The sequence below is a fragment of the Rhizobium sp. AN73 genome (assembly GCF_030757975.1).
Lineage (GTDB): Bacteria > Pseudomonadota > Alphaproteobacteria > Rhizobiales > Rhizobiaceae > Agrobacterium > Agrobacterium arsenijevicii.
In genome coordinates, this window is the sequence record NZ_JARWME010000003.1 from 115343 (window position 1) to 157954 (window position 42612).

At 57.5% G+C, this 42612-nt stretch carries 42 protein-coding genes and 2 pseudogenes (1 of these 44 running past the window's edge); 21 read left to right on the top strand and 23 right to left on the bottom strand.

Annotated elements, in window-relative coordinates:
• Positions 1-117, top strand: partial view of an amidohydrolase family protein gene (locus RBH10_RS24615; RefSeq protein ID WP_281039495.1) — the 3' portion only. Its footprint begins 909 nt before the window's first position; the window shows 117 of its 1026 coding nt (coding positions 910-1026); its start codon lies beyond the left edge, outside the window; the stop codon is at positions 115-117.
• Between the two features lie 29 nt (positions 118-146).
• Positions 147-1055 (top strand): ABC transporter substrate-binding protein, encoded by a 909-nt coding sequence (locus RBH10_RS24620; protein ID WP_281039496.1) that lies wholly within the window; start codon positions 147-149, stop codon positions 1053-1055.
• A 381-nt stretch (positions 1056-1436) separates the two neighbouring features.
• Here RBH10_RS24620 and RBH10_RS24625 read toward each other — a convergent pair.
• Positions 1437-1607 (bottom strand): annotated as a pseudogene (locus RBH10_RS24625) (IS6 family transposase); the annotation flags it as partial.
• Between the two features lie 400 nt (positions 1608-2007).
• Here RBH10_RS24625 and RBH10_RS24630 point away from each other — a divergent pair.
• The 10 genes from RBH10_RS24630 to RBH10_RS24675 all read left to right on the top strand — a co-directional run bounded on the left by RBH10_RS24630 (position 2008) and on the right by RBH10_RS24675 (position 14382).
• The gene (locus RBH10_RS24630; protein WP_281039497.1) at positions 2008-3315 is read left to right on the top strand and encodes a TadE/TadG family type IV pilus assembly protein; all 1308 of its coding nucleotides are present in this window, start codon (positions 2008-2010) and stop codon (positions 3313-3315) included.
• A 518-nt stretch (positions 3316-3833) separates the two neighbouring features.
• Positions 3834-5756: a methyl-accepting chemotaxis protein gene (locus RBH10_RS24635; RefSeq protein WP_281039587.1), complete on the top strand. Its 1923-nt coding sequence runs from the start codon at positions 3834-3836 to the stop codon at positions 5754-5756.
• Positions 5756-5953: a hypothetical protein gene (locus tag RBH10_RS24640; RefSeq protein ID WP_281039498.1), complete on the top strand. Its 198-nt coding sequence runs from the start codon at positions 5756-5758 to the stop codon at positions 5951-5953. The genes RBH10_RS24635 and RBH10_RS24640 overlap by 1 nt, the downstream gene beginning before the upstream one ends.
• 373 nt (positions 5954-6326) lie before the next feature.
• Positions 6327-7280, top strand: a complete 954-nt coding sequence (locus tag RBH10_RS24645; RefSeq protein WP_281039499.1) for a cyclase family protein — start codon at positions 6327-6329, stop codon at positions 7278-7280.
• A 688-nt stretch (positions 7281-7968) separates the two neighbouring features.
• Complete coding sequence (locus RBH10_RS24650) at positions 7969-8631, top strand: NAD(P)-dependent oxidoreductase (protein ID WP_281039500.1); 663 nt, start codon at positions 7969-7971, stop codon at positions 8629-8631.
• 269 nt (positions 8632-8900) lie between these two features.
• Entirely contained in the window at positions 8901-9863 is a 963-nt protein-coding gene (locus RBH10_RS24655; protein ID WP_281039588.1) for a TerC family protein, read from the top strand.
• A gap of 74 nt (positions 9864-9937) precedes the next feature.
• Positions 9938-10243 (top strand): hypothetical protein, encoded by a 306-nt coding sequence (locus RBH10_RS24660; protein ID WP_281039501.1) that lies wholly within the window; start codon positions 9938-9940, stop codon positions 10241-10243.
• Between the two features lie 47 nt (positions 10244-10290).
• A complete protein-coding gene (locus tag RBH10_RS24665) occupies positions 10291-10920 on the top strand; it encodes an exopolysaccharide biosynthesis protein (protein WP_281039502.1) in 630 nt (209 codons plus the stop codon).
• 695 nt (positions 10921-11615) lie between these two features.
• Positions 11616-12293 (top strand): TetR/AcrR family transcriptional regulator, encoded by a 678-nt coding sequence (locus RBH10_RS24670; protein WP_281039503.1) that lies wholly within the window; start codon positions 11616-11618, stop codon positions 12291-12293.
• A gap of 427 nt (positions 12294-12720) precedes the next feature.
• Positions 12721-14382, top strand: coding sequence for an MFS transporter (locus tag RBH10_RS24675; protein ID WP_281039504.1), 1662 nt, complete (start codon positions 12721-12723; stop codon positions 14380-14382).
• A gap of 78 nt (positions 14383-14460) precedes the next feature.
• On the opposite strand, the gene RBH10_RS24680 is transcribed toward RBH10_RS24675, so the two are convergent.
• Positions 14461-14901: a MaoC family dehydratase gene (locus tag RBH10_RS24680; protein ID WP_281039505.1), complete on the bottom strand. Its 441-nt coding sequence runs from the start codon at positions 14899-14901 to the stop codon at positions 14461-14463.
• A gap of 194 nt (positions 14902-15095) precedes the next feature.
• On the opposite strand from RBH10_RS24680, the gene RBH10_RS24685 reads away from it, so the two are divergent.
• The 5 genes and pseudogenes from RBH10_RS24685 (at position 15096) to RBH10_RS24705 (ending at position 19559) form a co-directional block, all read left to right on the top strand.
• A complete protein-coding gene (locus tag RBH10_RS24685) occupies positions 15096-16766 on the top strand; it encodes an AMP-binding protein (RefSeq protein WP_281039506.1) in 1671 nt (556 codons plus the stop codon).
• Positions 16756-17526: an SDR family NAD(P)-dependent oxidoreductase gene (locus tag RBH10_RS24690; protein ID WP_281039507.1), complete on the top strand. Its 771-nt coding sequence runs from the start codon at positions 16756-16758 to the stop codon at positions 17524-17526. The genes RBH10_RS24685 and RBH10_RS24690 overlap by 11 nt, the downstream gene beginning before the upstream one ends.
• A gap of 23 nt (positions 17527-17549) precedes the next feature.
• Positions 17550-17783 (top strand): annotated as a pseudogene (locus RBH10_RS24695) (enoyl-CoA hydratase/isomerase family protein); the annotation flags it as partial.
• Between the two features lie 98 nt (positions 17784-17881).
• Positions 17882-18355 (top strand): enoyl-CoA hydratase/isomerase family protein, encoded by a 474-nt coding sequence (locus RBH10_RS24700; RefSeq protein ID WP_306181012.1) that lies wholly within the window; start codon positions 17882-17884, stop codon positions 18353-18355.
• A 34-nt stretch (positions 18356-18389) separates the two neighbouring features.
• Positions 18390-19559 carry an acetyl-CoA C-acyltransferase gene (locus RBH10_RS24705; protein WP_372339813.1) on the top strand — a complete coding sequence of 390 codons (1170 nt, stop codon included), beginning with the start codon at positions 18390-18392 and terminating at the stop codon, positions 19557-19559.
• Between the two features lie 359 nt (positions 19560-19918).
• Here the strand turns inward: RBH10_RS24705 and RBH10_RS24710 are convergent, their stop codons facing one another.
• From RBH10_RS24710 to RBH10_RS24750, 9 genes are all read right to left on the bottom strand, one after another.
• Positions 19919-20779: a DUF1989 domain-containing protein gene (locus tag RBH10_RS24710; protein ID WP_281039510.1), complete on the bottom strand. Its 861-nt coding sequence runs from the start codon at positions 20777-20779 to the stop codon at positions 19919-19921.
• Positions 20780-20895: 116 nt separating this feature from the next.
• On the bottom strand, positions 20896-21510 hold the full coding sequence (locus tag RBH10_RS24715; protein ID WP_281039511.1) for an urea carboxylase-associated family protein: 615 nt from the start codon (positions 21508-21510) through the stop codon (positions 20896-20898).
• Complete coding sequence (locus RBH10_RS24720) at positions 21510-22547, bottom strand: P1 family peptidase (protein ID WP_281039589.1); 1038 nt, start codon at positions 22545-22547, stop codon at positions 21510-21512. Before RBH10_RS24720 ends, RBH10_RS24715 begins: the two co-directional genes overlap by 1 nt.
• 91 nt (positions 22548-22638) lie before the next feature.
• Positions 22639-24090: an amidase gene (locus RBH10_RS24725; RefSeq protein WP_281039512.1), complete on the bottom strand. Its 1452-nt coding sequence runs from the start codon at positions 24088-24090 to the stop codon at positions 22639-22641.
• Positions 24091-24128: 38 nt separating this feature from the next.
• Positions 24129-25010: an ATP-binding cassette domain-containing protein gene (locus tag RBH10_RS24730; RefSeq protein ID WP_281039513.1), complete on the bottom strand. Its 882-nt coding sequence runs from the start codon at positions 25008-25010 to the stop codon at positions 24129-24131.
• Positions 25007-25867, bottom strand: coding sequence for an ABC transporter ATP-binding protein (locus RBH10_RS24735; protein WP_281039514.1), 861 nt, complete (start codon positions 25865-25867; stop codon positions 25007-25009). Before RBH10_RS24735 ends, RBH10_RS24730 begins: the two co-directional genes overlap by 4 nt.
• Positions 25864-26700: an ABC transporter permease gene (locus tag RBH10_RS24740; RefSeq protein WP_281039515.1), complete on the bottom strand. Its 837-nt coding sequence runs from the start codon at positions 26698-26700 to the stop codon at positions 25864-25866. The genes RBH10_RS24735 and RBH10_RS24740 overlap by 4 nt, the downstream gene beginning before the upstream one ends.
• Positions 26697-27656 carry an ABC transporter permease gene (locus RBH10_RS24745; RefSeq protein ID WP_281039516.1) on the bottom strand — a complete coding sequence of 320 codons (960 nt, stop codon included), beginning with the start codon at positions 27654-27656 and terminating at the stop codon, positions 26697-26699. The genes RBH10_RS24740 and RBH10_RS24745 overlap by 4 nt, the downstream gene beginning before the upstream one ends.
• A gap of 30 nt (positions 27657-27686) precedes the next feature.
• Positions 27687-29270 (bottom strand): ABC transporter substrate-binding protein, encoded by a 1584-nt coding sequence (locus RBH10_RS24750; RefSeq protein ID WP_281039517.1) that lies wholly within the window; start codon positions 29268-29270, stop codon positions 27687-27689.
• Positions 29271-29496: 226 nt separating this feature from the next.
• Between RBH10_RS24750 and RBH10_RS24755 the strand changes: the two genes are divergently transcribed.
• The 4 genes from RBH10_RS24755 to RBH10_RS24770 all read left to right on the top strand — a co-directional run bounded on the left by RBH10_RS24755 (position 29497) and on the right by RBH10_RS24770 (position 32226).
• Positions 29497-30384 (top strand): LysR substrate-binding domain-containing protein, encoded by an 888-nt coding sequence (locus RBH10_RS24755; RefSeq protein WP_281039518.1) that lies wholly within the window; start codon positions 29497-29499, stop codon positions 30382-30384.
• Between the two features lie 697 nt (positions 30385-31081).
• Positions 31082-31291, top strand: a complete 210-nt coding sequence (locus RBH10_RS24760; protein WP_281039519.1) for a hypothetical protein — start codon at positions 31082-31084, stop codon at positions 31289-31291.
• A gap of 19 nt (positions 31292-31310) precedes the next feature.
• A complete protein-coding gene (locus RBH10_RS24765) occupies positions 31311-31508 on the top strand; it encodes a hypothetical protein (protein WP_281039520.1) in 198 nt (65 codons plus the stop codon).
• The gene (locus RBH10_RS24770; protein WP_281039521.1) at positions 31501-32226 is read left to right on the top strand and encodes a recombinase family protein; all 726 of its coding nucleotides are present in this window, start codon (positions 31501-31503) and stop codon (positions 32224-32226) included. The genes RBH10_RS24765 and RBH10_RS24770 overlap by 8 nt, the downstream gene beginning before the upstream one ends.
• 186 nt (positions 32227-32412) lie before the next feature.
• Here the strand turns inward: RBH10_RS24770 and RBH10_RS24775 are convergent, their stop codons facing one another.
• The 12 genes from RBH10_RS24775 to RBH10_RS24830 form a co-directional block, all read right to left on the bottom strand.
• A complete protein-coding gene (locus tag RBH10_RS24775) occupies positions 32413-33132 on the bottom strand; it encodes an ABC transporter ATP-binding protein (RefSeq protein ID WP_281039522.1) in 720 nt (239 codons plus the stop codon).
• Positions 33129-33488, bottom strand: a complete 360-nt coding sequence (locus tag RBH10_RS24780; RefSeq protein WP_306181014.1) for an AAA family ATPase — start codon at positions 33486-33488, stop codon at positions 33129-33131. Before RBH10_RS24780 ends, RBH10_RS24775 begins: the two co-directional genes overlap by 4 nt.
• Positions 33485-33874: an ATP-binding cassette domain-containing protein gene (locus RBH10_RS24785; protein WP_306181015.1), complete on the bottom strand. Its 390-nt coding sequence runs from the start codon at positions 33872-33874 to the stop codon at positions 33485-33487. The genes RBH10_RS24780 and RBH10_RS24785 overlap by 4 nt, the downstream gene beginning before the upstream one ends.
• Positions 33864-34754, bottom strand: a complete 891-nt coding sequence (locus tag RBH10_RS24790; RefSeq protein ID WP_281039524.1) for a branched-chain amino acid ABC transporter permease — start codon at positions 34752-34754, stop codon at positions 33864-33866. Before RBH10_RS24790 ends, RBH10_RS24785 begins: the two co-directional genes overlap by 11 nt.
• A complete protein-coding gene (locus RBH10_RS24795) occupies positions 34747-35640 on the bottom strand; it encodes a branched-chain amino acid ABC transporter permease (protein ID WP_281039525.1) in 894 nt (297 codons plus the stop codon). The genes RBH10_RS24790 and RBH10_RS24795 overlap by 8 nt, the downstream gene beginning before the upstream one ends.
• Positions 35641-35705: 65 nt before the next feature.
• Positions 35706-36809 (bottom strand): ABC transporter substrate-binding protein, encoded by a 1104-nt coding sequence (locus tag RBH10_RS24800; protein WP_281039526.1) that lies wholly within the window; start codon positions 36807-36809, stop codon positions 35706-35708.
• A 308-nt stretch (positions 36810-37117) separates the two neighbouring features.
• Complete coding sequence (locus RBH10_RS24805; RefSeq protein ID WP_281039527.1) at positions 37118-37852, bottom strand: alpha/beta fold hydrolase; 735 nt, start codon at positions 37850-37852, stop codon at positions 37118-37120.
• 18 nt (positions 37853-37870) lie between these two features.
• On the bottom strand, positions 37871-39529 hold the full coding sequence (locus RBH10_RS24810; protein ID WP_281039528.1) for an electron transfer flavoprotein-ubiquinone oxidoreductase: 1659 nt from the start codon (positions 39527-39529) through the stop codon (positions 37871-37873).
• Between the two features lie 187 nt (positions 39530-39716).
• On the bottom strand, positions 39717-40754 hold the full coding sequence (locus RBH10_RS24815) for a biotin-dependent carboxyltransferase family protein (RefSeq protein ID WP_281039529.1): 1038 nt from the start codon (positions 40752-40754) through the stop codon (positions 39717-39719).
• Positions 40751-41455, bottom strand: coding sequence for an allophanate hydrolase subunit 1 (locus RBH10_RS24820; RefSeq protein ID WP_281039590.1), 705 nt, complete (start codon positions 41453-41455; stop codon positions 40751-40753). The genes RBH10_RS24815 and RBH10_RS24820 overlap by 4 nt, the downstream gene beginning before the upstream one ends.
• 10 nt (positions 41456-41465) lie before the next feature.
• Positions 41466-41756, bottom strand: a complete 291-nt coding sequence (locus tag RBH10_RS24825) for a DUF1330 domain-containing protein (protein ID WP_281039530.1) — start codon at positions 41754-41756, stop codon at positions 41466-41468.
• A complete protein-coding gene (locus RBH10_RS24830; protein WP_281039531.1) occupies positions 41756-42535 on the bottom strand; it encodes a LamB/YcsF family protein in 780 nt (259 codons plus the stop codon). The genes RBH10_RS24825 and RBH10_RS24830 overlap by 1 nt, the downstream gene beginning before the upstream one ends.
• Between the last annotated feature and the right edge of the window lie 77 nt (positions 42536-42612).

Genomic DNA, 42612 nt, shown 5'->3' on the forward strand with positions numbered 1-42612 from the left:
AAGCGATACATCGACGCGCTGAACCTGAGTACGCAAGACAGGCACGCCATCTTCGAGGGTAACGTACGACGCGTATATCCGTTACTCGATAAACGGCTCAAGGCACAGAACCGCTAGTTCATTGCCGATACATTGGAGGAATATTCATGACGATCACAATTAAATTGGCGGGCGGCGCGCAGGGGTTCAACTGGCTACCGGTCTTCGTCGCCGAAGAGCAGGGGCTGTTCGCGAAGCGCGGGTTGAAAATTGAATATCTGCGCTTGGGCAGCGTCGATAAGGCGACAACCGCGGTCGTGGAAGGCGAGGCAGATCTCGCGATCACACCACCTGAAGGTGCAGTGGCAAATTACGTCAAGGGCGGCGAGCTGCGTGTGGTGGCATCGAACTCCAACCGCCTTCCCATGTCGATCGTGGCAGGCGCTTCGATCAGATCGATCGCCGAACTGAAAGGTAAGAAAATCGGTACCTCGTCGCTCACCGAGGGTACGGCGATCTACACCCAGTTGCTACTTTCCCGCGAGGGGCTCAAATATCCCGGCGACTACGACTTCGTGCTCTCGGGCATCCACACAAAGCGCTGGGAAGCGTTGCAGTCTGGCGAGATCGATTGCGCACCGCAGCCGGCGCCATGGAATTTCGTGGCTGAACAGGCGGGTTACAACCTGATCGGCGAGATCAACGACGTCATTCCGGAAATCCTTTTTGCCGCGCTCATCGCCAATAAGAGATGGCTTGAAGAAAATAGTGAAACCGTCGGCAAGCTCCTGGAAGCGCTCGGCGAAGCTTATGTGATCGCCAACGATCCCTCGAAGGAGGAGATCACGCTGCCGATCTTCCAGCGCATCACCGTCCCTGACGATCCAGGTCTGGCTCGGCGTGGGTTCCGTTACATGCGTGACATGGGTATGTGGCCGCAAGGCCTCGCCATCCCCGCCAAAGCGCTCGAGACCACCATCGACCTGATGATCCGCGCCGGTCTGCTCGATGAAGGAAATCGGACATCGGCTGCCGGCGTTTTTGACCACTCTTATCTCCAGAAGGCGGTTGGATGACGGTTGCTACTTTGCCTGGGGGAAGGCATCGCAATTAGAGAGGTCGCGTCGCATAAGCGGCCCTCCAATCGACGGCTTTCATAGCGCAAGCCCGATCGGCTTTGCGAACGGCGGAGGGACGCGTCAGAACGTCCGTCTGCCGAAGCAGACCGACAACTTGAACTGGGACGCTCCACAGTCTATCGGGAAATTCTCGCAGGTGCTGGCGTTGTCCCCGGCCTCTGCGCCTCATCGTTCGCCTTCAATGGCTGCCTGGCCAGCATGATCGATGAGAACAACGCCAGCATGCCCTTCCAACTCGCCGCCACCTCAGTCGTCAGGCTCTGTTGCAAATTTCCATTTTGGCATAATGGCCGTTGGTTGGTACGTCGATTTCCTGGCAGCCTCGCGGTTTTCGAGACTCTGAGTGAGCAGTGCTACCGCTTTCGTCAGCGCGCTTGGTCCGATGCCGAAAGCACGTTCAACAATGTGTACTTCTCCACGGATGTCGCCCGTTAGGTTGAAAATCGCAGCCTGTCCTTTGCGCAAAGCGCGCATGACCTCGAAACCTTTGTCGAAGTCCGCCGATTACACATCGACCTTGTTGAACACGGCCGTCTTCAAACTGCGAATCCACCCTTCAACCCGGCGGCAGCCTGAAAATGACGCCACTTGAAATCGCTCATCAATAGTCTCGCTGAATCTTCGGCGCTCTTTCGGACACCAACGGGATTTTTGCAACAGAGCCGGCCAAACTCACACTAGTTGTACGCCGTGCGACAGCTATCCTTCATCCCGCAACGAGGAAGTTGCATTTATGGGATGGGTGGCAAGAGTTGTGCGATGAGCGCAGCCTATATCCGAGATGTGCGCAATAGTGAAAGCAGAGTGTGAACCCTTCAAAGCAGTCTATGCAAAATTAATTATCCTCGACGAATGCCTGCTGTTCCACGGATAGATCGGCAGAGGCGACATGTTGCGAGACTTACATTCCTTCACAGTAAATAAGGCCCGCACTTTTGGTGTGAAATTGTCAGGTTTTCCTATAGGGCCGCTTGCCAGAACCTCCTTGCATCTTCTCCGAAACAAGGAGGGAAATATTGCGATCATGACAGCGCTGGTATCCGTTGTCTTACTCGGCGCAGCCGGCGGAGCAATGGATTTTGCTCATGCTCTCAGTGTACGGAGCAGCCTGCAAAGCAATCTCGATGCAGCTGTTCTGGCCGCAGCCAGGGAACCAAAAAATATGCAGATTGTCACGGCCAAGCAATTCTTTGATGCCGGACTTGTCTCGATGACAGGATATGCGGCTCGTGCTGAGTTTACGAGCGACAAGGACGGCGTTATCTCCGGGCGGGCGGAGGCTTCACTGAAAACGTCCTTGCTTTCCATACTGGATATCAAGGAGATCCCGGTTTCTGTTCGAGCCGCCGCCGCAACGACATCCAATGAACCGTCGGGAAACAATGCGGCCTGCATTTTGTTGCTTGAGGAGAGTGTAAATGGATTTTACGTCAATTCGGGCGCGGGAATTCGCAAGACCGACTGCGAAATTCATGTGCGCTCCGCTGCGTACCCGGCGGCAACTTTCACCGATGGCGGCAATGGGCTGGATGTGGCACGCATTTGTGTCAAGGGAGCACAGGTTTCCTATAACAATCAGCTCAACCCTGCCGTGGAGAAAAATTGTAGCGTTGCAGCAGACGGCCTTTCCGAAAGCTTGCCCGAGGTCAGGGCGCTTGGGTGCAATTCTCAATTAGGCGGGCATTTACCGGACAATCTGAACACACACAGGCTTTCTCCAGGCATTTACTGTGGTTGGACAAGTGCCAACGGATCACCAAGGATCGAATTGAAGCCTGGACTCTACGTCATTAAAGACGGAGGCTGGAGTTTTAATTCGGGAACGACGCTCGTTGGGGAAGACGTTACTCTCTATTTCGCAGACACCTCGAAGATATTCTTCAACGGCAATGTCAACATCGACCTGTCGGCGCCCAAGACCGGCCCCTACAAAGACATCCTTTTCTTCGAAGCTCCCAATCTCGCGCAATCAGACCTGTTGTTCAACGGTACCAACGATGCAAAACTCAATGGGATCATTCATATGCCAAGCAGAAATGTTCATTTCAATTCAACTTTTGCAATGAACAACGACCGCACTGCGATCGTTTTCAATCGCATGAGCATGGATGGTACCAATTGGAACATAATACCTCTCACGAGGGTGCCGTCCTCTGGCGAAGCCGGACGTGGTGGAGGGGGGCGGCTTGTATATTAGGCGTGGCTCGCGCGTCATCTGAAATCCTGCGCCCTCACCTTCCGGCTATCGATATGATCGGAGAGATCGACGATATCGGGCGGCTTTTGACCTTTCGGCCCTTGAAACACGTTCACGCTATTGAAGGGCGAGAGAATTGGCCCACCTGATCCGCTAGTAATCGCCGCCGGGGTACCTGCGAACCCGAATTTGAAAACTCCGAGGGAGTTTCGGCACATTAAACGGAAGTCGCTTGCGCAGTGACTTTCGTAAGCATGTGATCCCGTGAAACATTCGAGGCTTTCATCCCCAGCAGTGTCCATTTCTGGCAATCTCTATCCTCAAAAAGCGCGCTTTACGTGTGCGGCGGGATTCGAGAGGAAACCGTTAACCATCCTGGCGGTTTCATCGCGTGCGTCAAAGCCCGCCGCGCTCGAACGATCGACCTGTCACACCAACGAGATGTTTTAGCGGATGAACCGGGCTACTCAAGTGGGCGATCCAAAGAGCATCGCTGCGTAGTAGTGAAAGAATTTGAAATGAAGCGACCAAGTTTAAAATTCTCGTTGATCGGCATCGTTGCCGGGATGTTTCTCCTCGCTGCCAGCCTGTCCTGGGTCTCGATCAGCTCGATCCGTGAAATCGACACCAACAGCGCCGAAATCGTCGCCAACTGGCTGCCGAGCGTCGAGCGATCGAAGGAAATGGACACCGCCCTTTCCGATATGCGGATCGCCTACATGCGCCATGTTCTGGCAACCAATGCCGACGAAAAGGCGGTGGCGAACAATTTGATTGCGGACGAAAGGGCGCGTTTTGCCAAGGTGATCGACGACTATTCCGCTCTGGTGAGCGAGGGCGGCGAAAAAGCCGAATTGAAAAAGATACGTGACGGCATTGAGAAATATCATGCCGCAGGGGCTAGGATGGTGGCAGCCTCAGCCGAGGGAAAGTACGATGAGGCGAAAGGGCTCATTTCCGGAAAGATGAGGTCCACCGCAAACGAAATCGCGAACTCGATCGATATCATCACGGGTATCAACAAAGAAGGCGCGGCGAGATCCGGGGCGCGCAACCAGGCGCTTTTGGAGTATTCGCTGAACCTGGTCTACATCCTGTGCGCGGTTGCACTTCTCGCCGGCACTGCGGCCATCGCCTACTCCATCACCGGTATTGCCAATCCAATCACGCGGATCACTGAGGCGATGGGCAAGCTTGCGCAAGGCGATGCGGGTTCGACGATTCCCCTGCTCGGTCGCCAGGACGAGATTGGCGCAATGGCTGCGGCCGTGGAAGTGTTCCGCCAGGCCTCCATCACCAATGATCGTCTTGAAGGTGAAGCCCATGCCATGCGCGAACACCAGGAAGCGGAACGGGCCGCCGTTCAGAACCGCACAGACATGGAAGCCGAGCAGTTGCGCTTTGCCTCCGAAAATCTTGGCGCCGGTCTGAAGCGCCTCGCATCCGGCGATCTCGCATTCCAATTGACAGGAGCCTTCGCACCGGACTACGAGCCCCTGCGCAATAATTTCAACCTGTCTGTCCGCCAGCTTGGCACCGCCCTTTCGGCGATTGCCGAGAGCATAACCACGATGGACAACGGCACCCGCGAAATCGCCTCGGGCGCCCAGGACCTCGCCGGGCGGACCGAACAGCAGGCCGCTTCGCTCGAGGAAACCGCCGCCGCGCTCGATCAGATCACCGTCAATGTCGGGTCCTCGACGAAGCTCACCGAAGAAGCCCGCATAGTCGCAACGCAAGCCAACCAGAGCGCTGCAAAATCGGCCGAAGTCGTCTCCCATGCGGTAGAAGCGATGCGCCGGATCGAGGAGAGTTCGCAGCAGATCTCCAACATCATCGGCGTCATCGACGAGATCGCGTTCCAGACTAACCTTTTGGCGCTGAATGCCGGCGTCGAGGCTGCGCGCGCCGGCGACGCAGGCAAGGGCTTTGCCGTGGTGGCTCAAGAAGTGCGCGAACTGGCTCAGCGGTCGGCCCAGGCCGCAAAGGAAATCAAGGGACTGATCCGGAACTCATCGACGGAGGTCGAAAGCGGTGTCAAGCTGGTGCGCGACACCGGAGAGGCACTGAATGTCATCGGTGGCTTCATCGGCGAGGTCAACAGCCACATGAACGCGATCGCCGTCTCGGCGAAGGAACAGTCGACGGGACTGGCCGAGATCAACACGGCGGTCAATTCGATGGACCAGAGCACCCAGCAGAATGCGGCGATGGTGGAAGAATCGACCGCGGCGGCTTCGAGCCTGGCTCAGGAAGCGGTCAAGCTGCGCAATCTCGTTGCCGGCTTCAAGCTCGAGGGGGCTACTTCCCAGCCGCGCGCGGTGGACCGAACCAGCCGGCCGGCCGCCTCTCCGGCCCGCGCGCTTAACAACAAGCTCGCCGGTGCCTTTCGCGGCAGAACCGCGACCGCTGCGGCAACGCAGGAATGGGAGGAGTTTTGATGAGCAAAGTCATTCCATTTCCCTCGAACCGAGCAACCACAACGAGATGCACAGATTCCGTCGGATCAAAGATTTCCAATAACTTCGACGAGCTTCTGGCGCTGAAGAGTTTCGAGGACGCACGCGATCAAATGCAAGGCATCGTTGCTGATCTGATGGCTATCTGCGCAGCGCTGGAAACACAAGCTCTCGGGTAGGTCTCAGAGTGGACAGACACGAGCGCATTGGTGGGAGCGAATCCTGTCGTCAGTAGGATCTAGCCTGCTGGGTGAAACGCGTGGCGCGCCCTGATCGACTGTTCGCCGGGAGGTCTTAAGCGGTGGCGGCTAATAGCATTGCGAAAAGGTCCCAGGCATCCGCAATTGATGGACCGTAATTGGGGGATTTGGACTGGATTTCAGCCGAATGGACTCACCGACGCTTAGTCACCTAACACGTCGGGCGCATAGGCCGCTGGGATCACGAAGCGCTCTCGAAAGAGTGAACCGCAGTTTCTTGAACTGTGCGTCATAAGATACTAATTGGTATTGGAATACTAATTAGTATCTTAAATGAGAGCGGAGTTTGCTTATGAATTTGAAACGCACCATTCTTGCGTTGGGACTATCGGTAACAGGAGCCATGCTTGCGGGGCATGCGGGCGCAGAGACGCGTTACCTCGATCTTACGCACCCCATTCCAACCTTTGAACCGTTGGAGGGAAAGCCGACAGAAGCCGACTTGACCAAGCCTCTTGGAGACAGCAAACCGATTCCAAGTTTTTTCCCCCAGGCAGTGTTCGAGCCCAGTACCAATCCCATGGATAGTGGCCACTTCTATCGAGGCATACTCAGGATCGCCGAACATCACGGAACACACGTGGACGCTCCCTCGCACTACGTAAACACCAAAGAGACTCTTGAAAAAGACGCTGTTCCGATCAAATTCCAAAGTGAACTTACGTTGAAGGATTTGACAGGACCGATCGTATATATCGATATCAGTAAGCGGGTGCAGAACGAGCTGGACAAAAATAACGGCGTCCCCAGCCCGGACATTAACAAGACGAACTTCTCTGAAAGCTCTGAAAATAACGTCACTGTATCTGACATTAATGCGGTTGCGGACAAACTGCAGGATGGGTCCTGGCTCGTCGTGAACAGTGGTTGGGACAAGTTTTTTGTCGGACAGGACCTGGCGACCTCGCCCTATGTCAACGGCTGGAATTTCCCCGGCGTCAGCAAGGCAGCTCTTGACCGCTTGATTGAAATCGAAGACCAGAAGGGATTTCGTGTCAACGGAATCGCAACAGACAATCTCGGCATTGACGCGGGAGAGACGGAACGCGGGGAGGGCGATCAGTGGAACAACTCTTACCACTCCCATGTAAGGGGCCTGCAACGTGGTTGGAAGTTCGTTGAGAACATCGCAAATCTGGATTCATTGTCCGCAGTAAACGTCGACGATTGCACGATGATAATCGGCGCGTTGCCGATTGAAGGCGGCAGCGGAAGCCCGGCTCGCATCATCGCGGCATGCAACTGATCCACTTTACCGTACTCTCCAGCGGACGAAATCTCCGCTGGAGACGATAGCACCAGGACTTATTGTGCGCGTAAGATCGTCACCGAGGGGGCTGCCGTAGTGGCTGGCGCATCCGTGAACCTCGCCGCCGTCATCCTGATCGGGATCTAAGCACACGTTGCCTTTGGTCACGATGTTCTTGGCCCTGTGGCCCACGCTTTCGTGGCCGAGGGGCCGTTGTCGCGAACACGGCGTCGGGCAGCAGATGGCCGCCGGCCATGCCCGGAGACGGTGCTCGCAGGCACATTTGGCTCGCCGTCCTTTCCAGATGGGACAAGCATGCATTTGCACGCCCGTCAGCAACAGCCGGCATATGCGGCCTAGGTTTTCGCCATCACGGTTAGCGACTTCCACCGCTTAGCTGTTAGGACACCAATGCATCTCATTCCTAGCTAGGCTCAGGCTCAAGCCGAATACCCCATCTGAGCCTAGCTCCGCTGCAAGCATCCGAACAACACAGCACCAACACGGAGGAGTCGGCACCTCGGGGCCGAAATCATGAAAAGTGGCACAAGGCTTCCTCCTTGAGTTCAAGCTCGGCGGAAGGAGTTCGTTCTGAGCCGCTCGCCTTCGGCCTTGAAGCCCAATCCACCACACGCCATCTGTCGAAGAGACAATCAACATATGCGTCAAAGGTCAGGGGTCAAAAATGAAAATAGCTATCCTGGGAGCAACGGGAACGACCGGCGGACTTGTGCTCGACGAGGCGCTGGCCGCCGGGCATAACGTCATCGCGTTCGTGCGCAATCCCGCGGCGGTGGCGCCACGCGCGGGGCTGACGGTTGTCACCGGGTCGGTCGAGGATGAGGTTGCCATGCGAGCAGCCTTCAAGGAAGCTGATGCAGTTGTCTCATGCCTTGGCGCCCGGATGACCATCGGAGGCATGTTCAGCGGAACCAATTTCCAACGGCTGGTACTTCCAAAGATCATTGCGGCGATCAATGAGGCAGGGGTGAAGCGCTTCGTCTTGATGTCGTCCTTCGGCGTTGGCGAAACGGCGACCAAGGCATCGCTTATTCCCAGGATCTTATTCTACACTGTCATCGCCAAGAAGCTGTTCGACGACAAGGCCATTGCGGAACAGGCACTCTCCCGCTGTACGGCGAACTGGACAACGATCTATCCGGTGGGCCTGAAGAAGGGCCCGGTCGACCCGAGCTGGGATCTCGTGTCGCTGGATAAGGTCCGAAACGTCCCTGGCATCCCCACCCTCAGCTTCGCAAGCGTCGCCAAGGTGCTTGTCAGCCTGGCTCCTGATCAGACCCAGAGCGGGCAGAAGCTCCTTCTGACAACGTCGGGTGGATGGCGATAGCCTCTAAGCGACTGAGATCGGTCGTCAGCGACCTCACTCTCTATGGCTGATTAAACCGAACTGGGCATGGTGACGTTTAGCTCGCAGCAAAACCAGAAGACATCAACCAGATATCAACCCCTTGAACTACGAGAACAGGACACCTATCTGCGCCTCAACCCGCTGGTCCGGGCCCCTCTGGTGAGAGCCGCCGGCGCTCTTTCGATGTCGGACCTTTCCGACATCTCGTGCCGACAGAGGTTCCTTTCTTGGAAACATCTTTATTTTTCATGGAGTGGCTGGGAAAGCCGCTCTGGATGTGGGCAGGCTTCATCGCTCTGGTCATCACCATCCTGTCATTTGACCTTGGAATCTTGCGTAAGGAAAACAAGGAAATCGGCGTCGGTGAAAGCATAAAGCTTTCGGCGCTCTACATTTCCCTCGGCCTCGCCTTCGGCGGCTGGGCTTGGTGGTACCTCGGAGCTGATTCCGGCCTTGCCTACATGACAGGTTTCGTCATCGAAAAGACCCTGGCGCTCGACAATGTCTTTGTTATCGCCCTGATCTTTGCTTTCTTTGCCGTCCCCCGCCCCTATCAGCACCGGGTACTCTTCTGGGGTATTCTCGGCGTGATCGTGTTACGTGCCATCATGATTGGTGTTGGTGCGACGCTCGTGGCTGAATTTTCGTGGCTACTTTACGTGTTTGCAGCGTTTCTCATTCTCACGGGTATCAAGATGCTTGTGATGAAAGATGCAGAACCCGATGTTTCCAACAATCCTCTCGTCCGCTTCATGCGGAACCGGTTCAACGTCACCGACGCGCATCATGGCGATCGGTTCTTCGTGAGGCAGGCCCATCCGAATACCGGTAAGACCGTCTGGTTCATTACCCCACTCTTCATGGCCCTAGTGCTGATTGAAGTGGCCGACGTCATCTTTGCCGTAGACTCGGTTCCCGCAATCTTCGCGATCACCACTGATCCCTTCATCGTCTACACCTCCAACATCTTCGCCATCCTCGGCTTGCGTGCCCTTTACTTCGCGTTGGCGGCCATGGTCCATCGCTTTAAATATCTGAAGCCTGCCTTGGCCATTGTGCTGGTATTCATCGGCTCCAAAATCTTCATTGCCGACATGCTGGGCTTGGAAAAGTTTCCCGCGCCCCTCTCGCTCGGGATCACCTTCGCGATCATCACAAGTGGCGTGGTCTGGAGTCTGCTCAAGACGCGCGACAAGGCGAATAACGCCTAAGCTGGCGACGCACCTGCCCATATGGCAGGTGCCTTCCGCTTCATCCCCCAACTAACGTCCAACGAGGAACCGACATGGTCTCCAATCTCATCGCATGGCTCTTTGCCACTTTCGCCATCGGACCCCTCCAGGCCGAGTTCGAGCAATACGCAGCAGCCGCAAATCTGCCGCTGGAGATCGTCCAGCAATCACGGACCTGTTTGTCATCACAAGTTCCGCTGCTGGTGCAACGTGCATCGGAGGACAGTTTCTGGACCATCTCCACCATCGTCGGCATATCGACTGGCCGGAGCAACCCGGCAGACCTGCTCGACAAGGACAATCCGGCTTGCGCTGCCGTCATCGGTCTCTTTGAAGACAAGGCCGCTGATGCTACCTGATAAATTGCAAGGCAGATCATTCTCCGAATTTGGAATGGCGAAATCACATGACTGAGGCGACAGCCGGCGCATCACGACAGGAAGAGATGGCATCCGTTCGCTTGAAAGAACTGGCACGGCTTGCGCAATTGCAAGGCGGTGTCAGCTTAGGAGACATGTTATCCAATCTTGGCCGGACCAGCATGGCCTTCACCATTCTATTTCTCGCACTGCCTGCACTCTCGCCGATACCTGGGCCTTTCGGGATGGTATTCGGGAGCGCACTTGCCCTTGTTGCGGTGCAAATCGCCATGGGACGCCAGACGCCGTGGCTTCCGGCCTTCCTCAGCCGGCGCCGATTGTCGCCAGCAGTGGTGGATCTCGTCGTCCGCTACAGCGTCCCGATCATTGCCCGAGTCGAGGCATTCGTTCGCCCTGGCCGCTTGGCAGTCTTCACGGGTAGAACGATGCAGTGGCTGCTAGCATTTCCGATCTTCGTCTTGGCGGTTGCTATTGTTCTGCCAATCCCGTTCGGCAACTATCTACCGGTTCTTGCACTGATTTTAATTTCCGTCGCCCTGATGGCAAGAGATGGACTTGTAACTCTGGTTGGCCTGATCCTGTGTGCACTCGCATTTGCCGCCACCGCCGGATTGGCGCAGATCGCTTTTGCGAGTTTGAGTGCCCTTGGCTCATGAGCATGCTTCTGGCTGTCCCTGGATATGAAACCTCAGAAGGCTAACCGGGCACCGCCAATAGCGTTGTAGGAGTGCAATTTCAGTACCCCGAAAATATCCGCGCCGAGCTCGCCGCCGTAAATGTCAACATTTCCGATAGCGTCATCCCGCGCGCCGGCGTTCGGGCCGAACGGCTCGACTTCAATTTCTCGATGCACGGAACTGCCCGTTGGGAACCGACCCGCGTCTACACCGACGGTACGAAAAGCTCCATCTAGCCTAGATGCCGTAATGGGCCGACGCTTCCGAATATGCCACGCTTTGCGGCCGCCTCACCGAGCTATCTGCAGCGCTTTCGGTGAAACCCAAGATCATGCTCGCCAAGCTTGGACAGGACGGTCACGACAGAGGTGCAAACCCCTCGCGCGGAATCCATCATATTTGTTACGACGTGGAGGAACTCTCGCAAATGTCTGTAGCCTCAAAAAATTTGGTGTGCAGCTGCTCGGATCAGGCCGGCCAGAAATCGGGGCGCATGGAAATCCTGTTCTGTTCGCCCATCCATCCGATCTCTCGGGATTCCTAAGCGAATTCGAGGAAGTTCCAACTGCTAAACCCCGCCCATAAGACACCTCTATCCCGCAACTGCAGCACTTGACGGCACTGAACCGGTCCGCCCATATAACCTCAAGAGACAACCGAGATCGGGTCGCAAAGTGCACAAGCCTATCCAGACGACAACAGCAACCCGATCCACGCCAGTCGCCAATGACGGGGGCTTCCTGCCAAGCATCGAAATTCCGAACTATTCCTCGCACGAGATACGCCTTATCCGAGGAACGTACAGGGCAATGGCGACGATAGGAACCCAGCAGCTGTCGTTGCGACGGATTGCGAAAGAGCTCGATGTCAGCCCTGCCCTTATCGCTTACCATTTCAAAACGCGAGAAGCGCTGATTATGGAGACGATGAGGTGGGCTCTTGCGGGAACGGTGCGCCGCATCGCTAAAAAAGTGGCCGGCATCAACGATGCACGCGAGGCATTCTCTGCTCTGATGGATGGGGTTTTCCTGGATCCCAAGGCAAGCCGGGACTTTCATTTGATCTATCTCGACCTCGTCCAGTACGCGACACGGGAATCCACCTTTGTCGAACTTTCGGATCTTCTGCGCACGCATATCGATGGCACTTACGCCACCGTCATCCTGCAGGGAGCGCAAGCGGGAATCTTTCAGGTGGACGACCTGAATGTAGCGGCAAAGCGTGCCCGGGCAGTTGTCGAAGGAAGCTTTATTCAATGGCTTCAAGACAAAGACTGGGAAAAAAACTACGCAGTTCTTCGCGAAGATTGTGAGGCGGCCCTGCTCAAGCTGTTTTCACCCGCCATTTACTGATCCGGGCCTCCGGCTGCAAGCCGCGACCAGCCGCACCCATCCCCTTTCTTTTCAGCCTAACGCATCCCCCGTCGCAGACCGGCGCCCGTTTGCCGCATGGTGATGACGGGACCCGTGGGCGCGGCCAACAAAACGACTTGACAAGTGTTCAGCCCCAAATAAGATTACTGAACAATTGTTCAGCCTGTTTCTGGCTGCGCGATTTTTGAGGGACACGGCGGAGTTTTTCTTCTGTCCGTTCGGGGAAACTGATCGATGCGCGGGACCGCGAGGGACGCAGAGATCAACCATTAAACTGAAACAATGGACGGCTGAATAGCTGGCCGCGCGGCCGGGATCGATCCCCGCGGCGATGGACGGGCGTGCCTTCAACCTAAGGCGAGGCATCGTGGGATGCCTCAGTTTGATTAACTGACGGGAGGATCAGATGACAACACATGTCGAAACCATGCCGCACGCGGCAGGAATATCTGCGAGGGACAAGAAAGTCATCGTCGCAGCATCACTCGGTACTGTTTTTGAGTTCTACGACTTCTTTCTGATCGGCCTTGTCGCGACGGAGATCGCCAAGGCATTTTTCTCCGGCGTCAATCCAACCGCGGGATTCATCTTCACGCTGCTGGGTTTCGCAGCGGGCTTCATGCTCCGGCCTTTCGGCGCGATCGTCTTTGGCAGGCTGGGCGATCTCGTCGGAAGAAAATACACATTCCTGGTGACCATCGTGCTGATGGGCGGCTCGACCTTTATTATCGGCCTCCTGCCTGCCTATGCGACGATCGGCGTCGCGGCCCCCATAGCGTTTGTAACGATGCGCATGCTCCAGGGCCTGGCACTTGGTGGTGAATTCGGAGGCGCGATGGTCTATGTCGCGGAACATGCGCCGGCGAACAAGCGCGCCACCTACACGGCCTGGATCATTATGACGGCCGCGATAGGCTTCCTTCTCGCAGTTGCCATTATCATTCCGCTTCGCCTGGTGATGGGTCCCGACGCCTTCACCCTCTGGGGTTGGCGCGTGCCGTTCCTCATCTCGATCGTGCTGCTGGGCGTTTCGCTCTGGATTCGTCTTAAGCTCGACGAATCGCCGGAATTCAAGCGCATGAAGGCTGAAGGCAAGGCATCCAAATCTCCGTTGGCCGAAACCTTCGGCACGTGGAAGAACGTCAAAATCATCATCATCGCCGCGCTGTGCATCCTGCCCGCTCAGGCAGTCATCTGGTATACGGGCCAGTTCTATACGCTCTTCTTTCTGACCAAGATCCTCAAGGTCGAGAACCTGACAGCAAATCTGATGCTGATCACGGCCACAGTGCTGACTGCTCCACTGTACGTGCTGTTCGGAAAACTGTCCGACAAGGTAGGCCGCCGGCCTGTCTACGTGACCGGGTATCTCCTTGCCGCGATCCTGACGATACCGGCGTTTCAGGGGTTGACGCATTTCGCGAACCCAGCGCTTGAGAGTGCGCAGGGCCGGGCACCGATCACCATCGTTGCCGATCCGCAGGATTGCTCATTCCAGTTCAATCCGCTTGGAACGGCGAAATTCACCACGTCCTGCGACGTCGGCATCAACGCCGTGACAAACCTTGGCTTGAATTACACGAGCGACGCGGCGGCGGCCGGATCGACGGCTCTCGTCAAGGTGGGCGACCTCAGCATCTCGAGCTACTCCGCGGATGCTTCAGACGCGGCACAGCAGAAGACGCGTCTTGAAGCCGAACTGAAGCAGGCCTTGACCGACGCCGGCTATCCGCTGGGCAATGCCGATCCGGCGAGCATCAATGCTCCCGCCATCATTGCCCTGCTCTGCGTCCTTCTTGCTCTGGGGGCAATGGTCTTCGCACCGACGACGACCTCGCTGCTGGAAATGTTTCCGTCGCGCATCCGCTACACCGCGATGTCGTTCCCTTACCACCTCAGCGCAGCATGGTTCGGCGGCTTTCTGCCCGCCACCGCGTTTGCCATCGTCGCTGCAACCGGGAATGTCTATTCGGGCCTATACTACCCTGTCTGCATAGCGGCGGCCTGCATGGTGCTGAGCCTCATCTTTGCAAAGGAAACGCTCGGGACGGACATCTCGAAGGGCTGACCTGCACGTTAAAAGCTGGCGAGCCGGGTACTACCGGCTCGCCTTTTGCGTCCTTATCGTATGGGCCAAGGCGATGCGTCAGGAGCAAAGTATCGTGCCGGCTGCCAGCACATGGACTATTCCTTCTCTGAAAAGGGTCCCCGTGACGTGTATCACGTCACCGCCGAGCTTCGCGTTCGGCTCAACCCTGGTCACCGTCCAGACGACCTTCATTGTGGCTCCGGCGGGGACCGCCCGTCTGAACTGGAAGCTGAATTCCAGCCCCACACCCTCTCTGGTCCGCGTCATCTGGTCTGCAACCACCCCCATCATCAAGGCCGTAGAGTGCGTGCCGCTTGCTATGATGCCGCCAAATCGCGACCCCGCGGCGACCGCATTGTCGTGATGAAGCGGATTGGTATCGCCGGCCGCAATAGCGAAGTTGCGGATCGAGTCTTCATCGAAAAGGAACGTCTTTTCAAACGTTTCTCCGGGAATGAATGTCGCTTTGACATTGGACGAAGGCATTGAGCCAGACATGGTAAAATATTTCCCAGCGGCTGTGTCGGATACCTGGCCAAACAGTTGGCTTTTAGGGTTTGGGTAGAAATTGAACCGTCTTCTTGTCGTAAAAATTTGATGACTTGACAAGTGTTCAGTGAATTTCGTAGCGTCCTGAACAGTTGTTCAGTTCAATGTGGTTGAGTGGAGTCGACCACGCACGGGAGGATTATATGAGCACTGAAGCCAACACCCTCGCTCGGGTGCACGAACTCGTTGCAACATACACCGACGCCAATTTCGACGTCGCCTGGCACCTCTGCGACCGGCACCCGCCAAGCGCGGTGTCACACACCATAATTTTGAACGACCTTTCCTCAGCCACCCTGACCTACGGCGAACTTCGCACCGAATCCGAGAAACTGGCGGACTCCTTTCTAAAGCTTGGAATTGAACGGGGCGACCGGATCGCGACGCTGATGGGCAAGGGCCGGGCCTACCTTGTCACCATATTGGCGATCTACCGGATTGGCGCAGTCCATGTCCCGCTCTTTACCGCGTTTGCGCCTCCTGCCATCCAGTTCCGGATTGAGTCCTGCCATGCCAAGATGGTTGCCTGCGACGCTTCGCAGAAGGAGAAGCTGAAATCGGTGGCAGCCGAATGTGCAGAACGGCCCTGGACGATCATGACGACAGGTGTCCCCGAGGCTGATGAGCTTTCGTTCGAAAGCCTTGTATCCAACGGGCAGCCGGGCACGGCAAGCGTCGCAGTTGGTGGAAATGGCGCATTCATTCAAATCTACACGTCTGGAACAACCGGGAAACCAAAAGGGGTCGTCGTCCCGGCCAAGGCGTTGGCTGGTTTCCATGCCTACGCGGAATTCGCGCTCGACCTGCGGCCAGATGACATCTTCTGGAACTCCGCCGATCCGGGGTGGGGTTACGGCCTCTATTTCGGGGTACTCGCGACTTTCTGCACCGGAACGCCGTCAGTTCTTCTTTGCGCTGGCTTCTCTCCCGAACTGATCTTCGACGTGCTGTCGAAATTTCATGTTACCAATTTTACGGCGGCGCCGACCGTATACAGATCGCTTCTCGCATCCGGCATAACGCCGCCGTTGAACGATCTGCGGTGTGCAAGCAGCGCCGGAGAGCCACTCACCCCCGAGGTCAACGCCTGGAGCAAAAATGCACTGGGCGTTCTCGTACATGACCATTTCGGACAGACAGAAGCCGGGATGCTCGTCAACAATCATCACCATCCTGATCTCAGGCGCCCTCTGAAGTCCGGTTCCATGGGGCTGGCCATGCCCGGCTGGAACCCGGTCATCCTGCATCTCGACAGGGACGAAATCGCCCCGACAGGAGACGTCGGCCGGCTGGCCTTCGAGCTGAGCGAAAGCCCCTTCGCCTGGTTCACCGGGTACGTCGATGAGCCGGGGAAATCGCGCGAGAAGTTCGCAGGCGACGGACGATGGTACCTGTCCGGAGACATGGCCAAGATAGACGACGACGGCTACGTCTACTTCAGCGCCCGGGATGACGACATCATCATCATGGCCGGGTATCGGATCGGCCCGTTCGAAGTGGAATCCGTTCTCTCCTCCCATCCAGCTGTCGCAGAATCTGCAGTCATTGCTGTTCCCGATACGGTACGCGGAGAAGTTCTGGAAGCAGCCGTTGTCCTCCACATGGGCCAGGAACCTTCGCGAGAGCTGGTAAAAGAACTGCAGGCACATGTAAAAAACGGGTTCGCGGCGCATGCCTATCCGCGGCGGATACACTTCGTCGAAAGCCTGCCAAAGACCCCTTCCGGAAAGATTCAGCGCTTCGTTGTTCGCCAGCAGGCGAAAGAAGGCACGTTGGCAACATTGAACATCAAGGAAACAGTCGATGCGAATTGAGGGTAACCTTTGCGCCGTGACTGGCGCGGCATCCGGTCTTGGAAGGGCGACTGCAAAAGCTCTTTCCGATGCCGGCGCAAAGCTTCTCCTGCTCGACCTGAACAAGGACAGGCTTGACGACCTTCAAACCGAACTGGCGCCCGGCACCAGCTGGGGAGCGTCGGTAGATGTGCGTGAGGCGGCTGATATCGACAGGGCCTTCGAAGAAGGTGTCGAGAGATTCGGTCCTTTGCGAGCGGTCATAAGCTGCGCGGGGATCGCGTCTTCGGCAAAGATCGTATCGCGAAACGAACCACACGATTTCGACCTATGGCGCAAGGTTATCGACATCAACCTCAACGGCACGTTCAATGTGATGAGGCTGGCCGCCGCCCGAATGGTGAAGAACGAACCGCTTGGCGAAGCGGACGAACGCGGCGTCATCATCAACACCGCCTCGGTCGCCGCCGAAGACGGTCAGAAGGGACAGGCCGCATACGCGGCCAGCAAGGCAGGCGTTGCCGCCCTCTCCCTTCCGGTCGCCAGAGATCTCGCCGAACACGCCGTTCGCTGCGTGGCTGTCGCACCAGGCCTGTTCGGCACGGAACTGTTCGAGCAGATTCCCGAAAAGGGGATCGAAGCCCTCAAGAGAGCGCTTCTCTATCCCTCAAGGATGGGCTTGCCGAGCGAGTTCGCCTCTCTGGTCAAACATATCGTTGAAAACCCCTATCTCAACGGCTCGCTGATCCGCCTCGACGGCGGCGCCCGTCTTCCGGCCTGAACTGCAATGAGGATATCCGCTCAATGACTGACGCTGCAATTTCAATCGAGACCGACCGCGGTCGAGTGCACTTGAATCCGATCTCCGAGCGCGACGGCCGGATCGTCTGGATTACCCTTTCGCGCCCTGAACGCGCCAACGCGCTCGATTCAGAGACGTTGCGACAGATCCTCGACGCCCTGGATCTGGCCGAAGGCCAGCCCAATGTCGAAGCTATCGTTCTACACGGGGCCGGTCAGCATTTTTGCGCGGGCGCCGATCTCAGGGAGCTGCATTCCGATGGTCCGGCCGGTGTCAGGCGGCTGCTGAATCTGTTCCGAGAGGTAACGACCAGATCGAGAGCTCGCACCTGGTCGTGGTTGCCGCCGTGCACGGCGCCGCGCGAGCAGGAGGCCTCGAGATATCCCTGGCATGCGACCTCGTACTGGCTGGCAGATCCGCCACGTTCGGCGACGCCCACCTGTCGAAGGGCCTGCTGCCGGGTGGTGGCGACACCGCTCGCCTTCCTCGCGTCATCGGCTGGCAGAGAAGCAAATGGATGATTCTGAGCGCCGAGGCGATCGATGCTGAAACGGCCAAGGACTGGGGCCTGGTGTTTGATGTTGTAGACGATGCAGAGCTTCTGACCGTCGCCGAAAGCCGGGCTCTGCGGATGACACGCGGAGACCCCAAGACAATTGCTCAGGCAAAACTGTTACTTTCAAAGATCGGAGAGGGCACATTCAGCGAAGCGCTCGAAGCCGAAATCGCAGCCCTTGAAGTCCATTGGCACTCGGACTCGTTCCAGAACGGCGTCGGTGGTTTTCTCTCGCGCAACCAGTCCAAATGAACAACGTTTCCGGCAACATTTCAAGGAAATGACCATGCAAGAAGAACAGGATCCCATTGTCATCGTTTCGGCTGCCCGCACGCCGATCGGCTCATTTCAGGGAGCCCTGAAATCATTCCAGGCTCCTGACCTCGGCGGCACGGCCATCAAGGCAGCCCTAGACCGAGCCGGGCTCTCGCCGGATGCGGTCGATGAGGTCATGATGGGATGCGTGCTACCAGCCGGGCTTGGACAGGCGCCGGCGCGACAAGCTGCACACTATGCCGGCCTGCCGTGGTCGGTACGCTGCTCTACCGTGAACAAGGTCTGCGGTTCAGGCATGAAGACAATCATGATGGGCACGGACATCCTGGCCGCGGGCGATGCCCGTTTTGTGGTCGCGGGCGGCATGGAAAGCATGTCGAATGCTCCCTACCTCCTGGAGAAGCATCGAGCGGGCGCTCGCATGGGACATGGCAGAGTGCTCGATCACATGTTTCTCGACGGGCTGGAAGATGCCTATGATCGCGGCCGTTCGATGGGAACGTTTGCGGAAGAAACGGCTGAGGCCTACCAGCTGAGCCGAGACCAACAGGACACATACGCAATTGAAAGCCTCAGGAGGGCGAACAGGGCTATCGCGGAGGGAGCCTTTGCCAGCGAGATTGTAAATGTCGGCGACGCCACATACGATGAGCAGCCCAGCAGGTCAAAACCCGAAAAAATTCCGCAACTGCGCGCAGCTTTCAAGGAAAACGGCACCGTGACGGCGGCCAGTTCAGCATCGATCTCGGACGGCGCGGCAGCTGTGCTCCTTTCTCGACGTTCCGTAGCGGCGGATCACAAACTCCAACCACTCGCCTATATCCGCGGCGCATCGGGTTTCGCCCAGGAACCAAGCCTCTTTACGACCGCACCGATCTTTGCAATCAAACGGCTGTTGGATAAAGTCCGCTGGGATGTTGAAGATGTCGACCTTTTCGAGATCAATGAAGCATTCGCGGTCGTCCCGATGGCTGCGATGCGGGAACTCAACATTTTCCACGAAAAGCTGAATGTAAACGGCGGCGCTTGTGCGCTGGGCCATCCGCTGGGATGTTCCGGTACTCGCGTCGTGGTGACATTGCTTGCAGCGTTGAAGGCTCGCGGCCTGAAGAAGGGCGTGGCTTCCCTTTGTATCGGCGGTGGCGAGGCAACCGCGATCGCTGTCGAGCTGGTCCAGTAGTCCGCGCCCGGAGTTCCTGATAAGATGCATAGAAGCGGATGACGATCCGTAGAACACGAGCTTCAATAATGGTCATGTCCAAATGGCTTAACTTAGGGGCAGTTTTGCCAATTTTCCATCGACCAGAGATGTGTTCCGTCAACTGATGCAAACAGAACGTGACGCACTCATCATCCCGTTTCCCTGATCTGGATCGATGCTCGTCGCCGCTGCTACAATCAATTTCCTGAGCGTTTACCTTGGTGAAAAATAACCCATTATCTAGCAATCACCTCTACCCTTCCAGTACCTGCCTGCGAGCGATATGAGCGCTTCAGGAAAAAGACAGGACAAGGCGGTCTGCGTTTCGGACCTTGCAATCATCGCCCGTGAGTACCGTCATAGCCGCTAATTGGCGGTAGCGCCCAGCCTTTCGGTAGGCCCCTAGCCTTGTAGATTTCCACAACCATAGGATAGCACTTCGCCATATCGGAGGAATGCTGCGCCGAACAATCCCCGCCCGGGCAGGCCGAAATGCAGCCGAGAAGATCAATCTCGGCGAAGAATTCGAGATAGTCGCCCGGCCTGACCGGGCTCGCCTTCATGAAATACTGCCCCGTATCGCGCGTGAAGCCCGTGCACATGAAGACGTTCAGCACGTCATGCACGTAGACCTCCGCCTCGCGAGATGACATGCCGGTCTTGTCTGCGAAGGCACGGGTGAGGTTCGAGTGGCAACAATGATGATACTGCCCGCCATGGCTCAGCAAATTGTGCGTATACGGGTCGCAGCGCGTACCGATCACGTCATGCACCGCGCCACCAAATTCGTCGCAGCCGTACCAATCCAGTGTGTCATGCGTGATGGTAGCGATAGGACGCAGGTAGGGGAAATTGGAAAACAGCTGATCACCAAGCCCGACGTGGGTGCCGTTCAGCGCCCGCGTCTTACCGGTATAGAGCCGTTCATTCAGATCATTGGCGTTGAACAGGTTCAGATCCCCCACCTGCGGCCCCTCACTGCAGACGATGCGGCAGAAATGCCCAGCCGGCATTGCCCACGTCGCCGCCTCTCGCGGAGGCACTACAACCGTCTCGATAAGCTCCAGATCGTCCCGAAGTACCCGGTAAGCCGCCAAATCGGGCCGGGGCAGCGTCTCGACCGGATAGCAGACCAGCGGCTTGATTGCCTTACGCGCAGCAGCATCCGCGGGTGCCGTGGTGATCGGATTGGGTTTCATGAAATCCTCACTATGGAGCCGTCAGCCGGCACCCTTTTCTGCGCACCACGCCGGAGCCGGTTTCGCGCCGTGCCTGCCTAGAGTTTTGATTGCAACACTTGAAATAGCGGCCTGCATCATCGGGTGTCGACCGACACAGTGACAGGTCTCGCCGACCCATCCCCTCCATTGGTCGGATAACAATCATCCGGACATGCAGACATGATGACAAGCAACGGGCGCAAGGCTTTGAGTTCGACCGCCCCACCGGGAATGAATGGCGGACGGCTGTACTCGATCGTCCCGTCCGCCGTCACCAAAGCACGCATAAAGAGGTTCCACGGCTGCGGTAGAAGGTAGGGCGGCCAATGGGTATCGGACGTATTGTGAAAAAAATTGGACGCGCAGTTCGGATGCCCCGGTTCGCGACCGAACTTGACATACATCCGGCTGCTGCAGGCGGCGATCAATGTGTCATGTTTTCCATCAGCGGTATCTGAGACATATTCCAGAAGAGGGATGTACCGATTGGAAACAAGAACGTCGCCCGGCTCGAAATAGATTTTTCCGAGGACCTCGCGACAATGCTCCATCGACAGATATTCGGCCTCACCATCAAGCGCAATGCACCAGAAATCGACGACCTGCGTGCCTTCGTCGTTAATGACGCGAATGAAATCGCCCTCGTTGAGACGAACGGAGCGGCCCTCTTTCGGTGGAATGACAAATGTTGTCTGCTGATTGTTCGCCACTATGATCGTCTCCGCACCATTGCCTGCACCTTTTCTGCATTGAGGGCATCCACCCGTCTTCCGAGCTTGCCCTCGACCGGGTCAGCAGCAAGCATGGAATTCAGCACCGCCTCCTCGACACAGTCGACGGTGGCCAGGAAAAGCTGATCCACCAGATCGTTGCTAAGATAGGTGGCTTCATTCGTTGGTTTTTCCGGAAGGATTCCGGGATCGTTAGCCGTCGTGAATGCCAGGAAGATGTCCCCGGAATTGTTGCTGGATGGCGTGCCGCCGCGCCCGATGCCAAGGGAGGCTCGACGTGCAATGCGCTTCAGCTGATGCGGCAGAAGCGGCGCATCAGTCGCCACGATGACGATTATGGAGCCTCGTTCCGTCGAGAAGATACGATCGGACGTATCCGCCTCGTCAAGTCTCATTCCATCGATCCGCAGCCAAGGACGAAGGCCATGGTTGGCCTGCACCAGAACACCGAGGGTGAAGCCGCTGCCCGAAATAGAAATCTGCCTCGAGGCCGTTCCCGTGCCGCCCTTGTATTCGTAGGCGATCATGCCAGTTCCGCCGCCGACACTGCCTTCCGCGATGAAGCCGGAGGTCGCCGCCTCGATCGCGACTACGGCGTCGGCCTCGGTCACGACCTGGCGGGCAATGTCATTCAGCCAGCCGTCGTAAGTCTCGGCGACAACCGGCAGATACCAGGCGCCGTCCCGCAGAAAATCCGGGAACCGGGAAACCATCCATCGCACCGCGGCATGGTGGCATATTCCCAGAGAGTATGTGTTTGTCAGCAAAATCGGTCCGATGAACCAGCCCGCCTCGTCGATCCAGTGCGTGCCCGTCATCTCACCGTTACCGTTCAACGAAAACGTGCCGGCAAGCAGCGGATGGGTCAGCGCCTCCCGCTCGCGTGGCAAGATAGAAGTCACACCGGTCATGATACCGTTAGCGGGATCGCGCAACGTGGAGTAACCCACCCGAACTCCAGGAACGTCGGTGATTGCGTTAGCGGGACCGCATATAGATTGACCGAACAAGCCCACATCTCGTGAGCGTCTGCGAATATGTAATGACAAACTCCAACCTCTCAAAATATCCCAACAAGAAACGCCGGTACCCGGCAGGATTCGAGCACTAGCTCGCTGACCGGCTGGCGTGGACAGGTGGGCGACGACTGTTCCATGGAAGCACTTCTTCGAAAAACGCCCCAAGCTGAAGCAACGTCATCTCATCCGCAAACGGCGCGACAAACTGGACGCCAACGGGCAGGCCTTCATTCGACCAGTGCAAAGGCAGGGAGATCGCGGGGTGTCCTGTCGTGTTGAATAGAGGCATGAAAGCGTCAATTCCGTTCATTTTTCTGCTCCAGGCGGCCGCATCAACCACGCCTTCCGGATCACACTGTACATCGCCGATCAAAGGTGCCGTGGTCATGCAGGTCGGCGTGACCAGCAGATCATACCGGCGGAAGAAGTGGCCGACGCTGAGATTGACGTCGTTGAATACGGCGAGCGCACCGAGGATATCCGAGCGAGAAACCGTAAGGCCATGGCGATAGAAGCTCAGCGTGGACGATTGCAGATTGTCCGCATCAGGTCTGCGGCCCAACTGTTGAGCGAGATCGTCAATGGCAAAGGCCGTGTTGGCACACCAGAGGTCGAGCGTCGCCTTTGCAAAATCCTCTTCTACAAACTCCGGACGGGCTTCCTCGACGGTATGCCCCTGCTCTTCCAGAATGCGCAGGGCCAGGAGTGTGCCGTCGCGCGTCTCTCCGCTTGCCGGTTCACCGCTCCAAGATGTGGTCGTGTATCCGATACGCAATTTTCTTCTCAGTGGATGGAGCGATTGGGTGAAGGTTTTGTCTGGCTGTAGAATGCCATAGGCATCACCTGGCGCCACCCCGAGTGTGGCATCGAGTGCAACCGCACTATCCCTCACCGAGCGAGTCAATACGAAGTGGACAGCCATCCCACATAACGGTTCATCCGGCAGCGGGGCCTGGGAGATGCGGCCGCGGGTCGGCTTCAAGCCAACGATACCGCAATGGGCAGCCGGACTTCTGAGCGAGCCTCCGCCATCGCTTCCCGTCGCCATGGGCACAGCTCCCGCTGCGACCATGGCAGCGGCGCCCCCGCTCGATCCTCCAGGCGTTCTCGTCAGATCCCAGGGATTACGCGTCACACCGGAAATTCTGCTTTCCGTAACGGAAGAGAGGCCAAACTCCGGCGTTGTGCTGCGACCAATACTGGTCACGCCTGCGGCGAGAAGTTTTCTTAGAAATTCGCAGGTGAACGGCGAGACGTAACCTCGCGTCATTTCGCTTCCCATTTCGAGTAGCGTCCCCTCTTCAGGGGTCAGATCCTTGTTGAGAACTGGAACCCCTTGGAGGGGGCCAAGCTGAGGCGCTGCGGAAGACAAGCGCTCGATGCGGTCTTCGTGCAGGGCAACGACGGCGTTCAGCTCCGGATTCAACGATTTGACGGCACTGGCAGCAGCCTGCGCGAGTTCCGCAGCCGTGACCTGCTTGGTCCGCACGAGATCGGAGAGCACAACAGCGTCCATTCCGCTATATTCGGAAACATTCATGGAGTTCTTCCTGATTTAATGTAAGGGCTGAGGTTTGATTAACTTTGAAAACTGAGACGGGCTTCCGGTGCCTTGGTCCGACCGTCATGGGAGGCGATATCGTCTAACGACCGCCTGTCCTTAAGTTTCACGTCGGAGCGCACGTCCAAGACGGCATCGACCAGGGCGGCGGTGTAGAGATGGCGCGGGGTCTCAAAGACTTCCCTGCTCGTTCCTTCTTCGACAAGCGTACCGCGGTACATAATGCCCACCCGGTCGCAGAAATGCCGCACGACGTTCAGGTCATGGGAGATGAAGAGATAGGTCAGATCTCTTTCCCTCTGCAGATTTGACAGGAGATTGAGGATCTGCGCCTGAACCGAAACGTCGAGAGCTGAAACCGGCTCGTCCAGTACAACGATCCTGGGTTCGAGGATCAGAGCACGCGCGATACCGACGCGCTGGCATTGCCCGCCACTCAGTTGGTGAGGGTAGCGCGTGCCGTAGTCCGCGCCGAGTGCCACCTGGTCAAGAATATCGCGTGCCGCCTGTATCCGGGATGAAGCAGTCCCGATACCATGAAAGCGAAGGCAATCCGCCAACGTGTCGCCTATCGTCAGGCGCGGATTGAGCGACGCGTAGGGATCCTGAAAGACGATCTGGATCGTTCGGCGAAAGTCACGCAACGCTCTTGGCGGCAGATCATGGATCGGCGTGCCGTCGATCAAAACCTCGCCGCTGGTTTTCTCGACAAGGCGCATGATGAGCCTCGCCGTCGTTGACTTACCTGACCCGCTCTCACCGACGAGCCCAAAACTCTCTCCCCTGCGGATAGACAAGCTCACATCGTCGACGGCCCGAAAGCCGCGATCGCCCCTTTTTCCACCACCAAAAACCTTGGAAACATGGCGGACGTCGATAATTGGCTGTTTATCGATCACTGATTCATCTCACAATATTGATCGCCATCGAGCTCGGCGAGTTGACCTCGCGGCGCCGTGCGTAAGTCGGAGGCTGCATGTATCAAAGCTCGGGTGTAAGGATGCTGTGGCGCGCGCAAAACCTGGTCGACAGTTCCGTACTCGACCATTTGCCCTCGCCTCATGACGAGCACCCGATCCGCCATTGCGGAAATGACGCCGAGATCATGGGTGATCAACAGCAGGGCCCTCCCTTGTTGTCGAGTAAGAGTATCCAGCAGCTTGAGAACCTGCAGTTGCACGGTGACGTCCAGAGCAGTGGTCGGCTCGTCGGCAATGATCAGGTCCGGTTCACAAGCAACGGCTGCCGCGATGAGAACACGCTGCCGCATTCCGCCACTCATCTCATGGGGAAATTGCATGGCCCTGCGTCCGGGCTCAGAAATGCCACATAGGGCAAGGAGCTCCACGCTGCGTTTGTAGGCTGCTTTCCTTCCCATTCCTTTGTGAAGGCGTAGCCCTTCGGCGATCTGCTCACCGGTAGGTAGGCTGGGGTTCAGGGACGTCATGGGGTCCTGGAAGACCATGCCGATGCGTGATCCCCGAACCTGCTTTGACAATTGCCGCTCGCTTAGCGAGTTGATGGCCTTGCCCCGAAGGAAAATCCCATCGGACCGAACGATACCTGGCGGATCCACCAGTCCCATGATGGCACGGCTCATGACGCTTTTCCCGGAACCTGACTCCCCCACGACGCCAAGCACCTCGCCGGCAAAGATCTCAAACGACAGGTCTTTGACAGCGGTCACGGTCCGTTGGTTGTTGCGAAACTCGACGGTAAGCTGATTTACAGACAGCAATATTGGTGTCTCTGTCATCGGCCTGCTCCGCGCGGATCGAGCAAACGACGCAGCCCGTCGCCAACCATGCTGAACGCCACAGCGATCATCACGATAGCAAAGCCGGGGAAAAGCGTGACATGAGGTGCGCGTCGCAGAACCGTGCGGCCTTCCGCAACCATCGAGCCCCAATCGGCTTGCGGCGGCTGTATGCCGAGGCCCAGGAAATTCAGCCCCGCGCCCAGCACGATCATCATGCCGACGATTGCTGTCGTATAGGAGAGCACCGTTGGCAGCATGTTCGGCATTGCATAGCGCACCAGCAAAGGCAGTGTGCGGGCACCACTTGCTCTTGCCGCCTCGATGTAGGGCTGGCGGATGATGACGCCAGCGGTCGTTCGACACAGCTTGGTGAGATAGGGGATTTCGGCGATAAAGATTGCGATCATGATTGTCACCAAGCCGGGAGACAGGATGCCGGAGACGATGATGGCGACCAGGACAATCGGGAAGGCGAAGAGCACATCGAGACACCGCATCAGGATTTCATCGGTGATGCCCCCTATGTTGGCGCTCACAAGCCCAATGACGATCGCAACGACCATGGCGGCAAACGTGGGAACGATGCCGGTTATCAGTGAAAAACGTGCGCCCCAGATCAGTCGCGAAAGGATGTCGCGCCCGTCTCCGTCGGTGCCAAGAAGCGCTCCGTCCCATGCGGGCGGCAGGTTGCGTGCGCCGATCGAGACGTTCGGGTCATGAAGATAGAGAACGGGGGCCGTTAGCGCGCAAAACATCACTAGGACAATGATGAGGAGGCAGGCAGCAGCGACGTAGTCGGTCCGCAAGAAATGTATGAAGTGCCGGGTCATGCCGTTTTCCCGCTTCTCAGTCTGGGGTCTATGATCATGTTGACAACGTCGGCGAGCAGATTGATCAAGACGAAACCAAGCGCAATCAGCAGAACTGCCGCCTGCACGACCGGCAGATCGCGTCCGGTGATCGAGGTGTAGAGCTGCTGGCCGATGCCGGGCCAAGCGAACACCACCTCTACGAAGACAACGCCACCTATCAGGTAGCCGGCCTCGGTACCGCAGACCGTGACGATCGGCGGCAATGCGTTTCGTAGCGCGTGGCCAAATATAAGCTGGCTGCGAGGCACCCCACGAGCACGTGCGACCAGGATGAAGGGTTGCGAAAGCACTTCCAGCATGCTGGAACGCACGACTCGGGCGACAATCGCTGCCGTGGGCACGCCGGCCGCAACCATCGGCAGGGCAACATGCCGGAAAAAATCCAAAAGTGGGGCATCGGTTCGAGCGCTCCACATGCCGGTTGCGGGAAACCAACGCAGGGTCAGTGAAAAGTACCAGACCAACACGAGTGACAGCCAGAAAGTCGGTGTCGTGCCGAATACCATCGTGGTCGTCCCAAGGACGCGATCGTAGATGGAGTTTTCCCGGACGGCGGCAAGGATTCCTGCCGTGACACCAAGAATATAGGCGAAGGACGCTGCCGTAAGCGCGAGAAGCGCCGTGTTGAGGAATTTGGAAAGAACAATGTCGGCGACGGGCCGGCGCGCGACGAGCGATGTGCCGAGATCACCGCTCGCCAGCGCGCCCAGCCAGGTGACGTATTGAACCGACAAAGGCCGGTTCAGACCAAGACTTTCCCTCAGTGCCTCGCGCGCCTCGTCCGTCGCCATAGGCCCCAGCAAAGCGGTCGTGGCGTCTCCCGGCGCCAGATGGATCATGCAAAAAACAAGAAACGTAACACCGAACAGCACGACTGGCACAGCGAGCAGACGGCGGGAAACATACTGCAGCATCGTAATTCTCTCGAACAGGTAAGGCAGCGGTTATTTAAGATCGACGATAGATAGGTCGTACCAATTTGCAGCCGGGTTGATAAACCCGACCACATCGGGCGTCATGGCGACCGGGTTGAAATCCGCGTAGATAGGCACATGGGGGGCATCGCGCTCCATAATTATCCTTGTCGCCTGCTGGTATAGTTTGGCGGCCTCGCCCTCATCGCGCGTTGCAACAGCCAGAGCAAACAACCTGTCTGCTTCGGGATTGCAGTACCAGCCGACATTCCATCCATTCGGCGGCTGCATTCCGCAGCTATAGGTCATCGCCGTCCATTGTGGCGTCATCTGGCCCCAGGTCTGCGTGTTGGCGTCCACGCCGGCAGGCATGCCGCCGTTCCATTTGTTCAGATAGGCCAGCCACTCGATGCGGTTGAGCGAGACCTCAATTCCGATGGCGCGTAGATCACGCTGCACCCATTTCTCGACGAGCTCACCATCGCCGACTTGCGGAATGTCGACGTTGAGCTTGATGTCACCGTCCGTGTACCCGGCTTCGGCCAGAAGCGCCTTCGCCTTCGCAGGGTCGTAGTCGTACGGGGCGTATTCCGAATCGAACGCGGCATTGCCCGGATTGATCATGCTGTAGGCCGGCGCGCCGTGTCCACCCAGAATTTCTTCGACGATGCCGACGCGATTGATCGCATGATTGACCGCAAGCCGCACCCTCGGATCGGCGAAGGTAGGAGACTTCATGTTCAGGCTCGCATAGGTGAAATTGGGCGCATTCCTGTTTTCGGCAATGACGAAGCCTTCTTCCTCAAGATAGGGAAGCTCGTCCCAGTTCGGCTTGCGGATCAACTGGACTTCTCCCGATCGGAGCGCGTTTACCCGCGTGCTCGGATCTTCAAGCACACGAAACACGACCTCATCCAGCTTGGCGGTAGCACCCCAATAGCTCGCATTTTTCTTGATATCGATGCTGATGCCATTTTCGCGCGAGATGAATACGAAGGGACCTGTTCCCACCGGATGCAGCGGAAGCCCCTCGTCGCCATATTCCTGGATGGCTTTCGGACTGATGAAGTACATCTGGGGGCAGTCTTCCATGCCCATTCTCAGGAACTGGTAGTTTGGCTCGCGCAGCCTGATTGTGATCGTGCTGGAGTCGACGACGTCAACACTTTCAATAGATTTTGTATAACCGATTTGGCCGAAGAATGCGGCTGCATTTTCGCTGTACTGGGGTGCCGTGGCGTCCAGGAAACGGTCGAAGTTGAATTTGACCGCAGCGGCGTCGAAGTTGGTACCATCATGAAAGGTCACGCCCTGTCGCAAGTGAAATGTGTATAACTTGCCGTCTTCGGAAATTTCCCAGCGTTCCGCCAATTGGCCTTTAATCTGAGCCGGAGCTGCCGGGTTTGTCAGGTCCACTTCGACCAAGCCCTCGAATATCTGGTAGTTGACCAACTTGGCGAGGTAACCGCATGCGACATGGGGATCGAGTACACCAACATCGGATTCAAGCCCGATATTGAAGGTACCGCCCGCGCGACTGGCAGGTACGTCAACAGCGAGAAATGCCGTGGCAGCAAACAGTGCGATTTTGCTTAGCTCTCGAATGTAAGACATGCTTCCCCCCATAAATCCATGACACTTCGGGACCGTGTAAGTATCCGGAACGCGCACCATATCCACCTGCGGTACTATGGCGGGCCTCACTCCTGTTCCCGCCGCAAGGCGCGTTGACGACACTCATCTGAGGGTAGTCAGCTTGCGCTATGTTGCTAATATCACCAGTGGCAGTGACAAAGGCAAACGTTGCTTTCTAACGATTGATGTTAGATAAACTAACATCATGAGTCGTTTACCCCCTCTCAATTGGCTGCGCGCCTTCGAAGCGGCAGGCCGCCTTTCCAGCTTCTCGAAAGCCGCCGACGAACTATGCGTCACTCACTCTGCTGTAAGCCAGCAGATAAAAAAGCTCGAAGATTGGTGTGGTGTCGGGTTGTTCCACCGCGACGGATCGGGCGTTCAGGTAACCAATCGTGGAGGAGCGCTGTTTCGAGAGCTCACCAGGGATTTGGAGCGGATAGCCGATATATTTGATACGCTGAGAATGAGGGCGACGCCGAACCAGTTGCGTATTGCGGTCATTCCGTCCGTCGCCACGCGTTTGCTCATTCCCAAAATCGCGGATTTCAAGGAGGCCAATCCGCAGATTTCCTTGAGCATCTCTTATGCGGTTGCGCGGGATGGGATCGATCTGTCCGACCTCGACATTCTGATTACATACTTGGATGGCCCATATGAAGGGCCTTATTCGGCGACAAAACTCCTGGCAGGTGAGGTGCGCCCGGTTTGTGCGCCAAGCTATCTTAGATGCGCACCGAGAACCGGAGATGACATGGATTTCAGCTTGGCAACATTGCTGCACGACGAAGACCGCAATGCTTGGTCCAGATGGCTTCAGAAATGCGGCATCACACCCAAAAGCTTGAACTCCAGTACCGTCTTTGCCGATTTCAATCTTTTGAGCATCGCCGCCATTGCCGGACATGGTGTTGCTCTGTGCCCTACATCGCTGATCTCCGCCGAGCTCGAGAGGGGTGACTTGGTACAGTTGTCGGATGTTCCCGAAAACTGCGACCGGAATTACCTTTTATTTCAACATCGGCGGAAGACCGACGAGGCTGACCGTTTTTGTTCATGGATCAGTGGCGTGTTGCCAGACTCCCAGATGTAAGGGTGAACTTGGTGTTGGTTTCCGCGCAGAACTGAGCCGGTTAGGCGGCTCAGTTCTGCGCGGAAACCAACAAACTTGGGAAGAAATTACCCGGCAGGTCTGTCTCCGATGCGTGGCTCAAAAGGCATCATACGCCTCCTGATCCACCTGCCCCATGAGGCCACGCGCATGCGGCAGGTGGAACAGCTCATCTTGAGCAGCGGGAACCGTTCGCTGCGTTGCGGCCCGCCATCTATTTTCGGAAAAAGAAACCGAACGATCAAGGCCCACCTCGAGGACATCGCCCTGCAGAAGCGCGCCGAACGACGGGGCGAAATCGTGAAGCGGACAACCGCTGCTTCAGGCGTGTGTAGCGCCTCCTGGCCGCTATAGGCCGTTCAGGTCGATGATACCAACCGAACGTTTACTTGAATTCTGTGGCAACGCCCTGGAGGTGGCTCGGTTTGTCTGAACAGTTTCGGGCGCTTTGCTAAGTGGATTTCCGCCTCGATTATGCCGCCACCATCATTGGCGTCAGCGCGTTGAAGTAGCGCCCGATCCGGCGTCTTCCGGTCAAGGGATGAATGTGGGCGTCGATTGTTGTACAACAGGGCGACGAAACACCCACGGGACCGAGGTTCGGGAGCTTTTATATCCGTGGCACCCCTGGTCTGGGCAGCTTGTCCATATCCATGGACTGGTGGACAAGGGGTCTGCCATGTTCCGCTACAGCCTTTCGGGTTCGACGTCATGCCGGTTGCTCGAAGTTTCGGTATGGATGTTTGACCGAACACTGAGTGCGCGGTGGTTGGCCTTGCCAATTGCGTATGCCGATTTTGCTTGCCTGCTTGCTTTGGCAAAGTTGCTGGAAGAGGCAGGCACTCCGTCACAAGGCGCGGATATGAGCGCAGCATTGATCTCTCACTAAACGAGTCGGGGAGATGTCCATGCCACGCCAGTTTACGACATATCAGCTCGATCTGTTCTCAAGCATACACAGCGGGAAGACACCAGTGATGCCGCAATGGCAGACGTTGCCGGAAGGAACACAACAGACGTTGACGGCACTCATCGTGCGGCGGCTCGTCGACCCCGCCAACGGCGAGAGCGCCCCCCAGTCGAAGGAGGCCGGTCATGATGCATGAGAAGATCAGCGCCCACCATCTTGAGCGCAAGGCCATTCTGTACGTCCGACAATCATCGGCTCATCAGGTTCTGCACAACCGCGAAAGTAGCGCCCTTCAATACGCCATGCGTGACCGCCTGACGGCACTTGGCTGGTCGCAGATCGAAACAGTTGATGAAGATCCTGGCCGTTCGGCAGCCGGAGGCGTAACCCGCGCCGCTTTCGACCGGATGGTTGCCGAGGTCTGCCTTGGAAAGGTTGGGGCGGTTGCAGCACGAGAGGTATCGCGCTTTGCCCGCAACATCCGGGATTGGCAACAGCTCATTGAGATGTGCCGCGTCGTCAACACTGTTCTGATCGACCAGGAAGCGGTCTATGCGCCGCGCCAGGGTAATGACTGCCTGCTTTTGGGGTTGAAGGGCAGCCTCAACGAGTATGAGCTGGATTTCTTGCGCCAACGTTCTCTTTCCGCCCGCTATGAGAAGGCGCGCCGCGGTGAGCTTGTCGTTACTGTCCCGATTGGATTCTTGAAAGACGGTGACAGGATCGAGAAGGATCCCGACCGGCGCATTCAGGAGGCCATTGTCCTCGTCTTCAACAAGGTTGCCGAACTCGGCAGTGCGCGGCAGGCGCTGCTATGGTTCCTTGAGCAGGGCCTGGACCTGCCGGTCAGGCGCGCCAATGGCGAGGTCACCTGGCGCAGGCCCAATTACGATCGTTCAGCAAGCAACAAATAGCCTGTTTCTGGAGGCGCAACGGGCTGTTTGGCGATCACATCACACCCACCCAGTACCTGTTTTCCAGAAACATTCTTTCACTCACTCACGCAGCTTCACTGTCGAAACTGCACTCTTTAGGTCGCTACGCAAAGAACCAATAGTGAGGAAACCATTTGATCAACCGATGATGTTTGGCGCTTAGATTCAATCGACGTGCCCACCGAGATACAGCGAACGCATGGCGGGATTAATTAACAATTCTTGAGCTGGGGCATGGATGGCAACACTCCCCAACGAAAGAACATAGGCACGATCGGCAACCCCCAACGCCTCGAAAGCGTTTTGCTCAACCATTACGATGCACATGTTCTGTTCGTCGCGGATGCGGAGAATTGCGTCGAAGACGTCGTGCAGCATCAATGGCGAGAGACCGGCGGAGGGTTCATCCAGGAGCAGAATCTCCGGACCTGCAATAAGCGCACGGGCAAGCGACAACAGTTGTCGCTCCCCGCCGGAGAGGGCTGAAGCTTTCCTTTTCTGTTTCGATGCTAGGGCCGGGTAGCTCGCCATCAACTGATCGTAACGTGTCGCGGCCACTGCCCGATCAAGCGATCGAGCGCCCAACATTATATTTTCCGCCACTGTAAGATTTCCAAAGACGTTTTCCGTCTGTGGAACGTAGCCGACGCGGTGATGCCGAACCTTTTGATGAATCGGTACCGAACTCACGTCATCGTCGTGCATCCTCACGCAGCCGGCGCGCGGCTTCAAGTAGCCCGCGATGGTCTTGAGAAGGGTCGATTTTCCGCAACCGTTCGGCCCCAGGATCGTGACAAGTTCGCGGGACCGTGCGCTTAACGATATGCCGTTCAATATGTCCGCGCCATCACCGTAACCGGCACGCAGATCGCTCACATCAATCATTGTGCTGCTTTCCTCTCAACTGCCTTCCCGAGATAAGCCTCAACGACACGGGGGATGCTCTCCAGCTCATCGGGCTTGCAGTCGGCAATAATCTCGCCACGGTCCAGGACGACGCAGCGCGTGCAGAGCTCGCGGATGAATACCATATCATGCTCAACTACTAGGCAGGCACCACCTCGACTGACGTACCCGCGAAGAATGTCCACTAGACGTCTGCGCAAAGAGACATGAACCCCTGCCGTGGGTTCATCCAGGCAAAGCAGTTTTGGATTGGACTGGAGGGCCGTCGCAACCGACAAGAGTTTCTTCTGACCGCCTGAAAGGGAGCTGGCAGGTAAGTCCCCGACATGGGTCAACTCGAAGGTCTTGAGAGCGGAATCGACCTCGGCTCCGATCGGATCGGCGCGAGCATGTTTGAAGCTTGGCTCTGACCGGCTCTTACAACCTCACGAACAGTCATTCGATGAGGCATGGAAGGCAGTTGAAAGGTACGGATCAGGCCGCTTCTTGTGATCTCCTGAACCCGCGCTTGGGTAATGTCGTTGCCCTGAAACAGAACCTGGCCGCCGTCCCCACTCATGAAGCCCGAGATGATGTTGAGTGCCGTGCTCTTGCCGGAGCCGTTCGGCCCAAGCAAACCGACGATCTCACCCTCATTCACATCGAACCGGACGTCCTGCAAGACCTGATAAGCTCCAAAAGACTTAGCCAATTTAGCAACACGTAGCAATTCAGCGCCCATGATAGCCTCCGATTCTCTCAGGAAAGATGCCTTGCGGTCGCAGCAGCAGAAACAGCAGGATCCCGCCACCGGTCACGAACAGCCGGGCCGCCGCGACAAAGTCCGAAGGGAGGGCGAGGTAGTCTTTCACGAATGGGATGAACGCCATTGCGAACTGCATGAGAAAGGCCCCGGCAATCACGCCTCGATTGTTCGCGATGCCTCCAAGCATGATCATAGACCAAATAAGAAATGTCTCTGGTGCCACCAGTTGCTCCGGCCCCACGAAAGTCAGATAATAAGCGTAGAGCACACCCGCCAAAGCGGCGATCGCAGACGATATCACCATCATACGCGCCCGAATTTTATCAATGTCATAGCCGAGGGAGAGCGCGAGCTGCGGCTCTTCACGCATCAGCTTCAATGAGAGTCCGAAAGCCGAACGCGTAATACGGTCGCACAGCCACAAAGCCGCCAGCAACAGGGTAGAAAAAAGGGCAAGGCGCGCGACGCCATCCCAAGGCCGCAAAGAGGCGAAGAGAAGCGGCAAGCCGGAGACGCCCTGGGCACCACCTGTGACGGTTTCGAGATTGTTCGAGAAGATCCGCATGATTTCCGCGATAGAGAGAGTTGCGATCCCCCAGTAGTCGCTCGAGAGCTTTCGGCCGAGCCGCGCAAAAAACAAGCCCAGCAGCGTTGCGGCAACAGCAGCGAGCGGCAGTGTCGCAAGCGCACTCCAGCCAAAGCGGTGAACCAGTGCCGCAGCGTACATGCCGCAACCGAACATGGCAATCAGGCCGAAGTTCATCATTCCTGCGAAGCCAGCCTGGAGGTTCAGGCTGAGAGCCAAAATACTGTAAATGCATGCGATCGCAGCGACATGGATCAAAAAGTCAAACACGGGAGACCTCGCTGACAAAGAGGCCCTTCGGGCGGAACAGAAGGATTAGAACCAAAAGGGCAAAAGATGCGGCTGGAGCGTAGCTCGCCGGCAGAAAGACGAAACCGCCTCCAAACAATGGCCCGAAGTTGATATTTGTAACCAGTGTCTCCGCGATGGCTATCACAATTGAGCCGACAACAGCCCCGAAGGCGTTCCCGAGGCCACCGAGGATGGCAGCCGCGAACACGGGCAACAGCATGTTGGTGCCCATATCAATACTGACCGAGCCTCGCATAGCGAGCATGCAGCCTCCAAGAGACGCCAGTATGCCGGAGATGAGGACGACGATATTGGTAACCCGACTGTTGTCTACACCGGTGGCAGCAGCAAGCACCGCATTGTTCGACACCGCGCGCATCTCGCGACCCAGCGGCGTCCAGAACAAAAGCACGGCAAAAAACGCTAGCGCCGCGATGGTCGACAGGCCCGTAATTGCCTGCATTTCCGTTACTCGGATGCCCAACATTCGTATGGCCGGCGCCACAGGCACGGAAAATCTATTTGCCGCCGGCCCGAAAACCATGAGGAAACCAGCAGACAACATCATACTGAGTGCCAATGATCCGATGAGCGCAATGGCAGGGCCCATCCGCAGAAGCCGCTCGAAAATGAAGACGTTGAATGCCAAGGCTAAGAAACCGACGATTCCTGATGCGATGATAACGGCCACAAGTAGCGGAACGCCGAGCCCCTGCAGCAGCATGCCGGAAAATGCGCCCACAACTGCATATTGAACGAGAGCAACATTTGGAAACTTGATCAACGAGTAGACAGCACTGAGAGCGACAGCGATGAGCGCAAGATCAAGCGCGCGGAAAATAGTGTCGAAAAGAAAAGATAGCATCTCGAACCTTTAAGTTGGTGGGAGCGGCCGGCCCATCTGGCCGCCCCCGAGGAAGGTTGCGGGGGTTATTCGTAGCGAACCAGGTCGTCGCCTTCGACCTTCAGTTTCTGATAGGGTTGCCACAGCCGCTGGCCATCGCTATCCAGCTTGATTTCGCCGGTCACGCCGGTAAACCCTTCATTCCCGAGGGCCGCGATTGCAGCCAGGATCGCACCACGATCCTTACTGCCAGCCTTGTTTATGGCTGCTGCGGCAAAGAGCGCCGTGTCATGCGCATACCCGCTCCAGGCAGACGCGAATGGCTCGCCGTAGGCGGTTTCGTAGTCGGCTTTGTACGTGTTGTCGCCACCGGCGGTATAATCCACGTCCATTCCGATCAGGCCCTGCTTGAACTCTGCAGGCGTGTCTCTATTGTGCATTGTGACGAGCACCGAATACCAAGGCTTCTCGTCCTGCAGGCCCAGCTCGTGGGCTTCCTGCATCATGAGGCCGCCATCGGCACCATAAGCGGTAAACACATATGCATCTGGCTGCGAGCTTTCTGCCTGCTGCAACTCGCGGCGATAGGAAGTCTGGCCCGACGTATACATGATCGTCGTGGTGATCTCGCCGCCGATGCTTTTGAAATTCTTGCCGAACTCCTGCGCCACACCTTGACCGAAGGCATTGTTCATCGCGAGGACGGCGACCTTCTTCCAGCCATGTGCCAGCACGTCCTTTGCAGCAAATTCCGTCGACACATTGTCCAGGCCAACCATCGAGAACGACGTCGCGCCGATACCACGGACGAGGCCGGATGTGGATGCCGGATTGAGATGCGGGACACCCTCGGCAACGAGGAACTGTCCCAATGGTATTGTTATACCGGAAGAGTATTCGCCGATAACGATCGAGACCTTGTCGACGGAGACCAGTTTCCTTGCAGCGTCGATCGCCCGTTGCGACGTGTTGCCGGAATCTTCATAGATGATTTTCAGCGGCTCGCCGAGCACGCCGCCCTTTGCATTGATCTCCTTGACCGCAAGTTCGATACCGCGGCGCTGGTCTTCGCCGCCCCGGGCATTGACGCCGGATAGCGGCAGGACCGCTCCGACAAGAACCTCGGCCTTGACTGGAATGGAAACGGAAAGAAGCGCTGCGGCTGCAAGCGCAAGAGTCATGGATTTCATCTTGTTCCCCTGTTGATCTGTACGATTGATTGCGAGAAAAATCCGCACACACACGTTCGCCTTACCGCCGCAGGCATGCGGCAGGTTGGGCAAGCACTTCCCGACGAAGGTTGATGGAGAGCGTCGGACTGATTTTTTGGGAACTGCGCCGGCGGTTATTTCGCGCGTCGCTGGCCCCCCCTCTGGCTCACAGCTTATTCCGCTGATTACCTGAAGTTTTCCCGAAAGCACGACGCGGGGAAACTACAATCTGGCGATAAGAGCTATGCCTGAATTGTATCGTGCGGCCGAGATGGCTGACAAACTCGTTATTCCAGATGGGGCCGGCCGGCGATCGGAAGCACGCTGTCGTTAAGCCATGCTCGCAGGACAGAGGTTGTTTCCGTGGGCGACTCCAGAGGAGGAAGGTGCCCACAATTATCAAAGACGTGGAACCGCGCGTTGGCGATACCAGCATGGATTTTCCGGGCCTCGTCCAACGGCGTCAGTCGATCCTGAGCCCCGACACCAACGAGCGCGGGGCTCAGGATACGCGCGAGTATGGGCTGGGAATCGACACGGCCGAGGATGGCCGATTGCTGGCGGATGTAGGCGTCGCCTCCAACGCGTTGTGCCATTGCCCTCACCTCGGCTCCGACGGGACCGTCAACATGCCGGGGATGAACGAGTTGCGGGAGAAGCCGGGAGGTTACCCCTGAGAAACGTCCCGCGTTCAGGCTGGCAATTCCAGCGCGCCGCTCGGCGGCTTTTTGCGGCGTATCGGGCGAGGCGGATGTGTCGATCAGCGCCACACCGGCAATCCGCTCCGGCATCGTCCGTAGCAGTTCGAAGGCAACATAACCACCCATCGAAAGCGCAACGACGATAAATCTCTCGGGCATGAAGGATGCCACCCGGCGGGCCATTGCGGCAATACTGTCATCCTTCGTGATATCCGCGATGACGGGCATGACCAGATCGCGCAGATCCTGCATTTGCTGCGCCCAAAGCGCTTCGTCGCACAGGAGGCCCGGAATAAAGGCGGCGATTGGGCGTGATGACATATTGCCTCCTCAAGTGGCTCACATATTCGGATAAACCGGCCCTTCGCCGCCCTGTGGCGGCACCCAGTTGATGTTCTGGTTGGGGTCCTTGATGTCGCAGGTCTTGCAGTGGACACAGTTCTGGGCGTTGATGACGAAGACGTCCTCGCCGTCCTTCTCCACCCATTCGTAGACGCCGGCCGGACAGTAGCGGGTCGAGGGACCGGCATAGATGTCGTGCTCGGACGACTTCTGCAGCGCCATATCCTTGACCTTCAGATGCACCGGCTCGTTTTCCTCATGATTGGTGTTCGACAGGAACACCGAGGAGAGACGGTCGAAGGTGAGCACGCCGTCCGGACGCGGATAATCGATCTTCTTGTGTTTGGCGGCCGGCTCCAGCGACTGCGCATCGGTCTTGCCGTGTTTCAGCGTGCCGAAGACGGAGAGGCCGAACAGCGTGTTGGTCCACATGTCGAGACCGCCCAAGGCGACACCAATCGCCGTGCCGAACCGCGACCACAGCGGCTTGACGTTGCGCACCTTTTTCAGGTCCTGGCCGATGGCGCTGTCGCGCCAGCCGTTCTCGATTTCCACCGGTTCATCATTGGCGCGGCCGGCCGCAATCGCATCGGCGATCTTTTCGGCCGAGAGGATGCCTGACAGAACCGCATTGTGGCTGCCCTTGATGCGCGGCAGGTTGACGAAGCCGGCCGAACAGCCGATCAGCGCACCGCCGGGGAAGGACAGCTTCGGCACCGACTGCCAGCCGCCCTCGGTGATGGCACGGGCGCCATAGGTCAGCCGCTTGCCGCCTTCAAAGGTCCCGCGAATGCTCGGATGCGTCTTGAAGCGCTGGAATTCCTCGAACGGATAGAGGTAGGGGTTCTTGTAGTTGAGATGGACGACGAAGCCGACGGCGACCAGATTGTCTTCCAGATGATAGAGGAAGGAACCGCCACCGGTCTTCATGCCGAGCGGCCAGCCGAAGGAATGCTGGACGAGACCCTGCTTGTGGTTCTCCGGCTTGACCTGCCAGAGTTCCTTGATGCCGAGGCCGAATTTCTGCGGCTCGCGATCCTTCTGCAGGTCGAATTTGGCGATCAGCTGCTTGGCGAGCGAGCCGCGCACACCCTCGCCGATCAGCGTATACTTGCCGCGCAGCTCCATGCCGCGGGCAAAGTTGGGGCCCGGCTCGCCGTTCTTCTCGACGCCCATGTCGCCGGTGGCAACGCCGACGACGGCGCCCTCGTCATTGTAGAGCACTTCGGTGGCGGCAAAGCCCGGATAGATCTCGACGCCGAGCGCCTCGGCCTTTTCGGCAAGCCACCGACAGACGAGGCCGAGCGAGACGATATAGTTGCCGTGATTGCTCATCAGCGGCGGCATGGCGAAATTCGGCAGACGGATAGAACCGGCCGGACCAAGCAGCAGGAACTGGTCGTCCTTGACCTCGGTCCTGAAGGGATGCCCCTCCTCTTCACGCCAGCCCGGCAACAGCCGGTCGATGCCGATCGGATCGACCACCGCACCCGACAGGATATGCGCACCGACCTCGGCACCCTTTTCCAGAACAACCACCGAAAGCTCCGGATTGACCTGCTTCAGACGAATGGCGGCGGCCAAACCCGCAGGACCGGCGCCGACGATCACAACGTCGAAGTCCATGCTCTCGCGCTCGGGAAGCTCCATATCCATTTAATCGTTCCTTCGTTAGACTGCTTGCTGCAACTCTGTGGCGGCGCGGCCAGTAACACCCTTGCGGAATCGTTGCGCAGCATCTCACCAACCTTTTCCCTCATCGGGCGCAGGGCGACATCAACCAAAGCAGCAATTGTTCCCCAACAAGTACTTAGGTGACCCAACTAGCTGATTGGCTTCCGTTCTATATTGCAGCCTCAAGGGTCACCCGAGCTTGGGTTGGATCAACTACCCCATCAATGAGATTTTCGCTCATCAACCTTTGTTCCAGTGTGCCGCGCGGCGTTGAGATCGCCGAAAAATAACGTGCGCCGGTGGCGGCTCGCATTCGGATGTGCTCGATTGCCTGTTGTGGTGTAACCGCCTTAAATGCCACCAAGTCGCGCGGCCTCAGTTGCACAAAGGAGTCCAGGTCCGTATCGACGACCGTTGCAATTTTCGGGTAACCTCCTGTCGTCTGATGATCAGCGAGAAGAACTGTGGCAACCCCATCACCCGCGACCTGGACAGAACCCCGCACAATCGCTTCGGACGGCATGTCGAGTGGGGCACTCGGGGTCAACGCCGGCCCCTGCAAGCGAACCCCCATACGGTCGTAAGCGTCGGATAGACGAAACGGCGTGGAGAGAAAGTTCGAGATCGTTTCTTCAGAAAAGAATCTATCCTGCGGTCCAAGTACCACGTGCAATTCGGAACGGGGGCGTGCCGTGACTGGGCAGGGAATTGTGCCGAGTCGATCGGCTCGCACCTTCGCATCGTTCACAATGACGGTCTGCCCCGCTGTGAGGCGCCCGCCCCCAAATCCGGAAAGCGCATGAGTAGACGAACTTCCCAGCCAGGTCTTTGTTGCGAGATCGCCGGCAAAGGCAAGATAAGTCCAACTGCCCCAGTGCCCAGGCCGGATCGCCAACCGCTCTCCGGCGCACAAGGTGGCAATCGTCCAGGATCCAATTTTCCTGTCGGCATGGTCTATGATGAAACCTCCGCCTGCAACGGCAAAGGTCACCACACCGGAAACACAATCCAACACCAATCCCCCCATCGAGATTTCGATGGCCGGGTGGGTTGCTGGATTACCAAGGGAAATGTTTGCCGCAGCAAAAGAGGTGCGGTCCATGGGTCCGGAAGCGGGTACGCCAAAACGCATGTAGCCATGGCGCCCAGCGTCCTGGACGGCGACATGAGGGCCTGCGAAATTGACGGATAAAACAGCTTCGGTCATGAGCGACTTCTCACCTCGAATTCGGCACGCGAGATGCGACGGAATCGCACCCTGTCACCGACGTCGAAAAGGAACGGATGATCTTCGGATGAAGGATCAAGAATCTTCGTCGGCGAGCGGCCTATAATCCACCAACCGGTCGGCATGGTGAGTGTGGTGACAAGGCATTGCGGACCTGCGACAAGGACACTGCCTGCGGGAACGCCTCGAACCGCGGCTTGTTTGCGAGGAAGTTGGATCAGAGCCGGCACGCCGGCAAGATAGGCATATCCAGGCGCAAAGCCATACATGAACACACTGTAGTCACCAGCAAGATGGGCGTTGACGACCTCTTCGGCGGAAAGCCCGCTTGCCTCCGCGACGGATGCGAGATCGCTCGCGAAGTCCGAATCGTAGCAGACTTCGACTTCACGTAGAGAAACCGAGCCAACATGTGCAAGTTTATGAGCGATAAGATCCGATACGGCCGCCTCAACCCTTCGGTGGTCCGTGACAAGCGGTTCGAAGCAGACAAGCACGCTTGCATACGCGGGTACCGCTTCGGTAAAGCCGTCGAACGGAGTGGCTTTTAAAGCAGCGTCCAGCCTGAGAACCTGGCTATGAATCCGCTCATCGATCGCCTCGCCGAATTCGACGAGCAAGGCGTGCCCTGCGACCGGTCGGTATTGAGGGGTGATTTCGGAAACGGGAAAAGGGGCGATGGCATTCAAATCAGTCGGCACCTTCGATGAGAATGAAGTCCGCCTCGGCGGCACCCGCGCGTAAAACCCTGGCTTCGACATATTCTCGGCTGTCCCAGAATTCCTTGGCTTTGTCGAAGCTCTCGAACTCGAAAATTACTGTACGGGCTTTGGGGCTTCCTTCCTTGATCAGGGCAGATTCCGGCTTAACGATGATACGAGCCCCGTAGTGTCTAAGAAGGTCGCCCGCCGCCTTGGCATATCTGGAGGACGCCTCCGGGTTGGTGACGGTGACTTGCGCGATAAGAAAACCCTTGGCCATCACGGCTGCTCCTTGAGTGGATCCAGGAAGGCACGAATTTCGACGCCTGCCGCCTCCAGCTCCTGCCGGATGTCACGGGCCATTGCGAGAGCCCCGCTACTATCGCCGTGAACACATATTGAATGAGCTTTCAGCGGAATTGCGAGCCCATCGATTGTCGGCATCAGTCCGGTCGACAGGAACTCCACCAGCCGCTTCGCCGCCGTATCTGCGTCATGGATCATCGCCCCGTCCCGATTGCGCGGGACAAGCCGGCCGTTTGCAAGATAGCCACGGTCGGCAAAGATCTCGCTGAAGACTGTAAGTCCGGCCTCACAACCGGCATGCTCCAACTCGGTCCCGGAAATCGCGAGGATGGCTAGATCAAGTGAGATCGCCCGTGTCGCACGCACGATCGCATTGGCAATAGCTCGGTCGTCGGCGGCCCAGTTGCCGAGCGCGCCGTGTGGCTTCACATAGCGGATACGGGCACCGGCCAAAGCTGCCGCCCCCATGAGCGTGCCGATCTGCGTCGCCACTAGTTGTTCGACCTCCTTCGCCGTCAGCGGTATAAGGCGGCGGCCAAAACCTTCGCGGTCGGCGAAGCCAGGGTGCGCTCCGGCGACGACGCCGCGCTCATGCGAGAGCTCCAGCGTCTCTACCATAGTCGCGGCATCCCCCGCATGGCCGCCGCATGCGATGTTCGCGCTCGTAACCACGCCGAGAATAGCCTCGTCGTCGCCCATGCGCCAAGGGCCGAAGCCCTCGCCCAAGTCAGAATTGAGATCGATTGTCCGCATTTTTCTTGCTCAGCTCTTTCTAGCAGGTACGGGGCTTGAGCGTACCTCGAGCACGACGCCGGCCTTCTCGGCCGTAT

Coding starts and splice junctions, on each gene's coding strand:
- RBH10_RS24830 (WP_281039531.1), bottom strand. CDS start 42,535: ATGCGGACAATCGATCTCAATTCTGACTTGGGCGAGGGCTTCGGCCCT.
- RBH10_RS24765 (WP_281039520.1), top strand. CDS start 31,311: ATGCCACGCCAGTTTACGACATATCAGCTCGATCTGTTCTCAAGCATA.
- RBH10_RS24645 (WP_281039499.1), top strand. CDS start 6,327: ATGAATTTGAAACGCACCATTCTTGCGTTGGGACTATCGGTAACAGGA.
- RBH10_RS24690 (WP_281039507.1), top strand. CDS start 16,756: ATGCGAATTGAGGGTAACCTTTGCGCCGTGACTGGCGCGGCATCCGGT.
- RBH10_RS24740 (WP_281039515.1), bottom strand. CDS start 26,700: ATGACCCGGCACTTCATACATTTCTTGCGGACCGACTACGTCGCTGCT.
- RBH10_RS24745 (WP_281039516.1), bottom strand. CDS start 27,656: ATGCTGCAGTATGTTTCCCGCCGTCTGCTCGCTGTGCCAGTCGTGCTG.
- RBH10_RS24635 (WP_281039587.1), top strand. CDS start 3,834: ATGAAGCGACCAAGTTTAAAATTCTCGTTGATCGGCATCGTTGCCGGG.
- RBH10_RS24810 (WP_281039528.1), bottom strand. CDS start 39,529: ATGGATATGGAGCTTCCCGAGCGCGAGAGCATGGACTTCGACGTTGTG.
- RBH10_RS24630 (WP_281039497.1), top strand. CDS start 2,008: ATGTTGCGAGACTTACATTCCTTCACAGTAAATAAGGCCCGCACTTTT.
- RBH10_RS24680 (WP_281039505.1), bottom strand. CDS start 14,901: ATGTCTGGCTCAATGCCTTCGTCCAATGTCAAAGCGACATTCATTCCC.
- RBH10_RS24755 (WP_281039518.1), top strand. CDS start 29,497: ATGAGTCGTTTACCCCCTCTCAATTGGCTGCGCGCCTTCGAAGCGGCA.
- RBH10_RS24735 (WP_281039514.1), bottom strand. CDS start 25,867: ATGACAGAGACACCAATATTGCTGTCTGTAAATCAGCTTACCGTCGAG.
- RBH10_RS24660 (WP_281039501.1), top strand. CDS start 9,938: ATGGTCTCCAATCTCATCGCATGGCTCTTTGCCACTTTCGCCATCGGA.
- RBH10_RS24775 (WP_281039522.1), bottom strand. CDS start 33,132: ATGATTGATGTGAGCGATCTGCGTGCCGGTTACGGTGATGGCGCGGAC.
- RBH10_RS24800 (WP_281039526.1), bottom strand. CDS start 36,809: ATGAAATCCATGACTCTTGCGCTTGCAGCCGCAGCGCTTCTTTCCGTT.
- RBH10_RS24640 (WP_281039498.1), top strand. CDS start 5,756: ATGAGCAAAGTCATTCCATTTCCCTCGAACCGAGCAACCACAACGAGA.
- RBH10_RS24750 (WP_281039517.1), bottom strand. CDS start 29,270: ATGTCTTACATTCGAGAGCTAAGCAAAATCGCACTGTTTGCTGCCACG.
- RBH10_RS24650 (WP_281039500.1), top strand. CDS start 7,969: ATGAAAATAGCTATCCTGGGAGCAACGGGAACGACCGGCGGACTTGTG.
- RBH10_RS24825 (WP_281039530.1), bottom strand. CDS start 41,756: ATGGCCAAGGGTTTTCTTATCGCGCAAGTCACCGTCACCAACCCGGAG.
- RBH10_RS24770 (WP_281039521.1), top strand. CDS start 31,501: ATGCATGAGAAGATCAGCGCCCACCATCTTGAGCGCAAGGCCATTCTG.
- RBH10_RS24675 (WP_281039504.1), top strand. CDS start 12,721: ATGACAACACATGTCGAAACCATGCCGCACGCGGCAGGAATATCTGCG.
- RBH10_RS24760 (WP_281039519.1), top strand. CDS start 31,082: ATGTTCCGCTACAGCCTTTCGGGTTCGACGTCATGCCGGTTGCTCGAA.
- RBH10_RS24685 (WP_281039506.1), top strand. CDS start 15,096: ATGAGCACTGAAGCCAACACCCTCGCTCGGGTGCACGAACTCGTTGCA.
- RBH10_RS24665 (WP_281039502.1), top strand. CDS start 10,291: ATGACTGAGGCGACAGCCGGCGCATCACGACAGGAAGAGATGGCATCC.
- RBH10_RS24815 (WP_281039529.1), bottom strand. CDS start 40,754: ATGACCGAAGCTGTTTTATCCGTCAATTTCGCAGGCCCTCATGTCGCC.
- RBH10_RS24725 (WP_281039512.1), bottom strand. CDS start 24,090: ATGAATGTTTCCGAATATAGCGGAATGGACGCTGTTGTGCTCTCCGAT.
- RBH10_RS24785 (WP_306181015.1), bottom strand. CDS start 33,874: ATGGGCGCTGAATTGCTACGTGTTGCTAAATTGGCTAAGTCTTTTGGA.
- RBH10_RS24710 (WP_281039510.1), bottom strand. CDS start 20,779: ATGAAACCCAATCCGATCACCACGGCACCCGCGGATGCTGCTGCGCGT.
- RBH10_RS24655 (WP_281039588.1), top strand. CDS start 8,901: ATGGAGTGGCTGGGAAAGCCGCTCTGGATGTGGGCAGGCTTCATCGCT.
- RBH10_RS24805 (WP_281039527.1), bottom strand. CDS start 37,852: ATGTCATCACGCCCAATCGCCGCCTTTATTCCGGGCCTCCTGTGCGAC.
- RBH10_RS24620 (WP_281039496.1), top strand. CDS start 147: ATGACGATCACAATTAAATTGGCGGGCGGCGCGCAGGGGTTCAACTGG.
- RBH10_RS24795 (WP_281039525.1), bottom strand. CDS start 35,640: ATGCTATCTTTTCTTTTCGACACTATTTTCCGCGCGCTTGATCTTGCG.
- RBH10_RS24705 (WP_372339813.1), top strand. CDS start 18,390: ATGCAAGAAGAACAGGATCCCATTGTCATCGTTTCGGCTGCCCGCACG.